This window comes from Candidatus Polarisedimenticolia bacterium (genome assembly GCA_035764505.1).
Lineage (GTDB): Bacteria > Acidobacteriota > Polarisedimenticolia > Gp22-AA2 > AA152 > AA152.
The window spans coordinates 1-42,827 of sequence record DASTZC010000146.1 but is presented as its reverse complement, the minus strand read 5'-3'; the positions used below and the strand labels follow the sequence as shown (position 1 = coordinate 42,827).

Sequence of the window (42,827 nt, the reverse complement as noted above, 5' to 3'; positions counted from 1 at the left end):
TGCCATGATGCCGCGAAACCCCGACTTCCTATGGCTGCGGGCAAGCGCGTTGTCATCCGATTACGAGCACCCCGAGCATGTCGAAGAGGCAATCAAGTTCGTGGATGACCACCGCCACGAGGTGGAGAACCCTGCCGACCTGCTCGTCGTCAAGGCGGGAGCACAGGAATTCCTCGGCTCGCAGGTACACAACGATCCGCAACGGGTCGCCGCGGCGCTCGCGACCCTGGAGGAGGCGCGCCGGATCGATCCGACGAATTACAAGGCGCACAGCCTGGCCGGTCTCTATCTATCTCGCGGCGGCGAGCCGGAGAAAGCTCTCCCTCTGCTGGAAAGAGCCATCAAGCTGGCGCCCGATACGATCCCGGCGCATGTGGAGTACTGGCAGGCCGTTGCAAACCTGGATCCTTCGCAGCAGGCATCGCGCCGTGAAGCGGTCGTAAAGGACATGGGTGCCGTGGTGGCCCGAAGCGCGGATTTCCCATGGGCCCTCTGGCGCGCTGCGCGTGCGTATGGCAAGCTGGGCCTTCCCGACAAGCAGCGTGACCTCGAGGAACTTCTTCTGCGAAGCTATCCCGATTCCGGCTGGGAGGACGCTGTCGTATCGGACCGATTGGCGAGGATTGCCCAGTCGCTAGACCTCTGGAACCGGGACCGGGGGAAACCTCCCCAAGAGGGGCCTGCCGTGAATCTGGCGGTGGAAGAAATCCACCCGACTCCGGAAAGTCTGGATCGCGAGATGGGCGGGGGCTTCAAGGAGTTCCTCTGGAAATATGTCGAAAAGCCCCATCCCGACAACGGTCCGGCTCAAGGCTATACCTTGGGCTATGCCTACATGGTTCTGTTCGAGATGGCCAGGAGCGATCCCGGTTACGACGAGAAAAAACTCGAGCAGCTCGTCCGGGGGTTGGTGGATCATGGTGATGCGACCCAAGGCTCCGACACCAGGGGTCTGAACGAGCTTGCGAGCCGCAGGATCGCCCTCGACCGCACGGAGCAGATGGCGCGAGCGGCGCTGGAACAGGCCGAAAAGAAGCTCGCCGAAAAGAGCCGCGATCCGAATGCGATCTATCTCGACTCGGCGCGCGGCCACGTTGCCCGGCTGCACGATGCTCTCGGGTGGGTCCTCCTCAGGCAGGGCCGAATCGAGGCGGCTGAGAAGGAATTGAAAATGGCTCACGAGATGAGCCCCGGCGACCGTGAAAACCTCTACCACCGCGCGGAGCTGGCCCTGGCGCGCGGCGAGCGGGCGAGGGCCGAGGATCTCCTCGCCGAGTGCGGGCTCATCCCTCCCCGAAGCGACAACCCCTGCACACCGGCGCTGGAGGATCTCTACCGGCGGGACCATACCGACATGACGGGGTATGACCGATACGCCAAGGCGGTATTTGCCAAGGGACGCGCCCTGAAACGAGAGCGCCTACTCGCCACCCGCATTCAGCCGGCCCGCGCGATTCTTCCCTTTCGCTTCAAGTCCCTCGATGGACCGGGCTTTTCCTCCGAGGACCTGAAGGGCCGGGTCGCCGTCATCGACTTCTGGGGGATCTGGTGCGGGTCGTGTGTCGCCGCGATGCCGGACTTCCAGAAGCTGGCCGACAAGTACCGAAACGATCCTGATGTCGCCATCGTGGCGATCGACACTTTCGATCCCGCGCCGAAGCTCGAGAAATGGCTGAAGCGGAACGGCATCACCGTACCCGTCCTGCTGGAGAGCGATTACGTGGACAAGGCGAAGATCGAGTCCTATCCGACGACCTGGTTCCTGAACCGTCAAGGACTCCTGAGCTATGCTCGCATCGGGGACGCCGAGGATCTGATCGAGGAGAACAGCTGGATTATCGAAGAACTGAAGCGCGATCGCCGAGAATGACTCCTGGCCGGATCCTCGGAGTACGGAACCTCTCCTCGATAGCGGATCAACCCGTATAGCCTCCTTCCCGTCCCCCGCCAGCCGCGATCGAAATCTCCCCTTGCTTACCGAGAGGAGTCTGTTGTAGACTCCCCTCGGATACCGAGATGAGCAAACCAACCGACCTCGTCCAGGGCACCCTCGATCTTCTGCTCCTCAAGATTCTTGCTTTGGAGCCGATGCACGGGTGGGCCATCAGCCTGCGGATCAAATCGTTCTCCGGAGACGTCCTCCAGGTGAGCGAAGGCTCCCTCTATCCGGCCCTGCACAAGCTCGAGCAGGAGGGCTGGATCAAGGCGGAGTGGAAGCAGACGGAGAACAACCGACGGGCGAAGTTCTATTCCATTACCCGGATGGGCCGGAAGCAGCTCGACGCCGAGGCGGCGAACTGGAACCGCCTTTCGGCCGCCATCTCGCAGATCGTCAAGCTCTCGGAGACGTAGCGTCCCATGCCCATCTTTCGCTGGTGGTCCACCGCGCGGCTTCGCCTGCGGTCCCTGCTGCTCGGCCGGCGGGTGGAAGAGGAGATGGAAGAGGAGTTGCGCTATCACCTAGAAAACAAGATCGAGGAAGGGCTCGCCAGAGGCCTCTCCCCGGAAGAGGCACGCTACGCGGCGCTGCGCGCCATGAACGGGCTCGAGCAGCAGAAGGAGCGGATGCGCGACGCGCGCGGCATCCGTTGGCTCACCGAATTCGTCGCCGATCTGCGCTACGCCATCCGCAGCCTCGGACGCTCTCCCGGATTGACGGGCTTCGTGATCCTGACACTGGCCGTAGCGATAGGAATGTGCTCGGCCACCTTCAGCGGGATCGACTCGCTCGTCTTCCGACCCTATCCCGTGCGGGATCCAGGCGACATCGTGACCCTGGTGAGCACGACCCAGGACAATCGTTTCGGACAGTTCTCCTACGGCGAGTACCGCGATATCCGCGACGGCACGAGGAGCTACGACGGCGTCATCGCCAGCAGCACCCTCAGCCTCGTCGGCTTCAGCGCCGAGCCCGGAGCCATGCCGCGCGCCCGGGGCGGCATGATGGTCTCCGGCAACTACTTCCGCGTGCTCGGCGTCGAGCCGCAGGTCGGACGCGGCTTCCGCGACAGCGAGGACCAGGTGCCCGGTCGCGATGCCGTGGTGGTCCTGGGCCACGACTTCTGGGGAAGGGAATTCGGCGCGGACCCTTCCGCCGTCGGCAGGACCGTGCGGCTGAACGGCAGGGATTTCACCGTGGTCGGAGTCGCCCCGGAGTCCTTCCCGGGCATGCAGGTTTTCTATCGTCCGGATCTCTATATGCCGCTGGCGATGGCGCGGCTCTTCTCGGCCGATCCCAAGAAGGATTTCTTCGTCGACCGCGACGCGCGCGAGCTGACCATCAGGGCGCGCCTCAGGCACGACACGCCTCAGCAGGAGGCGCAAGCCGAGATCACCGCGCTGGCCCAGGGCTTCGAGCGCGAGTATCCGCGTACCAATCGTGACCGCGGCGCCGAAGTAAACACCCAGCTCCAGATGCGCGCGCGGGCCGACGATCCCAACTGGAAGTTCATGGTGATCACCAACGTCCTGACGCTCTCGGTCCTCCTGGTGGCCTGCACCAACGTCGCCGGAATCCTGCTGAGCCGCGCCCGCTCCCGCACCCGTGAAATCGCCTTGCGTTTGGCGCTGGGCGCGGGACGCCTGCGGCTGGTGCGGCTCCTGCTGACGGAAAGCCTGGTCCTGGCCTGCCTGGGCGGGTTGGGCGGAATCGTCGTGGGGGACACGGTCCTCGACTGGCTTGCCAGATTCTCGCTTCCCAGCGAGCTCCCGACGGTGCCGCCGTTTCAAATGGACGGACGCGTGATGACCATCGCGCTCCTGTTATCTCTGGTGAGCGCGGTGGTCTGCGGCCTCACGCCGGCGCTCCAGGCCACGCGCACCGATCTCGTGGCCGGTCTCAAGACGGCCGACGTGGATGAGCCGGGACGGAAGCGCCTGTGGGGACGCAACGGCCTGGTCGTGGCGCAGGTGTCGACCTCCCTGATGCTCCTGGCGGCGGCTTTCCTCATGTATCGCGGCTTCCAGCAGGAGATGACCGAGGGCATGGGCTATGTGAAGAGCCGCCTGCTCCTGGCGCGCTTCGATCCGCGCCTGGTGCAATACGACGTCGCCCGCACCCGGCGGTTCTACGACCAGCTGGTCGCGGGCGCGCGCGAGATGCCGGGAGTCGTGAACGCAACGCTGACGGAGAATCCGCCGCTCATTCTCGACACCTTCGCCGTCCTTGCCTTCGTGCCGGAGGGCGTTCCGATGCCGCGCGATCGCGAGAACTTCACCTCCTTGATGGATGCCATCGACCCGGGGTTCTTCGAAACCATGGGTGTCCCGATCCTGCGCGGCCGTGGTTTTCTGCCTTCCGACACGGAAGACACGCCGCGCGTGGCGGTGGTGAATGAGCAGCTCGCGAATCATTACTGGCCGGGCGAGGAGGTGCTGGGCAAGCAGATCCGGCTGGAGAACGCCACGGGCGAGCGGGTCGAGATCGTCGGGGTGGCCCGGACCATCAAGTACCGGACGCCCAACGAGAGGCCGGCCGATTTCGTCTACCTGCCTCGGACGCAGCATCCGCTGCCGCGCATGATTCTGATGCTGAAGACGAGCGGCGACCCGCTGCAGATCGTCGCGCCCCTCAAGGAGGTCGTCCGAGGGCTGGATGCCGACATGCCGGTGCTGTCGACCCGAAGCTACGAGGATCTGTACCGGTATCACGTCGTGGAAGGACCGGGGGCCGCCATCCGGCTGGTCGGATCGCTGGGCGCCATCGGCCTGCTCCTCACGATTGCCGGCCTGTACGGCCTCATCGCCTACAACGTCAGCCGGAGGACGCGGGAGATCGGGATCCGCATGGCCCTGGGGGCGCAGCCCCGCGACGTGCTGCGCCTGGTGATGCGCAAGGGACTCGTGCTGGTGGGAATGGGTACGGGGATCGGTCTGGCGATGGGGTTCGCCGTCGAGAAGATGATGAACTCCATGCTGTTCAACCTCGGCGGGGTCGACCTGACCGTCTATGCGATGGTCGTGCCGGCGATGCTCCTGGCGACAATGGCGGCCGCCTACTTGCCGGCCCGGCGAGCGGCGCGCATCGCCCCCACCGAAGCGCTGCGCTGCGAGTGAGGCGTCACCATCAACCGGTGTGATAGCGCCGCTCGCTCCCGTTGCGACGAGAAGCCGTTCCGCACCCTTTCCTCCGTGCCTGGAACCTCGGTCAGCTCTCCCATCTCCGCCTTCGGTCACCGGTGAATGCAGGTCTCCCGTACCTGGTGCGCTCAGGCTTCCGCACGCCTAGCGACAGGGTACAAGGTGGGCCAGGGGCACGGAGTCTGCTATTCTCGGCAAAGTGGTTCGCAGAGCATTCTGTAACGTAAGCCGTATCTGAGGAGCAGACATGAGACAGCAGAGAACCTTCTCATTTCTCATTCTTGCGGCGATGGCATCCCTTGTCATTTCCTGCAAGGGGACCAGCGATGCCGCGATCACGGGCATGGTCAAGACCAAGCTCGCAGCCGACAGCAAAGTCAATGCGTCGGAGATCAACGTCGACACCGCCAATGGAGTCGTCACGCTGACCGGTAACATCGACAGTCAGGAGGGCAAGGACCGGGCGATCCAGCTGGCGCGCGATACGAAGGGCGTGCGGGATGTGAACGACATGATCTCGGTGAAAGTCGGAGCCGCGACGGGCGATGCTCCGAGTCCGGACCGCACGGTCGGCGAGCGCATCGATGACGCGGGGATCACGATGCGGGTGAAGGCGAAGCTCCTGGACGATCCCAACGTGAAGGGCCTGAAGATCGATGTGGACACCCGGGACGGAGTCGTGTACCTGACCGGCGCGGTCTCCGGCGAGGCCGAGAGGAATCGTGCCATCGAGCTGGCCAGAAACACCGAGGGTGTGAAGGACGTCCAGGCCAATTTCCAGTAATCCTCCTGGAGCGTCGACGGTGGGTCAACGCTGAAAGGGGATACCCGACCCTGCAGCGAGCGGATCCTTGGCCATCTCTATTTCAGCTCGGTGGCGGTGACCTCGAGCTGGAACCGGTGGTTGCTGGTCAATTCGTCCACGCCGCTGATCACTACGGGCTTTCCGAGGGTAATCGGGGCCGAAGTGTTCATCTGCACGTGGCGCATCAGCGGCGTCCCGCTCTTCTCGCTTTCGGCATTGGCGAAGCTCGAGATCTCCGCCTTGGCCACCAGGAAGGGAGTGCGGGGACCATCCAGAATCCGGCAATCCACGGAAAGGCCGACGTCCGTGTACGAGATCTTTTTCTCTTCCGTTGAAATCGGCACCCGGGTCCCGACGCGCAGCTGCTGCCAGTCTCCCGACTTCGTCATCAGCGTGTAATTCCGGGTGCTCACGGTCTTTTCTCCCTCGAGCTCGCGCACGACGAAATCCAGCTTGTAGAACTTCCAGATCTCGCCCTTTTCGTCCTCGGCCCTCGCCACCAACGGAAACAGTCCCAAAACCATCACCGCCACGGCCAGCCACTTGAAGCTCTTTCTCATAGGTCCTCCTCCGTCCCTATAGGTTTTATTTCCTGCAATGGCCTGATCTCAATCTCCTGAATGCTCACCTGGGGCAGCGGCTCGTCGCCCGGCGGAATTTCCGGCCGGGGAGACGATAGAAGCCCGCTTTGCATGGCAGCCAGCACCAGACGTTCCTGCTCGCTCAGCGGCGCCGGCGCGGGGAACACAGTTCCGTTACGCGGATGCGATGTGACCCTCGAGGCCGACCTGACACCATGATGGATTCCTGGACTGCCTTTGGCCTGAGGTTTGCCGGCTGCCCGGGGAGCGTCGGGGCCTCTTCCCGGGGATGGCGCAGACCCTGTCAGGCCCTGCGGCCTCGACTCCTCCGCCTCACTGCCACCGCCGTGCTCCGTCATCTCCGGAGCCAGCTCCTGGGCTTTCGCCACTGAAAGTGCGGCTGGATTCTGAGCCGGACGGTCTTTGGTCGAGACGGTCTCGAGTGACAAGCTGCGATTCCGGACCACCACCAGCGTCACGAGGATCACGGCCGCGGCCGCCGCCAGGGCCGGCGCCCACGCCTTCCGCCAGCGATGAGGCAGCCCACGCTTCTCCGCAGCGAGCCTGTCCATGACGCGTCCCTCGAGGCCCGCGAGCGGCTCTGTGTCGCTGTAGCGCGCAAGCGCTTCGTCCAGCCACCCGTCCATTTTTCGCTCAGGATCGTCTGGTACCATCACCGACTCCCATCCGAACCAAGAGCTTCTCCTTCAGCATCTGCCGGGCGCGGAACAGGCGCGTTCGCACCGTCGCTTCCGGGACTCCCAGCACCTTGCCGATCTCCACCGAGCTCATCTCCTCGACTGTCGAGAGCACGAGCGTGTGCCGCAGATCCTCGGGCAGGGTCACGATAAGGCGGTGCAGGATCGCCGCTTGCTCCTGTTGCAGGAGGTGCCGTTCGGCACCCGCTTCCCCCGAGCGCGCCTGGAAGCCGGCCTCGATCAGCTCTCCCAGCTCCCCTTTCGGTCGCCGCTGGATGCAGTCCAGCGCCACGCGGAACGCGATTCGCGCCAGCCACGACTTCATCTCACGGACGTTTGGCAGCTCTCCGCTGCGATGCACCCGCAGGAAGGTTTCCTGCACCGCATCTTCAGCGTCCTCCACGTTGCGCAGCATGGAATAGGCCACCTTGAATACGAACCGCGCCTGCTCCCGGACGACGGACTCGATGTCCGTCGCAGCGGTCTTCATCGCTTCCGTCTCCGCTGATCGAGCCGCCCCCTTCAAACGGGCAAGCGACTCGTCTTCCGGGAATGCCTGCCCCACTGTCGCCGCCCTCAACTAAAGACCGCTTTCCCGGCCGATCGTTCTGAGGTTTCTCGGAATCGCCGACAATGACACCGCTCACCGGGCCAACATCTCAAATCCTCAGAAGGCTTTGGCTGTAGCGAGGCGACGGGCGGCCTTCTGAGTGAGCAGGGGCACCTTGGACGCGACGGCAAGGAGCGGCCGCGCGTCAACCGCCGACACTTGAACATGCCGACGGGGCAACGTCGAGCCCATGCCGCCGTCTTGATGAGTTGAGAATGAATTTAAGAGAAGGAGGTTCGGAGGTCCCATCCGATCAGAGGGATGGCAAATCTCGAAGCATCGGAACCAGGCAGGGAACTAGGTTACCTTCGCGGATTGAGTAGAGGTTGGGAGGGCAAAATCATTAATCCCCAGCCAGAAAGTCTCGGTCTATCAGTGCAAGAAGCTCACTTCCGGCCTCCGGCGTTCACCCAATCTCCGATAGAGACCTTCTGCTTCCCCCTGAATAAGTGCCGGCCGTTGACGCGCGGCCGCCCTTGCCGCCGCGTCCAACGGTGCCCCTGCCCACTTACTGCTTGAGGATCTCTTCCTCCGGCTGCTCCTGAGGCGGGGAGTTGGGCTCCAAGGTTGCTTTGAGCGTCAGGTCGGTGTCCTCGAGGACGGTGAACTCCCGCACCCAGTCCACGTAACCCGCCTTCTTGACCATGATGGAGTGGTCGCCCGCGGAAAGGTGCAGTCTCCTCGCCGGCGTCGTGGCCAGCAGCCTGGAGTCCAGGTAGATTTCGGCGTCATCCGGAGTGCTTTCAATCGTCAGGATGCCGGTCTTGGGCATCTCACGCGGGGGCCTCGGCGGAGGCACCGTCTTGAGAGCCACCGGCGGAGCAGCCTCGTGGACCGGCGGAGGTGGCGGAGCCACCGCGGGGACCGCCGCCGGGATGCCTTCGCGAAGCATGGGGGCCCTTCCCTGGACAGGCGGCGGGATCTCGAGGCCGGCGTCGGAGGCGGCCTCCTGAATTCCCTGCGCGATGGAGTCATACAAGCTGACGGTCAGGTTGTAGAAGAGAACCGTTGGGAAGCTCACCTTCTCGAGATAGAACTCCTTGGCAAAAGCAGCCTGCTCCTCCGAGTCGTCCTCGTAGCTGATGTTCTCGAAAAGCTGATTGCTGCCGATCTCCTTGCCGTTGAGCCGCAGGACCATCGTTCCTCTCAGGTCACCCCCATACTGGCCCGATCGCTTGAAGCCTTTGAACCGGTCGATGTAAATCCGGGCCGATATGGCCCCCTTGGAGGAGACCACCTTGAAGCCCCGCTCCTTCAGGTAATAGGCGAGCCCCTGGCGAAACTCGTCGGCATAGGTCCCCCGGAACGCATCGCGGGAATCCCAGCGGTCGTCGACATCGCCGTTCTTTCCCGCCTCCTCGGAGACCACGACCGAAGCGATGCGCAGTGGGAGAGGAACGGGAGTCTGGACCTTTTCGAGTTTTTGCGTGGCGAGGAGCTCTTGCATGCTCGGGCGGTTTGCCGCCTGCGCGGACGACCAGGCGAGAAGACAAGCGACTGCGGCCAGGGAGGACGAAATGGCCCTCCCCCGGCCAAGGTGGCGATTCATCTGCATGGGAGTGACCCTCACTTCGGATTGTGACTCTTCGGCAACCCTGCAAGAACTATACATAAAGCCCCGCGTCACGGCAATGGGGGGACCTGGCTGGAAAGCCTTGATGGAGGCATGGTTGCGCGGAATGCCGCTCGAGGGAGGCGGATGAACCTAGAACTGGACCTTGAGCTCTTTGGGGAACGAGGGGCGGCGTATCTTGTCGGCGCAGGAGGCGTCGATTTTCTCGGTCGAGGCCGCCTCGATGAAGTCCGAGATCATCCGCCAGACGCAGGCATCGTCGACCTGGTGGCCATAGTAACGGATGGGAACACGACGGCCCTTTGGCAGGTGCGCCAGCGCCTCGGCCGCGAGCTTCGGAGTCACCGATCCGTCCAGCTCTCCGGAAATCATCAGGACGGGAAGGGAAGAGTCCACCTGCTGGGTGTAGCTCCGCGGGATGTCTCCTTTCGGCCACTCCTTGCAGGCTTCCTGGTGCGCCCGGACGCGGTAATCGCCAACGAAGGTATCGCGGGTTTCCCGGCGGATGTCCTCATCCGTGATGAAGGGGACGCTCTCCGAGCAGGTCACGGTGAAGTACATGCCGCGCGCCAGGATGCTTCCCACGTTGTAGCGCAGGGAGATGGCCTCGAACGGCAGGAAATCATCCTGGCGGGCGCTGTGGATGATCCAGGGGAGGTAGCGTGCTGACTCGGTCGTGTAGAGCAACAGCCGGATCCGCTCGACGAAGTTCTCGCGCGGTATCGACACCGACACGAGCTGTTGGGTCATCGGATTGGTGAGCCTGGCGGTGACCGGACCTGCGTCGAATCTCTTCAACACGGCGTTGAACTCGTCGCGCAGATTGGGGAAATTCCTGCCGCACTCGGGATCGGCGGCGCAATCGGTGAAGAGAAGCTCCATCGAGTGCTGCGCGGCCGCGGCGAAGGGCAGCGGCTGCCGGACGTTGGTGTTGGCTACCCCGGCGAGAAACACGGCGCGCACGTGCTCGGGATGCTGGCGCATGTAGACGAAGGCCGCGATCGTTCCATAGGAGGCCGCCACCAGGTTGATCTTGTCGTAGCCGAGAGCCGCGCGCACTTCGTCGAGGTCGTCCATGGCGATGGGTGTTGTATAGAGCTTGAGGTTCGCGACCTTTTCCAGCTGCTGGCGGCAGGCACGTACCTTCTCGGGCGGGAACAGCGGCCCGAAGAAGCCGGCGAGATCGGCAGGATCGTCTCCCAGGTCGCATTGAAGGGGATTCGACTCACCGGTTCCGCGCTGATCGACGAAGACGAGATCTCGGCGACTCTTCAGAAGCCCCAGGAACCCATCGTTCGACTCGCCGGCGAGCTCGGTGGACGCGGCCCCCGGACCGCCATGCAGCCAGAAGACCGGATCGGTCGCGTGAGGCTGGCCCGTTGCCGGCACCACGATGATGTTGAGGGAAATCTTTCGCCCCGTCCGTGCCTTCCGGTCCTCGAAGACCTCGACCTTGCCGCAGAGCGCCTTTTCATCCAGATCGGAACGATGACATGGCCCCAGGATGGAGGCCGGAGGAGTTTTCGAAGGCTGTGGGGCCGCCGAGGCCTGGCAAGGAAGCGCAGCGAGACTCAAGAACACAATTACGAACGATGAAAGAATTATCCACGACAATCTTGTCATCGGCAGAATCCCCCGTAGGCATCAATCAGGCGGGCTGAACCTTACCTCATACGAGGCGGCAGGTGCCAAGGTTGCCCGGATGCAATCCAGCGGGAGGGCTTTGGAAAGGTCAGCTATTTCAGCTGCTTTTTGAGGGAGGCGTTCAAGGCGACGGCGAGAGCGGCCTCTCCACTGATCAGATCCTTCCAGGCCAGCTCCTGTCCCTTGCGCTTCCCCTTCGGGACGAGCTTCAGCCCGTCGGGATCGATCGTGAGGATATAGGTGTCCCCCCCCACCTCGAGCTCCCGCTTCAGAGGCCCTTCGAGCTTTGTCGCCATCAGCTGGTTTCCTGGAAGGCCCGGGTCTCTTCGTTCAACGCGCCATATGGGCGGCGGTCTGGCGGCTCGTCTCACGCATTCGGGTATAGATCTGCTCCATGGGCCGGAGCAGATCCGCGGTGCTGAACTCGGAGATGGCGCGTCGCCGACCCGCTTCGCCGAGGCTCCGGCCGCGGTCCGGTGAGGAAAGAACCTCCGTCACTCTCCGGGCGAGTGCTTCCCGGTCCCCGGAATCGGTGAGATACCCCGTGGCTCCATCGTCGATGATCTCGGAGCACCCACCCACGCGGGTGGAGATCACCGGTCTTCCGGCAGCCATGGCTTCCAGCACCACGTTCGGCAGCCCCTCAGAGGTTGAGGCGAGGACCAGCAGATCTATCGCGGCCAGGACGTGAGGAATATCCTCGCGGAAACCGGCGAAAAGCACCCGATCCGCAATCCGGAGATCCTGAGACTTCCTGACCATGTCCTGCAGGAGGGGTCCGTCCCCCGCGACGAGAAACCGGCTCTCCGGCAGCCGGGCGGCGACATCATGCGCAACATCCAGAAATAGAGAGATGCCCTTCTCCGAGGATAGACGCCCGACGAATCCGGCTACCGGAGCGCTGCTCGGGAGCCCCAGGGAGGTCTTGGCGGCTTCGGGGTTGTCGCGGATCTCGAACCGCGTGGTGTCGAGCCAGTTGCGAATCACCCGGATCCGGTCGGGGGATACCCCGTATACCTTCGACGTCCATTCGCGGCCGATCTCTGAATTCACGACAATCTGGCCGCTCAGCTTGAAAGCGAGCCCGTCCAGGAAGGTCGGCAGGAAGTGGGGCGTGGGATTGGTGCCCCAGTTCGAGGACACCATCGGAAGAAAGCCGCCCAGCAGGGAAGCGAGGCCGGCGTAGAAATTCGTTCCCGGCGCCCAGGAATGGACCACATCGATGCGGTCCCGGCGGATCAGGCGGGCGGTGTGCAGCGCGCGCGACAGCTGGAAGCTCCTGCGCCGGGGAATCACGCGCAGGGGAACGCCGGCCTCCTGCAGCCGCGTCCCGTAAGGCTCCACCTCATCCGACAGACAATAGACGAAGGGCTCGAACGAACTTCCCAGCATCCGGGTGACCAGCTCGTAGAGCTGCCGCTCGTAGCCCCCCACGTGAAGCTGGCCAATCACGAATCCGATTCGGATCTTCTGGTCCATCTATCCGCGTGCCGAATGCCGGGAAAGACCCGACGCCGTCTTCCCCTGGAAGGAAAGCTCCCGGTAGAGGGCCACGAATCCTTCCACGCTCCGATCGAGCGTATATCGGGAGCTGAGGGTGAGGGCCTTTCGGCCCATGTCCTGACACAGGTCGGTTGATGACGCCAGCTCCGTAAGTCGCTGTGCGAGGAGAGGCACCTCGAACGGCGGCAGGAGGAATCCCTGCTCGCCATCCTTCAGCCCGTATCCTCGGTAATCGGGGAGATCCCAGATGAGGAAAGGGAGGCCGCAGGCCATTCCCTCCAGCAGCGCCAGGGGAAATCCTTCCCCCCGGGACATCAGAGCGAAGGCGTCGGAGGCCCGCAGATAGTCCTCCGGTTTGGCGACATGCCCCGTGAAGACCACCGAATCGGCGACTCCACTCCGCTCGAGCCGGTCCCGCACGGACTGCACGAACGCATCATCCGTACAGCCGCCTGGATCCGACTTGTCAAAGGAGCCTGCCAGCACCAGGGTTCCCGGGAGTCCCGATTGGCGGAAGAGGATCCAGCCATCCACCAGGAGATCGATCCCTTTCCGTTCCGTGATGGCAGCAACGGTAGTGACGATGAAGCCTCGCGGGGGTAGGCCCAGACGCTCGCGCAGAGCGACCTTCTCCTCCGGCGCGGCGCAAGGATGGAATCGTTCCGGCTGGAAGGCGTTGGGGATGAAGCGGACCTTCGTCTCAGGATAGCCGGCGCTGCGATAGGCCTCAACCTGGGCGCCGGAACAGCAGACATAGGCGGAGGCACGCGAGAACACGGAGTTCTTGAAACGTCCGAAGCGCTCCCGGACGATCCCTGTGGGATCGTCGCCTCTGTTCATGACCGAGCAGACGATGACCGGCTTTGAGAGGAGCCGACCCAAGAGGATGCCGACGTAGACGAAGTGGGCATTCCCCATGGTATGGATAATGTCGTAGCGCCGGCGCAGCAGGAGCATGGCGGGTCCAGCCATCAGGCAGTAGAGGTAGGAGCTGAGCCGGCTCGACGTCCGGCCCTTGATGGTCGGAAGCCGCACAATGGCCGGATCCTCTCCGGGCTGGATCCCCCGATCGCCCGATAGAACGATGGATTGGAACCCCAGGGGCCGGATGGATTCATGGAGCAGGCTGATGAAAAAACCGCCCCCGCCGTGCACTGGGGGATATCGGTTTATAAGGAAGAGAATCTTCGGCTCGGAGGAGGCAGCGGATCGTTTCACGTTTTATACGCCACCAATTGAACACCCAGTAGCGACCGCAAGGGCATGCGGACCCCGAGGGCGCGGCCCAGGCGGTGCGGCAGCCGCTGGATAAGCCATTCAAGCGTGAAAGGGATCCAGGCAGGCACCAGGATTGCGTGACCTTTTACGGAAACCATGCCTCGAACCTTGGAGAATCCAACCGACGCAAACAGGCCGGCGAGCTCCGCGTTGGTGTATTCCTTCAAATGCAGGCCGGTCGCCACCGAGTCGAAATACATGGAGATGTCGTGGGGACCCACGACCGCGTTCGGGGTGAGGCAAAGGTAAACTCCGCCGGGAGCGAGGACCCGGTAGATATTGCGCAGCTGGGTCAGGGCATCGTCGGGATGCAGGTGCTCCATGAGCTGATGACTGTAAGCGACCGTCGCCGTTTCCGGTGGAAGAGGAACGCTGGTTCCGTCGGACAGGACGAATTGGAAGTTGTCAGGGAGGACGCCCGCCTTCTTGATCTCTTCCGTCACGTCCACGCCGTAAACCTGGGAGACCTCTTGGGCTACGACGAAGGACAGACCGCAGTCCCCCGGACCGATTTCGAGAAAGCGCGTGTCGGGGCGAAGGAAGCGCTTGACGCGACGGTACTGGGACTGGATGGTCCGTCGGCTGGCCCGGGGATCCTCCTTGAGCCGCTGAACCGGGTGGTGGGCGACGCGCCGGAAGAGCTCGTCGTAAATGGGGGTGTAGAGGCGAAGTCGTTCTTCCGGAGCACTCTGGCGGAGGCGCGAGGCGAGTTCCTTTTCGATCTCGTAGTGCTCCCGCAGCTGCTCCGGCGTGCGCGTTTCACCCCTCAGAGCTCTTGCCATCCGGCCCCTCTCTCATGCTGCCGGCAACGATTCTGTGCCTTTTGAAATCAATTATGAACCGTCCGGCGCTGGCGATGCAAATCGGGCCTGAAAACCCATCCTGGACCTGCAGGTCCACCCCTATCCCATTCCTTTGGCCTGAATTCCTCACGGAGGTTACAATCCCCGCCACGGTCTGGGGAATGCCGCCGAAAAGGGGGAAGATGAAGCCAGGAATCCGTTTGTTAACGCTACAGGCGTCGCTGCTTCTCGGTTCATTCGGCCTGATCGAGGCCCAGGGACATGAGCACGGGGATCCCACCGTCGAAAGCGCTCAGCAGGTTTCGGAAGACGTCCATGCCGCGCACCAGCACGGCTCGCCCAATCCACTGGTGATTCCCGAATCGCGCAACGCCTCGGGGACGGCCTGGCAGCCCGATTCGACACCGATACACGGGCTGCACCACTGGTGGGGCGGCTGGACGATAATGGGCCACTGGAACTTCTTCGCCGGCTATGACGACCAGGGAAGCGACCGGGGCGATTCCGATTGGACGGGGCCGAACTGGGTCATGGCAATGGAAAGCCACCCGGCCGGATGGGGTGTGCTGATGTTCCGCGAGATGCTCAGCCTCGACCCTCTGACCATCGGCAAAGAGGGATATCCCCTGCTTCTCCAGACCGGAGAAGCCCTCGACGGAGAGCCGCTGCACGACCGGCAGCATCCCCACGATCTTTTCATGGAGCTGGCGGCCCTCTACACCGTCCCGGTGTCGGACTCGCTCGCCCTGCAGCTCTACGCGGCACCCTCCGGCGAGCCGGCCCTCGGCCCGGTCGCCTTCCCGCACCGCCTTTCGGCGATGTCCGATCCGCTCGCACCGCTGGCGCACCATTGGCAGGACTCGACCCACATCAGCTTCGGGGTGCTCACGGCCGGCCTCATGACGCGCCGGATCAAGGTCGAAGGCTCCTGGTTCAACGGACGGGAGCCCGACGAGGACCGCTACGATTTCGATTTTCGGCGGCTCGACTCCTACTCAGGCCGCATCTCCTTCAACCCGACGCAGAACTGGAGCTTCCAGGCTTCCTACGGCTATCTCGACAGCCCCGAGGAGCTGGCGCCGGACAACAGCGTCCACCGTCTCACCGCGTCCGCCTCGGCCAACTTCCCGCTGCGCGATTCGGGGAACCTCGCCGTCACCGGAGTCTTCGGAAGGAACCATGCGTCGGAAGAGCCGGACACCTCCAGCTGGTTGCTGGAGGCGAATTGCGGGTTGGGCAGCCGCCACGTCGTCTTCGGCCGGTTCGAGCATGTCGAGAAGACGGGGCACGACCTCGATCTCACGCCGGCGCTGGAGGAAGAGATATTCCCCGTGGACAGCTTCGTGGCCGGCTACCTCTTCAATGTCTGGCGCACCGCCGATTTCACCCTGGGCGTCGGCGCCCGCGCTGACATCAATCTCATCGAAGACGATCTGGAGCCGTTCTATGGGACGACGCGGCCGGCGGGGTACATGATCTTCCTGCAGTTCCAGCCCGCTCCCATGCGGCACCCGCCGGATCACTCAGCCCATCCGTGAGAGCGAGGCGGTTGATCGGTCGCGAACGGCCAAGGGAGACTCGGTTTACCGCATGGCCCTGTTCCGGCGCGTCATTGGGTTCGATCCCGCCGCAGGTGCTAGAATAACCGCCTTGCCTATCATCTATTAATGGGTAGCGGAGGGTCCATGAGAAGTGCCTCGTTCGTGAAAAAGCTTGCCATGATATTGACAGTGGCCCTGGCGGTAGGGAGCCTGGTCTCCGCCGAGGAGACCCAGCCACCGAAAAAGAAGAAACCGACCCTCCATCCGGAGGCTCCCGCCGCGCAGACCGCCCCCGCCGATAACAAAGCCAACCCCGTTCAGAAAGGCAAACCCAAGGTCACCGACCCGACCCAGGCGGGCTGGCTGACGGTCAAGGGAAGGATCGTCACCATCCAGCCGGAGCGCAATGCCGTGGTGATCCGGACCGACACGACCGACTACCAGGTCTACATCACCGGCAAGACCAAGCTGACCCGTGACGGGCAGGAGGCCGGAATCAAGGCGCTGCAAGTCAATGACCGGGTGGAGTCGTGCCATTTCAACGCCAAGCGGGCGATCGAGACCCTTAAGGTGATCTCGGTGGAGAAGAACCTGGTCCCGAATCCCAACCCGGAGAAAGCGGTGGCCCCCCCGGAGAAGCCCAAACCCGACCCTCCCAAGCCAAAATCCTAGAGAATTGGCTATAATCACGGGCCTTTTGACGAATCGGCCGCAGCTGGCCCTCGCGCGCGGAGGGAACCGATTCGTTCGCACCATCGGATTTCTTCCCATCGACCCAAGGAGCCGAGCATGGCCACGGTGACGGAATCACTGAATGCATTCGAGATCGCCCAGAAGCAATTCGACACGGCCGCCGATCACCTGAAGCTCGAGAAGGGGCTGCGCAAGGTCCTGCGGACCCCCAAGCGACAGCTGATCGTCTCCATCCCCACGAGGATGGATGACGGCAGCCTCAACGTCTTCGAAGGGTACCGGGTACAGCACAACGTCGCGCGCGGCCCCGGCAAGGGCGGCATCCGTTACCATCCGGCCGTCACGCTGGACGAGGTGAAGGCGCTGGCTTCCTGGATGACCTGGAAGTGCGCCACGGTGGCCATCCCCTTCGGCGGCGCCAAGGGCGGCGTGATCTGCAATCCGAAGGAGATGTCCCAGGGCGAGCTGGAGCGCATGACCCGCCGCTTCACCTCGGAGATTAGCATCATCATCGGACCCGAGCAGGACATCCCCGCCCCCGACGTCTACACCAACTCCCAGACGATGGCCTGGATCATGGATACCTACAGCATGACCCGCGGCCAGACGGCGCTGGGCGTGGTCACCGGAAAGCCGCTGTCGATCGGCGGCTCGGAAGGGCGCAACGAGGCGACCGCGCGCGGCTGCCAGTTCGTCATCCGCGAGGCGGCCAAGCTTCTCAAGCTTCCGGTGAAGGGGGCGCGGGTGGTGGTGCAGGGAGCGGGAAACGCCGGCAGTATCGTGGCGCGCCTGCTGCACGCCGATGGGGCGAAGGTCATCGCCATGTCCGACTCGTGCGGCGGCATCCGCAACACCACCGGGCTCGACCCGGTGAAGGTGATCGCGCACAAGGAGAAGGCGGGCAGCGTCCAGGGTTATCCCGAGGCAGACAACATCACCAACGCCCAGCTGCTGGAGACCGAGTGTGAAATCCTGGTGCCAGCGGCGCTGGAGAATCAGATCACGCTGGAAAACGTCGGCCGCATCAAGGCGAAGATCGTGGCCGAGGCGGCCAACGGCCCCACCACGCCGGGGGCCGACGACGTGCTGTACAAGAACGGCATCTTCCTGATTCCCGACATCCTGGCGAACGCCGGCGGGGTCACCGTCTCCTACTTCGAGTGGGTGCAGGGACTCTATTCGTTCTTCTGGGACGAGGGCGAGGTAAACCGGCACCTGGAGAGGAAGATGACGCAGTCGTTCCACGAGGTCCACACGGTCGCCTCGCAGTACAAGGTGCACATGCGGACCGCGGCCTACATCCTGGCCGTCGGGCGCGTCGCCGAGGCGACCCGGGTGCGCGGAATCTATCCCTGAGGCGGCCGGTTATTCCTTGAAGGAGACGCTGCAGGCGGTGCAGTTGACCTGCGATTCGCTGAGGATCGGCAGCTTGCAGGACGGGCACTCGGAGAGCAGCTCCATCCCGCAGTCGGGGCAGAAGGCGGCGGCCCCCGGATCGTATTCCTGGGCGTACTCGCAATCTTCCACGGGACAGATGGACCAGCGGATTTCCTCGGACATGGCGCGCGGCCTCCCCGGTTTGCCGGCGGCATTGTACACGCATTGCAGGAGCGTTACGGAGCGATGATCACCCCGCAGGAAGTCGAGGCGATTCTGGCGGCGGCCCTCCCCGGGGCGCAGATCCGGGTGATGGACACGACCGGGACGGGAGACCATTTCCAGGCTACCATCGTGGCGGAGCAGTTCCGTGGGAAGTCGCTGGTGGAGCAGCACCGGATGGTCTACGAGCCGCTCAAGGACCTGATGGCGCGCAACGTGATTCACGCCCTGTCGCTGAAGACGTCGGCGCCGGGATAGAAAACAAGGAGAAAATCGTGTCCGACCCGATTCTGGACGACATCAAGAAGCTGATCGAAGGAAACCGCATCGCCCTGTTCATGAAGGGGACCCCCGAGATGCCGCGCTGCGGCTTCTCCGCCGGAGTCGTCGAGGTGCTACGCCGGCACAATGCCCCCTTCGCCGCCATGGACATCCTGCCGGATCCGCGCATCCGCCAGGTCCTGTCGGCCTACTCGAACTGGCCGACGGTCCCGCAGCTGTTCATCGACGGCAAGCTGATCGGCGGCTGCGACATCGTGCGCGAGATGGAGGCCAAGGGCGAGCTGAAGCCGCTCATCGACTCCGCGCTCAAGAGCTGAAGGGATTGACTTCGGGCACGAACCTTGCTGTTGTGTGAAATCATGGAATCCTGGGTGCATCCAATCTTTCGATCGAGTCTGATGCACCGTCCCAACGGCCCGCGGCGCGGGGATTTCCGAGGGGTCGGTTGCAGCCAGCCTCGGTGGCAACCCGGAGGAGAGCGCAAATAATGCGCGGTATGGCGGCCCGAGAAGGGCTCGTTGATCGACACTTTATGTCATCAAAGATAGGGAAGGTTTGTACTGCCACGCCGGCCAGGACGCGGTTTCTCGCTCTTATCATCGCCGGCACCTTCCTCGTCTTCAACGGCGGCTTCTCGTGGTGCGCGGGATGCGGTGCGGAGAAGATGGATTGCTGCAAGGCGCCGGCGTCTAAGACCGTGCAGCTCTCGGAGAAGCCGTGCTGCGAGGTGCGAATCAGCCAGACCCCCGAGACGCGGCCCGCCGTGGCCGCTCCGGGCGGGCCCCCGGTCCCATCGCCGCGCACCTCCCTGCCCGGCTTGCAGTTCCCCCTGATCCTCGCGGGCGGGATGGGCATCCCGCTCATGCCGGTAGCGCATCCGCCGCCTGAAATCGATGACCCGCCTCTGTTCCTCCTGAACGCCTCCCTCAGGCGCTGACGCCGCCCTCCCACTTCGTCCTCCACCTTCATCTTAAAAAACCGTTGCTTCCCCGGCGTCCGTTCCACGCCGCCGGGAGAGAGGCTCGTCGTGAAGAAAACTCCTTTCGTCCTGCTGGCCTTCGGCCTGATGACGACCCTTGTGGCCGCGGAGAATCCGCCCGTCCCTGCGGCGGATCCCGCGGCACTTCTCAACGAGGCGGAAGAGAAGAGTCCCGTCCTGCGCGCGGCCCGCGCCCGTCTGGAAGGTTCCCGCCATGTCGCTTCGGAGGTATCGGCTCCGCCGGACCCCGAGGTCAGCCTCGCCTATACCAACGACGGGCTCTCCCAGTTCACTCTCGGAGACAGCGAATTCGCCGTCCTCGCCCTGAACTGGACCCAGGAGATCCGTCCTTTCGGCAAGCGCCAGGCGGCCGGGGAAGTCGCGGCCAGCGCCTCCGAGACCGGCGAGCGGCAGCTGGACCGGCTCCGCTACCAGGTGCTGTCGTCCGTCAAGATCGCCTATGCGGATCTCTTCCGCATCGACAGGACCGCCAGGATCCTGGAGGAAATCCGCGCCACGCTTGGCTCGCTGGAGGAGACGGCTCGGCGCCGCTACGACGTGGGGCAGGGAACCCAGGAAAGCGTCCTCAAGGCACAGACCGAGATACTGCTCCTGGAGGCCGAATCAACCCGGCTGGCCCAGGAGCGGAAGCAGGCCGAATCGCGGCTCAACGCCGCGGTCGGACGCCCGGCTGCTACGAAGGTCGGTCCGGCCGAGGTGCTCCTCACGGGCGGGCTGCCCGTGGACACCCCGCTGTTGGAGCGGGTGGACGGCAGCGAATCTCCCGAAATCGCCGTCTTGGAGGCCGACGTCCGGCGCACCCAGGCCGAAGCGAAGCTGGCGAGGCTGGAGAAGAAACCGGACATGTTCTGGTCCGCCAGCTATCAGTACCGCGGCGATCTGGACCCCATGGTCATGGGGATGTTCGGCGTCCGGTTGCCGCTCTACGCGGACCGCAAGCAGGCCCAGGCTGTGGCGCGGGCCGAATCGGAGGTGGTCGCGGCCGGCGAGGAGCTGGCCAACCGGCGCATCCTCGCCGAGTCGGAGCTGCGCGAGCGGGTCGCCAGGACCGAGCGAGCCGACCGGCTGATCGGCCTGTACGACCAGAGCATCCTCCCCCAGGCGGCCAACACCCTGGAATCGGCGCAGGTCTCCTACTCGGTCGGGAAGATCGGGCTGCTCGACATTCTCGGCGATCTGAAAATGCTCCTGGAAGCGCGCAAGGATCGCGTCGCGCTGGATGTGGAAAGGATGCAGGCCCTGGCGGAGCTGGAGCCGCTGGTGGGCCTGGAGCTGCTGAATGCCGAGGGCGAGGCCGCGCCGGGAGGAAACCATGCGCAGGTTCCCTAAGGCGGTTGCATGGTTGATCCTGGCTGTGGCAGTTGCGGCAGGGGTTTTCTTCGGTGTCAGGCTCCTTGGACCGGGTGAGCGGGCGGCGGGCGATTCGGACGCTGTGACCCGGCAGCCCGCCAAGATCCGCTATCACTGCCCCATGCATCCGACGGTGATTACCGATCATCCGGGTAGTTGCCCCATCTGCGGCATGCAGATGGTCCCGCTGGAGGAGCAGCCGCCTTCCTCGGGCGGCGGGGCGGCGCAGTCGACGCCAGGGAAAAAGGTCTTCTATCGCTCCAGCATGAATCCATCGGAAGTGTCGGACCGGCCAGGCAAGGACTCCATGGGCATGGAAATGGAGCGTGTCGAAGTCGAGGAAGACTCTGGCGGTGAAGCCGTCGAAGGGCTCGCGACGGTCCATGTGCCGGATCGCAAGCGTCAGCTCATCGGGGTGCGCACCGAGCCGGTCGGGCCGGTTCGTTTCGTGCGCACGCTGCAAGCGGTGGGGCGCGTGACGGTCGACGAGGCGCGCATCCATCACCTTCATACCAAGGTCGAGGGCTGGGTTGAGCGCTTGCTGGTCAACGCAACGGGGGAAAGAGTCCGCCGGGGTCAGACACTGCTGACCATCTACAGTCCGGAGCTCCTCGCGACGCAGGAGGAGCACTTGCTGGCGCTGCGGGCCCGTCAGGCCCTGGGCCCAGACGCTCCACCCGACGCCATCCGTCGGGCCGACGGGTTGCTGGGAAGCTCCCGGCGCAGGCTCCTTCTCTACGATCTGGCGCCAACGCTCGTGGACGAGCTGGAGCGAGCCGGCATGCCGATGAAGGAAGTCCCGTTCCGATCGCCGATTCCAGGCTACGTCCTGCAGCGCAACGTCACGCAGGGGGAGAGAATCACGCCTGATTCGAACCTCCTCGACATCGCGGACTTGTCCCGAGTCTGGGTGCTGGCTTCGGTGTACGAATACGAGGTTCCTTTCGTACACGTGGGACAGGAGGCGACGATGTCGCTTGCCTACCAACCCGGGAAAACCTATCGCGGCAGAGTGGATCTCATCTATCCGGTCCTGGAAGCTTCCAGCCGGACGGTCCAGGTGCGCCTCGAATTCGCAAACCCCGAGATGGAGCTGAAGCCCGAGATGTTCGCGGAGGTCCGCATCGAGGCGGATCTGGGTTCGCGGCTCGCGGCGCCGGAGAGCGCCATCCTCTCCACCGGAACGAGGGACCTGGTCTTCGTGGAGGTTGGCGAAGGAACCTTCGAGCCGAGGGAAGTGACCCTGGGGGTGCGGATGCCGGACACCGCGGAGGTCCTGGCCGGCCTCAAGGAAGGGGAGCGTGTCGTGACCTCGGGCAATTTCCTGCTGGATTCGGAGTCGAAGCTGAAGGCCGCCCTGAAGGAAGCTGCCGGGCGCTCCTCGCGCGCGCCGCAGACTCGACCGCAATCCGCGACCGCCCCGTCGGGCGAGCGCCGCTAGGGGGACCGCCATGATCGAGCGGATCATCGAGTTCTCCGCGCGCAACAAATTCCTCGTCCTGATCCTGACCGCCGTGGCGGTGATCCTCGCGGTCCAGTCCATGAAGAGTGTGCCGCTGGATGCCATCCCGGACCTGTCCGACACGCAGGTGATCGTCTACTCGCGATGGGACCGCAGCCCCGACATCATTGAAGATCAGGTCACCTATCCCATCGTCACGGCCCTCCTGGGCGCACCGAAGGTGAAGGCGATCCGGGGCTTCTCGGATTTCGGCTTCTCCTACGTGTACATCATCTTCCAGGACGGCACCGACACCTACTGGGCCCGCAGCCGGACGATGGAGTACTTGAGCAAGATCCTCCCGCGCCTCCCGGAGGGAGTGCGGACGGAGCTGGGACCCGACGCCACGGGTGTTGGCTGGGTGTACCAATACGCCCTCGTGGATCGCACGGGCAGGCACGATCTCGCGGAGCTGCGCTCCTTCCAGGACTGGACCCTGCGCTACTGGCTCCAGAGCGTTCCAGGGGTGGCGGAGGTGGCCTCCATCGGAGGATTCCAGAAGCAATACCAGATCAACGTCAACCCCGACTCCCTGGTGGCCCTGAGGATCCCCTTGACGCGGGTCCTGGAGGCGATCCGTCAGGGGAACAACGACGTCGGCGGCCGCGTCGTGGAGTTCGCGGGCGCAGAGTACATGGTGCGAGGCCGGGGCTATGCGCGCTCCATCGCCGATCTGGAGGCGATCGTCGTGGGCGACGACGGCAAGGGAACGCCGGTTCTGGTGCGCGACGTGGCACGGGTGACCATTGGTCCCGATATCCGCCGCGGCGTGGTGGACCTGGACGGCCTGGGAGACACCGTGGGCGGCATCGTCGTAATGCGCTACGGCGAGAACGCCTTGAACGTGATCCACCGGGTGAAGGAGAAGATCGACAGCGTCCGATCCTCCCTCCCGGCCGGGGTGGAGCTGGTGACCACCTACGACCGCTCGGACCTGATCCGGCGATCGATCGACAACCTCCGCAAGGAGCTGCTGCTGGAGATGATCATCGTCAGCCTGGTGATCCTGTTCTTCCTGTGGCACCTCCCATCGGCCATCGTCCCGATCGTCACGATTCCCGTCTCGGTGGTCCTGGCCTTCATTCCCATGCACCTGATGGGCCTCTCCTCGAACATCATGTCGCTCGCCGGCATCGCCATTTCCATCGGGGTCCTGGTGGACGGCGCCATTGTCGAGGTGGAGAACGCCTACAAGAAGCTGCAGCTCTGGGAAGCCGGAGGGCGGGTGGGGGACTTCCACGCGGTCCGCTTGAGTGCTCTCAAGGAAGTCGGGCCGTCGGTCTTCTTCTCCCTGCTGGTAATCGCCGTGGCCTTCATGCCGATCTTCACGCTCGTGGACCAGGAAGGGCGTCTGTTCAAGCCGTTGGCCTATACCAAGAACCTGGCGATGGCCATTGCCGCCGTCCTTGCCATCACGCTGGATCCGGCGATGCGGATGCTGTTCACCCGCATGGATCGAATCCAGTTCCGCCCGCGCTGGCTCTCCTGGATCACGCACCAGTCGCTGGTGGGAACCTATTACCCGGAGGAAAAGCATCCCATCAGCCGGGTCCTCTTCCGTGTCTACGAGCCGGCTTGCCGGCTTGTCCTGCGCTTCCCGGGCACGACTCTGGTGGTGGCTGGTCTGCTGGTTCTGAGCGCCGTCCCCGCCTACCTGAGCCTCGGCTCCGAGTTCATGCCTCCGCTGGACGAAGGGGTGTTGCTCTACATGCCCACGACACTGCCCGGAATCTCGGTGACCGAAGCGGAGAAGCTGGTGCAGATGTCGGACCAGATCCTGAAGGAGGTGCCGGAGGTGATCCGTGTGTTCGGGAAGGCCGGGCGCGCCGAGTCGTCGACCGACCCGGCCCCTTTCTCGATGCTGGAGACGACCGTTCTCCTGAAACCGCACGATCAATGGCGCAAGGTTGAGCGCTTCTACTCCGGCTGGCCCGAGTTCCTGCAGGCGCCCCTCCGGCACGTCTGGTGGGATCGCATGACGCGCGAGGAGCTCGTCACCGAGATGGACGCGAAGCTGCGCTTCCCCGGGGTGACCAACGCCTGGACGATGCCGATCAAGAACCGCACCGACATGCTCTCCACCGGGATCCGGACGCCGGTCGGAATCAAGATCTACGGCGCGGATTTGGCGGTGATCGAGAAGGTCGGCATCGAGGTGGAGGCAGCCGTCCGGACGGTGCCGGGCGCTCGCAGCGTCTATGCCGAGCGCACGGCCGGCGGCTACTTCCTCGATTTCGACCTGCGCCGCGGCGACCTCGCCCGCTACGGCCTCAGCGTTGAGGATGCCCAGAGAGTCCTGCAGTCGGCGATCGGCGGCGAGAGCGTCACGACGACCGTGGAAGGGCGCGAGCGCTACTCCGTCAGCGTGCGCTACGCGCGGGAGATGCGCGACAGTCTCTCCGCCCTCGAGCGGGTCCTCGTCCCGACCCCCTCGGGAGCGCAGATCCCGATGGCGCAGATCGCCGACATCCGGATGAATACCGGCCCCGCCATGATCCGCGATGAGAACGGATTGCTGGCAGGATACGTCTACGTGGACCTCTCGGGACGGGACATCGGCGGCTTCGTCCGTGATGCGAAGCTGGCGGTCGCGAAGAACGTGGCACTCCCCACAGGGTACTCTCTGCAATGGAGCGGCCAGTACGAGAACATGCTGCGGGTGCGGGAGCGCCTGAAGGTGGTCGTTCCCATCACGCTGTTCCTCATCTTCGTCCTTCTGTACATGAACACGAAATCGGGCGTGAAGGCCTGCATCGTCCTGCTGGCGGTCCCCTTCTCGATCATAGGCGCCGTATGGCTCCTCGTCGCGCTGGGTTACAACGTCTCCATCGCCACCTGGGTCGGGATGATCGCTCTGATGGGGCTCGACGCGGAGACCGGAGTTTTCATGCTCCTGTTCCTGGATCTCTCCTATGCCGACGCCGTCCGGTCTGGAAGGATGAGGACGAGGGAAGATCTGAGGGAAGCGATCGTCCACGGGGCCGTGAAGCGGATCAGGCCCAAGATGATGACCGTTGCCGCAGCCTTCATGGGGTTGATGCCGATCATGTGGTCGATGGGAACCGGCTCCGACATGATGAAGCGGGTCGTGGCTCCCATGATTGGCGGACTCGTGACCAGCTTCCTCCTGGAGCTTCTCGTTTATCCTCCCATATACGAGATTTGGAAATGGAACTTCGAGATGAAACGGGGAGCAATCCCCCCGGCAAGCCTCGCTGCGGGCGTCATCGGAGAGGGCCGGCAACCGGAATTCGACCCCAATTGATGCCTCGGGCAACCAGCTCGCTGCTGGATTTCAGTGAACCGACCAGCCAGCCGCCGCAGCGGGGCTACTCCCAGGAAACTTGCGCCAGGCTGAGATCTCCCGTGGTCTTGAGGACCTGCAGGTGCAGCCCCCGGCCGCGGGCCCATTCCTCGAGTCCCGGCAGGAACTTCTTCTTCACCAGGCAGAAAAGCGGCAGGCCAGGGCCCGGGCGCGGCAGGTCCTTCATGTCGCGCGGGTGCGGAATGGTGCAGTCGGTATAGAACAGCGTGCCGCGCAGGTGCTGTCCCGCCAGGGCCACCGGATAGCCCGATCTCCCCAGCTTCACCAGCCGCAGTGTCAGCGACTTCATCGACTCGTAAGGCTCCACCGGCGCCACCACGAACCGGATCAGCCCCAGCACGAAAACCATGCCCGCCGCCGTGGTGAGCGCCGGGTGCAGCCTGCCGGACCGGAGCAGTGCCGACAGGGCGGCCGGCACCGCGACGATGAAGGTGGCGGCGGGGTAGGCCCAGATCCAGAGAGGATGCAGCGCGTAGCGGTACTCGAGAAGGAAGGGAACGGCGAGGGCGACGCCCGGAAGCGCCATCACCCCGAGCGCGCAGGCGATGCGGAAAGCGCCTCCGCGCCTGCGGCGGGGAGCTTCGCGCTCCCGGACCCATTCTTGCGCCGTCAGCAGCGCCGCGGCGGGGAAGACGGGAAGGATGTATCCGGGGAGCTTGGTGGCGACGGCGGAATAGAAGATGAAGGGCGCCGCGAACCAGATCAGCAGGAGCAGATCCTCGGGTGCGCAGCGCGTCGGGCGCTGCGCCACGACGCGTTTCACCGAGCGGGCGAAGGCCACGGCGAAGGGGAAGCTCCAGGGAAGGAACGCCAGGAGGAACACCGGCACATAAAAAGTAATCGGCCCCTTGTGATCCGACACCGGCTCGTGCAGGCGCGTTACGTTGTTCGCCATCCAGAAGACCCGGTTGAAGCGCTCCCAGTGCAGGTAGGAGACCGGGAGATACCAGACGGCAGCGGTCAGCAGCGCCACGAGCGCCCCCTTCCTGGCCGGGCGCGAGACGGCGATCCTGACCTGTCCGCGGAGTGCCAGGAAGATCAGGATGACCAATCCCGGGATGAGCGCTCCCAACGGACCCTTCGCCAGCAGCCCCAGCCCCGCGAAAAATCCCGAGGCGACGAACCAGCCTCCTCGAAGGCTTCCCCCCTCGGAGTAGCCGCGCGAAAAGCAGAGGATGGTGAGCGTGATCGCGGCGCTGAGCAGCAGGTCCATCCCGGCGACGCGGGCGCCCATGATGAAGCCGGGTGAGGTCAGCAGCGCCGCGGCAGCCAGCCACGCTCCCTTTCTCGTGGACGGACTGTCGGAGTTCCGCGCGAAGCCTCCGGTCACGGCGAGCATGAAGGTCAGCATCAGCGCGGCGGCCGCAGCCTGCGGCAATCGCGCGGCCAGCTCGCTCTCACCGGCGAGATGGAAGGCGACCGCCGCCATCCAGTGGTAGAGCACCGGCTTGATCAGGTAGGGGCCGCCGCACAGCTTCGGGGTGATCCAGTCGCCGCTGCGCGCCATCTCGCGGGCGGTCTGTGCATAGATCGACTCATCGGTCCACAGCCCCGTGCTCCCCAGACGGAAGCCCAGCATCAATACGGCCAGCCCTGCGACTCCCGCGATCGTAAGAGGGAAGATCCATCGTCGCGCTGCAGGCATCGTGGCTCTCCGGGTGAGCGTGCGACCGGCGGCGGAGCATAGCATCGCGCGAAATTTTTTGCGCCGTGGCTCCGCGACGAATCACGCCCGCGAAAAAAATGCGGGAGCGGATCGCCTCGGTCTTCCACGACCGGCCGCGATGCTCGAAAATGACGGCTGTTTGCGAGCTTCGGCGCCGCCGGCGTCGTGGTCTGCATCTTGCACTTCATTAGGCCGCAAGATCCGGGTCGAGACCGTCCGTCCCGGTAAGGACGGGAGCCACAATTCCCTGGGGGGGAACCGGCTCCCGTCCCTTGTTTGTTCAGGGGTCCCGCCTCGAAGGCCATCCGATTCGCCTGAAGATGTGCTAGCCTGCGCAGCCTGAGGAGATCGATGGACGGAAGACCCGGAACTTCCGTGACTCGTCGAGGCTTTCTCGTCCGGGCCGCCATGGTGACAGGCTTGGCTTCCGTCGCCGCGGCACTGGGCGGAATCGCCTTGCGGTATCTCTTCCCGCTGAAAGGACTGCGCCGCCGGCGCCGCATCTTTCTCGCGCCCGCCTCCGATCTCGCCCCCGGCAAGGGGCTTCCCTTCGAGCTTCCCGACGGCAATACCGCGCTGGTGACCGACACCGGCGAAGGAATCGTGGCGCTCTCCGATGTCTGTCCCCACCTCGGCTGTAAGGTCCACTACGACACCGCGGCCTCCCGCTTCGTCTGCCCTTGCCACAACGGCGTCTTCGACAACACCGGCACGGCCGTCTCCGGCCCGCCGGCGGACGAAGGGAAGCACCTGAAGCGCTTCGAGGTGGCGCAGGTGGGTGAGAACCTTTTCCTGGAATACGAGGAGATCATCACGCTGTGAGCCGTCACGGCTCTTCAGATTCCGCAGAGGCGCCGGCCGCCGGAACCCTGCCGCCGACGACTTCCTGGGGCCGCTGGCTGCAGGATCGCTTTCCGGTCGATTGGGAGGCGCTGCGCGGCCTTTCCAACGAGCCGGTCCCCAATCACCTGAAGCACTGGTGGTGGTGTCTTGGCGGGACGCCGGCACTTCTGTTCGCGCTCCAGGCGGTGACCGGAATCCTCCTGTCCTTCTACTACGTCCCCGATCCGGCCCGCGCCTACGAGTCGGTGCAGCACGTCAAGGACGTCGTCCCCTTCGGATGGTTCGTTCGCAGCCTGCACCGCTGGTCCTCGAACCTGATGATCGCGGCGGTGATCCTGCACATGATGCGCGTCTTCTTCACCGGCGCTTACCGCAAGCCGCGCGAGGCCAACTGGATGATCGGCGTCGCCCTGCTGGGCGTGACGCTGTTCTTCGGCTTCACCGGCTACTCGCTGGTCTACGAGCAGCTTTCGTACTGGGGAGCCACGGTCGCTTCGAACCTTACCGAGGCGGTGCCCGGGATAGGCCCGCTGCTGGGGCGAATGCTGCGCGGCGGCGACGTGGTGGGCAAGGAGACGCTGTCGCGCTTCTTCATCCTGCACATCGGCGTCCTGCCGACGCTGATGACGCTGCTGATCGGCGCGCACCTGATGCTGATGCGGCTGCACGGGGTGACCGAGTTCGAGTTCGAGGCGAAGGGGCTCAAGGCCCCGGCGGGCAAGAAGACCTTCCCGTTTTTTCCCGATCACATCATGACCGAGATCATCATCGGCCTCTCCCTGGCCTTTCTGCTGACCTGCCTGACGGTCATCTTCCCGACAGAATTGGCGGAGAAGGCCAACCCGCTCGTCACGCCGGCGCACATCAAGCCGGAGTGGTACTTCTTCTGGACCTTCCGCTGGCTGAAGCTGACGGGGCTGACCTGGGCCGTCCTCTCCATCGGCTTCGTGGGATTCTTGACCCTGATCTGGCCCTTCATCGACGCGGCGATCCGCCGGCGCCGTCCGGGCAGCGAGCTTTCCGTCTGGATCGGGACGGCAGCGGTGTGCGCCCTCGTCGTCCTGACGATCTGGGAAGCCGTCGCCACTCACTGAGGTGCATGCATGAATCTGGATTTCAAGCGGAAGCTCGTGGCGGCCCTGTCGTTCCTCTTCCTGGGCGCGCTGCTCGTCGTGGCCTGGGTGGAGGGAGGCAAGCAGCGGGTGCAGCCGAGGCCGGAGCCGGTGATGGGGGCCGACAGCAGGAAATGCTACGACTGCCACGAGGACAAGACGCCGGTCATCGCGGCGCAGTGGCGCGACAGCAAGCACGCCACGCTCGGAGTGGGCTGCTACGAGTGCCACCGGGCCGACGAGACCGACGCCGACGCCTTCCGCCACGAGGGGAAGCTGATCGCGACCGTCGTGAGCCCCAAGGACTGCGGCGGCTGCCACCAGGACATCACCAAGGAGTTCATGGCGTCGCACCATTCCAAGGCGGCGGGCTTCATCGGCAGCCTCGACAACGTGATGGGCGAGGTGATCGAGGGGCCGATCATCGCCGCCAACGGCTGCAAACAGTGCCACGGATCCACCGTGGCCTTCCTGAAGGACTCCGGCGGCGGCATCCGCAAGGACAAGAACGGCAAGCCGATGCTCGATCCGAACACCTGGCCGAACACCGGAATCGGGCGGGTGAACCTGGACGGCTCGAACGGCTCCTGCTCCGCCTGTCATTCGCGGCATGTCTTCAGCAAGGCGATGGCGCGCCAGCCGCAGGTGTGCGGCAAGTGCCACATGGGCCCGGACCACCCGCAGATCGAGATCTATGACGAGTCGAAGCACGGTATCGCCTTCTACACGCGCACCGCCGAGATGAACCTCGACGCGGAGCACTGGGTGGTCGGCCAGGACTACACCGCGGCGCCCACCTGCGCCACCTGCCACATGTCGGCGACGCCCAACCAGAAGGTGACGCACGACGTGGGGGCGCGCATCTCCTGGACCCTGCGGCCGGTGGTGAGCAAGAAGCTGGAGAACTGGGAAGGGAAGCGGGAAGCGATGGCCGACGTCTGCAAGAACTGCCACGCCCCCGACTTCGTGAGCGCTTTCTACACTCAGTACGACGGTGCCGTGACGATGTGGAACGACAAGTTCGCCTTCCCGGCGCAGCGGGTGATGGACGCGCTGCGGGCCGGACATCACCTCACCCCGACCCCCTTCGACGACGAGCTGGAGTGGAGCTTCTACCGGCTGTGGCACCACGAGGGGCGGCGGGCGCGCATGGGAGTCTCGATGCAGGGACCCGACTACACCCAGTGGCACGGCTTCTTCGAGGTGGCGGAGCGCTTCTACTTCGACTTCCTCCCCAAGGCGCAGGAGGTGGGCCACGGCGATCCGGAGGTGGCGAAGGTGATCAAGGCGGTGCTCGATTCACCCGAGCATGCCTGGAAGAAGGGAATGTCGCCCGAGGATCGGGCCCGCATCGACGCCTTCTACAAAGAGCGCTACGGAACGGACAAGACACAGTGAAGCTCTCAGTAGGCAGGGGCACCGTTGGACGCGGCGGCAAACAGCGGCCGCGCGTCAACGGCCGGCACTTGATCATGGGGAAGCCAAGACTCCGGACCCGGCCCAATCCGCTAGGTAAGCTCACGACGAGGAGCGGCCGCGCGTCAACGGCCGACACTTGATCATGGGGAAGCCAAGACTCCGGGCCCGGCTCAATCCGTAAGGGTAACTTTACCGGACAGGCGCTGCATTCGGATTCTTTCAGGGCTTGTCATGACAACCCGCCCGCCGTCTCGCTAAGCGGCCGGGATGCTTTTCCCCGGAACAGATGCGCCAGGACGCGGGCCTGGTTGATCGCCAGCGCGAGGGCCGCAAGGAGCAGCAACGAGGCGCCGGTGCGGCAAAGACCGGGCCGCGCCAGGGACATTCCCGCCGCCAGAACCGGCAAGCCCGCGCTCCACAAGGCGAAGACCGCCGTCTGCAGGCCGCGTCGCGGCATCTCGTGCGGCTGGATCACCGGCCCGGCGCCGCAGGCTCTTCGATTGGCGTAATAGGCCGCGAACATGGGAAGGATCCGGGATTCGATCCCCAGCACCAGCTGTCCGTAAAACCCCAGCAAGCCTGCCACCCCGTACACCGGAGCCAGCCGGTAGGTGAGATCCGACTCCGGCGTGAAAGCCAGGAAGATTCCCAGAGCGACCGCCAGTAACAGATAGACAAGCGCCTGCAGCACGTGCCACACGCCGAGATCGGGGCGCGGCAGCCCGGCCGGAGCGGGCCGGAGGTGCCGGCGCATCCAGATCGCCTGACCCAGGAAGACGGCGAATCCGGCGGCAACCAGCAGGGCGAACCCTCCCAGCGCCGCGCTGCCGAGCATGAGGATGCCCGACACTCCGAGGATTCCCGCTTCGGTGAGCAGCGCGCCGGGAATCGACAGCTTCCCCGCGGGCATCGCCGCCGGCAGCACCATCGGGAGCATGCGCAGTCCCGTCCCCATCACCATCATTCCGACCCAGCCGATGGCAGCGAGATGGGCGTGCGCCATCACGTTGCCCAGCTCGATCGCCGGTAGGAAAGGGTGCGCCTTGTCGAAGGCGAGAAGGATGCCGAGGCTGCCCGCCAGTGCCAGGTTGACCAGCGCCAGGAGCAGATGGAGCTTGACGGCCGGCTGCACCGGCGCCTGCCGCACGCTGCGCAGCGCCCGAAATCCGACGTGCAGCGCGGCGCCGACGACGAGAAGCGCCGCCCAGCCGGCACCTCCGTAAGCGTTGAGCCAGAAGTGCGAGACCATCCCGCACAGCCCGATGGCGTAGAGGAGCGCCACGATGAGATCGGCGCGCCCCTCCGGCATGGGGCTGCGCAGCGCCATCGGGCCGATCACGTAGAGGGACCCCAGGATCGAGGCGGTAATCCATCCAAGGGTGATGAGATGGACCAGCGCGATCATGCGGGGCTGGTAGAAGTAGCCGCTCACCTCGGCCGGGTGCGCGACGGCGAGGGCGAAGGCGGCGAGCAGCGCCGCGTGTGCCATGAGGAAATAGATCACCGGAGTCAGGCGCGGAGGGATCCGGTCGCGCGCCGGCGGCGTTTCCGCAGGACTCATCGGCTCCTTCAGGATTGCGCGCGCAGCCGCCCGGCGGTCTCCGAAAGCTCCTTCAGGAAACGCTCCAGGTCGACGCCGTGCATGCGACAGGCCTGTCCGAGGCTGACCTGCCTCGCCACGGTCCGGCGCATGACGGGATTGGCGAGCGCCGTGAAGCCGTGGCTCACGAACACCGGCAGGAGCCCGGGATAAGCGAGGAGAAGATCCCCGACCTTCGTCGCCGCCGCCACGGGCGGGAGCCATGAGACTTTCGGCGTCTCGACCGTCGCGGCATCGAGCGTCCGCCAGAGGTTATAGCCGAACAGGAGAAGCGCCGCCAGCTCCAGGATCCCGGAGAGGCCGGCGATGCGAAGGGCCGTCGGGCCGTAGGCGGCGGAGAGTGACTGGAACAGGACGCGGATCAGGTTCCCGGCGGCCAGCAGCCAGAAGGTAGCTTCCAGCAGCAGCGGCGAGTGCAGGCCCACCCCGCGGAAAACCGGCACGATGCGTGCCGCCATGCCGATCATGATGGTGGTGATGAACCCGACCGTCAGGGCATGGCGATAGGCGCCCACCAGGGCATGGTCCATGCCGTATCCCGCCAGCGCCAGCAGCGAGAAGGCCGCCAGCATCAGGGCCGAGATGGCCAGCCAGGCATAGCCGAGGCGGATGAACTTCTCGTAGCGGCGGTCGAGACCCGGCTCCGTCTCGCCCGAAGCCCCCAGGATTCCCACCGCCCGCACGAAAAGCAGGAAGGCCGCGGCGAGCCCGAGGCCGCCGCACCCGAAGAGGATTCGCCCGGCGACGGAGCCATCGGCCAGATAGATCCCTTCCCCCACGGCCAGAAGTGCGGTCGACGCCGCCAGCGGGATCGGCAGCGCCGCGGCCAGCCGGGGATTCGCCTTCAGTCCCATGAAGACCGGCAGCGTCCGCAGCGAGACCCCGAGGATCCAGGAGATTACGAAGCCGACCAGGAAGACGGTCAGGAAAGGAAGGTTCAGATGAGGAGGCACCTCCGCCGCGCTGCGGACAGCGAGGTAGGTGACGTGGGCCAGGTTCAGGATCGACGAGACGATCAGCCAGCCGGTGCCCAGGAGCAGGTAATGCTGATACGGCTGCCACGCTCCCGCCTGCGCGCGCAGGATCCGCGCGATGGTCCAGGCGAACAGGGCGCAGCCGGCCAGCTCGGCCAGGGCGCCGGTGGCCAGCAGCCCCGTGCGCAGCTCCGACGGGTCGAGCGCCTGCGCTGTGCGCAGGATCGTCCCGCCGACGAGGAGCACGAAGGAAAGCGAAGCAGCCCGGTAGGAGGGAAGCGGGATGCCGGTCATGCGCGGCAGGATGTGGTAGGCGATCCCCACGACGAACAGCGCCACCCAACCGAAGAGCTGATAGTGGCCATGCACCTGGATGATGCCGCGCCCCAGCCCTCCCAGCCTGCCGCGCAGCGCCATGTCGATCAGGGCCCACGCCCCCAGCGTCGCGCCGCCGGTGAACGTGAACAGGAAGGCTGCCTTGAGGAACCGGCGATAGAGGTTCTCGTGGCCGTCGGCCTGCGAGGCGTTTACCGCCGCCTGCGCCGATTTCGTCGCCGTCCTCTCCGGCGCGGGGACCGGCGAAGCGGCCGCCTCACGCAGCTCCAGCAGGAGCGTGTCGGGGTCGACATGATGGACCTTGGCGAACCACCCGAGCGGCTCCGCCGGACCGGCCGCTCCGCCGCATCCCATCAGGCCGTGGCGCTCGAAGACCACGACGGTTGCCGGAAACTTCGCAAGCACCTCACGCACGCTCATCGAAGGGTCGATGCCGGGGGTGGACGCGGCGGAAGCGGCGCGCTCGATCGCTGCCAGCGCGGTCTCCACCGGCACTCCATGGGCACGGCAGGCGAACTCCAGAGGGTGCTTCCCGCCGCAGCAGGCATCCAGCCCCAGCGTGGCGAGCGGCGCCCGGGCCGCGGGGCAGACGCTCAAAATCTCGGCGACCGTCATCTTCGGATCGATCAACATGAGAATCTCCTTGGCGGTCAGGCCGCTCGCGACGCGGGCGGCATCTTCAGGTTCATGCGGTGCAGCGGATGGCACCATCGGATGGCGCGGTGCCGCGCGGCGGTTGGTAGGCGCAGGCGGGGTCTTCTTCCAGGTAATCGCCGGTGGCGGCGTAGGCCCGGGCCCGCGATCCGCCGCAGATACGGCGGAACTCGCAGCGCCCGCAGCGCCCCTTGAGCCGATCGGAATCGCGCAGCGCCAGGAAGAGAGGGTGCTCCCGGTAGACCCGCACCAGCGAGTCGCGCTTCACGTTGCCGGCCGGCATCGGGAGAAAGCCGCTCGGAAAGATCTCACCGCGGGCCGAGATGAAGACGAAGCCCGAGCCGTCGCTCATGCTGGAGACGAACCGGCCGCCGCGCGATCCCAACCCTTCGGCGCCCAGGCCCCGCTGCAGGGCGACGCGCCGGAAATGGGGACCCTCCGTCGTCTTGATCCGGAAGCGGGAGTGGGGAGCGATCTCGGCCAGCCACTCGAAGACCCGCTCGCACTCCTGGGGCGAGATCTGGTGCGAGGCGAGCGCCCGTCCCGTGGGCACCAGCAGGAACAGCGTCCAGCGGCGCGCCTCCAGCGCCGCGACCATCTCCGCCATGGCCGGCAGATCTTCCAGGTTCCGGCGCGAGATGGTGGTGTTGATCTGCAGCCCAAGGCGCAACCCTACGGCGGCGGCCGCACCGTCGATGCACCAGCGGAACGACCCCGGCACGCCGCGGATCGAGTCGTGCAGCGCCTCGGTCGAGCCGTCGAGGCTGATCGAGACCCCGGTCAGCCCGCTCTGCCGGGCCTGGCGCAAGGCGGCATGGGTCAAAAGCGGCGTGCCGCTGGGACTCAGGAAGCTGGTCAGGCCCAGATCGCGCGCGGCGGCGATCAGCTCGAACAGGTCGGGGCGCTTCAGGGGGTCGCCGCCGGTGAAGACGAGGAGCGGTTTGCCGAAGCGCTTGATCTCGCGCAGCAGGTCGACTCCCTGCTGTGTGGTCAGCTCCTGCGGATCCCGGGTCGGGACCGCGGAAGCCCGGCAATGAATGCAGGCCAGATCGCAGGCTCGCGTCACCTCCCAGATTGCCACCAGCGGCGCAGCGGCGAACCGCAGCCTCGGCTCGCCCTCCGGCTCTCCCGCCATCCTTCGCACCATGGTTTCCATCCACATCCTCCCCTTGCCGGCGCGGATCGAGGGTAAGCATGCGGCAACCTCTTGAAGATGTGTATGATCTGGATCATCGCGCAGCCGAGAAATCTGCCTCGCGAGACGTTCCGGAGACCCGAATGGAGCATCCGACGGGCCCGCCCATCCCGTGGGCCGCCATCCCGCTCTTCCAGTCGCTCAGGCCCGCCGAGCGGGAAAGCCTGCGCCCGCTGGTCCGCATGAGGTCGTATGAGGAGGCCGAGACGATCTTCCGCGAGGGAGATCCCGCCCTCTGGTTCCACTTCATCCTGGGAGGACGTGTGAAGATCGTGAAGGCGACGCCCGACGGACGGGACGTCATCCTTGAGATTTTCGGCCCCGGCGATCCCGTCGGAGCCATCGCCGCCTACGAAGAGCGCGACTTCCCGGCGACCGCCGTCACCCTGGAAGCCACCACCCTCCTGTCGATCCCGCGCCAGGAGTTCTTCGCCACCCTGGCCGCCAACCCTGTGCTGGCGCGCGGGCTCCTGCAGGGGCTGACGCGCCGCATGATCGAGCTGACCCGCAAGCTCTCGGAGCGCTCCTCGCGCGTCGAGTTCCGCGTCGCGCGCCTGTTCCTGACCCTGGCGGACCGCCTTGGCCGGGCGGAATCGGGCTCGGTGGTCATTCCCGTGCACCTCAGCCGGCAGGAGATTGCCGACCTGGTCGGTACGACGCAGGAGACCGCCATCCGCATTATGAGCCGATGGAACAAGGAACAGATCGTCCTCACCGAAGAAGGTCTCTTCCGCATACCGGATCGCCGCAAGCTCGAGGAGATCCCCTCCGGGGAGTGACGCCGATCCCGCCGCCCACCGGCGCCGGTGCCCGTCGCATTGCCGGATCGACTCTTGCATTGACATCGAATCAATGAAGCAGACAACGGTGTGGCACGCTCTGCCTCCGGAAGAAGTGCTGGAGCGGCTGGCTTCGGGTCCCGCAGGCCTCACCGCCTCCGAGGCCGAGCGCCGTCTGCGGGAGCAGGGGGGCAACGAGCTGGCCGCCCCGGTGCGCCATCCCGCTTGGGCGCTCCTTCTGCGGCAATTCCGTAACGTGCTGACCCTGCTCCTGCTGGGTGCGGCGCTCCTGTCGCTGCTTCTGGGCCACCGGTCCGAGGCCGCGGCGATCGCCGTGATCGTCCTGCTCAGCGCCACGCTCGGCTTCGCCCAGGAGTACCGTGCTGAGGGGGCGATGCGGGCGCTGCGCCGCCTGGCCGCCCCGAAGGCGCGCGTGGTGCGGGACGGGTCCGAAATCGACATCGCCGCGCGCAACCTGGTTCCCGGAGATCTGGTTCTCCTGCGTGCGGGAGATCGGGTCCCCGCGGATATCCGGCTGACGCGTGGCGCCAATCTGCGCGTCGATGAAGCCGCTCTCACCGGGGAATCGGTCCCGGTGGCCAAGGAGCCGGCGACGCTTCGGGCCAAAGACGTGCCGCTGCCGGAGCGGCGCTGCATGGCCTACGCCGGCACCGTGGCGGCTGCCGGGCGCGGCCAGGGTGTGGTCGTGGCCACCGGCATGGCGACCGAATTCGGCGGCATCGCTTCCCTGCTGACCGGGATCGAGCCGGGGCGCACGCCGCTGCAGAAGGATCTGGACCGGCTGGCCCGCATCCTCGCCTGGGCGGGGCTCGCCGTGGTGATGCTGGTGGCGGCTTTCGGGGTCTTCCAGGGCGCACCGCTGCTCGCCACCCTCGTCTTCGGGATCGCCCTGGCGGTGGCCATCGTCCCGGAAGCCCTGCCGGCGGTGCTGACCATCTCCCTGGCGATGGGTCTCAAGCGCATGGCCAGGCGGCACGCCCTGATGCGCCGCCTCTCCATCGTGGAGACTCTGGGCTGCGTCTCCGTCATCTGCGCCGACAAGACGGGGACGCTGACCCAGGACGAGATGACCGTCCGCCGTATCTTCGCCGCCGGCGAGATGCTGGACGTGACCGGCAGCGGCTTCGAGCCGGTGGGAGATTTCCGTTGCGGCGGGTCTTCTGTCGCGAGCCTGCCGGAAGCTGTCAACGAGGTGCTGCGGGCGGGCGTCCTCGCCTCGGACGCGCGGATGTACCGGGGCCAGGACGGCCGCTGGTGCGTGCGGGGCGATCCCACGGAAGGAGCTCTCGTCGTTGCAGCCATGAAGGCGGGCCTCGCTCCCTCCGATCTCGAAGCAGGTCTGCCTCGCGTTGGGGAGATTCCATTCACTTCCGAGTCGCGCCGCATGACCACCCTGCACCGCGGCCCCGCCGGCCCGGAGGCCTTCTCCAAGGGAGCGCCGGAAGTCGTCCTGCACGGCTGCACGGCCTGGCTCGCCGGAGAAGGGGAGCGGGCTCTGGACCCCGAGGGGGTCGAGTCGATCCTGAAAATCGCCCACGCCATGGCGGCGGAAGGGCTGCGCGTCCTCGCGCTGGCGCGCAAGAAAGGGACGCGGCTCGAAGATGCCGAGCACGGCATGACCTTCCTGGGTCTCGCCGCGATGATCGACCCGCCGCGTCCGGAGGCGAAATCCGCCGTACGAACCTGCCGCGATGCCGGGATCCGCGTCGTCATGGTGACCGGCGATCATCCGCTGACCGCCAGGGCGGTTGGCGGCGAGCTCGGTCTCCTCGAATCGGGAAGGCTGGCCACCGGAGCGGAGGTGGAGCTGCTGAGCCGTGAGGAGCTGGAGGACCAGGTCGAGGTGATCGAAGTCTACGCGCGGATGCTTCCTGCGCAGAAGCTGCGCGTGGTCGAGGCGCTGCAGCGGCGCGGCCACGTGGTGGCCATGACCGGCGACGGAATCAACGATGCGCCGGCGCTGAAGAGGGCCGACGTCGGCGTGGCCATGGGCATCAACGGCACCGACGTCTCGCGCGAAGCCGCCGACGTGACCCTCATCGACGACAACTTCGCCTCCATCGTGGCGGCGGTCGAGGAGGGGCGGGGCATCTTCGACAACACTCGCAAGTACCTGACCTACCTCTTCACCTCGAACATCGGGGAGATCGGCCTCATGGGCGCCGCGGCCGTGCTCGGATTTCCGATGCCGTTGACGGCGGTGCAGATCCTCTACGTGAATCTGGCCACCGACGGCCTGCCGGCGCTGGCCCTGGCGGCGGAACCGTCCGATCCCTGCGTGATGCGCCGGCCCCCGCGCGACCCGAAGACGGGGATCTTCTCGCGCGGCGCGGTCAGCCTGATGCTCCTGGGAGGAGCCTGGTCGGCGACGGCGAATCTGGGACTCATGGCGTGGGCCCTGGCGGGGGGGCGCAGCCTCCCGGAGGCGCGCACGCTGACCTTCGTCTCGCTGGTCCTGATGGAGTTCTTCAAGGCCTATTGCTTCCGGTCCCCGCTCCGTCCGGTGCTGCGCTCTCCCTTCGGCAATCTCTGGCTCAACCTCGCCGTCCTGTGGGAGCTGCTGCTGCTGTTCATGGTGGTGACGGTTCCCGGCCTGTCCCGCTCTTTCGGGGGCTTCCCGCTGACTCATGAGGATTGGGCGGTGGCCCTGCTCATGGCAGCCACCATCGTGCCGGTCGTCGAGGCGGGCAAATGGGGCTTCGGGGAGCGCGACACCAGGCTCCCGGGACTCCCCGTGCGGCTTACATGATCGGCGTCATCCCCTGGGATGCGCCTCCGGTTTTACGATGCAGCCCGCCGGGGAGCCTCCCGGCCTGACGCCGCGCCGACCGACCCAACGAAATGAACTGCCTCCGAGGAGACGATGAGGATCACGCGAATCCTGCTCGCCGGACTGATTGCAAGCCTCTGGCTGCCTTCAGGAATTACCGCCCAGGAAGAGGAGAAGAAGCCGGTCCAATGGAAGATCAGCGGCGAAGCCCGGGTGCGTCCCGAATGGCGCGACAACCAGGACCTCATCGACGACGCCGACGACCGGATGAGCCAGGTCTTCATGCGGCTCCGCATCGGGGTGGAAGCGCTAATCCAGGACAACTTCCGCGTCTTCGTGCAGGCGCAGGACTCCCGCGTCTGGGGCGAGGAGGCGAGCACTGCCTCCAACGAGAAGAACCTCGACATCCACCAGGGCTACCTGGAGGCGAAGAACCTCGGCGTCAAGGGGCTCTCATTCTCAGTGGGCCGGCAGGAGTGGTTCTACGGCGAGCACCGGCTCATCGGCAACTACAACTGGAACAATGTCGGTCGATCGTTCGACGGCATCCGGGTGCGCTGGGGGAGCGAGCGCTTCACCGCGGACGGGTTGTGGGCCGAGATCTCCAACCGGGTCTCGGCCGGCGCGACCAACGGCAGCGACCTGTTCGGAGTCTACACGCAGACGCGGCCGCGCCCGGGCGGCGAGTACGAGGGTTACGCCCTGGGGTTCTCGGATCGGATCGAAGTTGCTGGCGAAACGGGGATCCTGGGGCCCTCGAAAGTCTACGCGCTCGGGGGCCGGGTGAAGGATCGCTTCGGCGGCTTCGATTTCGTGGTGGAAGCGGTGCTCGAGCGCGGCGAGTTCCACGGAGACGATCTCGACGCGAATGCGGCGGCAACGCAAATCGGCTGGACCTGGGGAAGCTCGAAGAAGCTGCGGGCTTTCGCGGGCTACGACTACGCCACCGGCGACCAGGACAACACCGACGGCGAGCAGAACCAGTTCTTCAATTTCTTCCCCACCAACCATCCCCTCTACGGCTACATCGACTACGAAGGGTGGCGCAACATCGACAGCCCCTATGCGGGGATCTCCTTTGGCCACGGAAAGCATTTCTACCTGGCGAAGGCGCACCGCTTCCGCCTCGAGTCGCGCTTCGGGCCCTGGCAGGATGCCTCGGGGAACGTCCTCGGATTCGATCCGACCGGAGCGTCGGGCGACGACGTCGGCGACGAGGTGGATCTCCTCTACCGCTATGACTGGCTGGAGAAGGCGAAGGTGGAGATCGGAGTCAGCCGCTTCATGCCGGGGCGCTTCGCCGAGTCGACCCGTGGAGATGACGCCTCCGACTGGGGCTACGTGCAGCTGACGCTCGGTTTCTAGGAGGCGCCGATACATCCCTTGGGCAGGACCGGGCCGCGGAAAGGGCGTGACGCGGGGCAACATAGGACCTTCGTATCCCGGCTCCTATGATCCAGATCAGTCCGAGGGCAGGGAGTGGAATTATGACGGGGGACATACACGGCCGCCCCGGCTCGCGGTAGTTTTCCCCGAATCTCGAAGGAGGAAGGCGACCATGAGCGAGGTGACCCGCAGCACAATCAATTTGAGCAATATCGAGCCGGAGCGGCGTCCGGCGCTCGTCCTGGAGCAGTTCAAGCTGCTTCCGGAAGGCGGAGAGCTGGTTCTAATCCTCGGTCGGGAGCGGCTGCAGGTCCTGGAGCGGCTGCAGTCGGAGCAGGCGGGGAAATACGAATGGTCCATCCTCGAGGAAGGACCGGAAGGCAGCTCGGTTCTTCTGACACGGCATGCGGCCTCCGATCGGAGAGCTGTCAGCCCGGCGGCCTGCATGGAGTGGGATCACGACCGCCTCGATTCGCTGCTGGCGGCCCACGGAGAAGCGCTGGCGTCAGGAAAGATGGACGAGGCGGCGCAGCGCTTCCGGGAGTTCAGCGCCGGCTTGCGGCATCACATCCGCATGGAGGAGGAGGTGCTGTTCCCGGCCTTCGAGCGCAGGGTGCACTCGGGTGAGTGCGGTCCCACCGGTGTCATGCGACACGAGCATCGCATCATCGAGTCGCTGCTCGATCGAATGGCGGCGGTCCTTGGCTGGCCGATCCCGGGCGTCGCCGAGCTCGAATCGCTGCGCGGCGATCTGATCGAGCTCCTCAGCGAGCACAATGCCAAGGAAGAGCACATCGTCTATCCGCTCACCGACCTGCACCATCCCGGCCCCGAGCGGCAGGACCTGATCTGTCGGATGCAGGCGGTCTGAATTCGGCGCTTGCTCGGCTTACCGCTCAGGAGGGCTTCTTCGTCTCGACCGTCACCTTGAGGATCCTGCCGGTGAAGCGGTTATCGCCTTCCTTATAGTCGTTGCTGACGGGGGTTTCGTTGTCCATCCCGACGTCGGCCCCTTCGTCGGCCGAGAAGGCGTAAGGCATCGTCTTCGGCACCTTGGCTTCACCCACCTGTTTGCCGTCGACGCTCAGGCGGCTCGTCCCGCCGGCGCCCGGCTGCGGACTGTCCGGGACGAACTCGTAGAGCACCGTGTGCGTGCCGGGCGAGAGCGGCTGGGGTGAGGAGACCTTGGTCCACTCCAGCCCGCCGTAGTTGTAGACCTCGTTGACGCGCCCTCCTTTCATGTAGAGGCTCCAGCCGCCGAAGCGTCCCGCCTGCGCCAGGATCACGCCGTTGGCGCCCCCCTTCGGGATCTCCAGCTCGGCCGTGACGCTGTAGGGGCGGCGCTTCACGCTGATGAAGGCGTTCTCCATCATGCCGGTCATCCCTTCGTGGAGAGTGAGAGAGGTGCGCGTCCCCATCAGGTCGGGTCGCCCGGCGATCTCGGCGTCGAAGCGCTCGGAGCGCCGGTCATCCAGCGGGTAGACGTGGTTGTGGATCGCCTCCTTCGTGAAGACTTCCTGCAGCTCCTTGAGCTTCTCCGGGTTCTGGGCCGCCAGGTCGTTCGCCTCGCTGAAGTCCTCGTCGATGTTGTACAGCTCCCAGCGATCCTTATCGAAGGGGGGATTCTCCGCCATCAGCCAGGGGATCGAGTGGCGCGTCGCCGCCACCCAGCCTTCATGGTAGATGGCGCGGTTGCCGAACATCTCGAAGTACTGTGTCTTGCGCCGATCGGGCGCCTTGGCGTCGGCGAAGGTGTAGACCATCGAGATGCCGTCCATCGGGTACTGCTTCGTGCCATCGACGATCTTCGGCTCGGGGATTCCCGCCGCTTCCAGCACCGTCGGCGCTACATCGATGACGTGGTGGAACTGCGAGCGCAGCTCGCCGTGCGCGTTCGGGATGCCGGCCGGCCACGAGATCACCATGGCATTGCGCGTGCCGCCGAAGTGCGAGGCGACCTGCTTGGTCCACTGGAAGGGAGTGTCCCCCGCGAGCGCCCAGCCCACCGCGAAGTGCGGGAAGGTCGAAGGCGATCCCCATTCCTCCAGGTGCGACAGCTGCGAGCTGACGTTGCTGACGATGCCGTTGAGCGCCAGCATCTCGTTGTAGGTGCCGTCCGGCCCCCCCTCGGCGCTCGAGCCATTGTCCCCGACGATGTAGAAGAGCAGCGTGTTGTCCAGCTCCCCCGTGTCGCGCAGGTTGTCGAG

34 protein-coding genes are annotated in these 42,827 nt (G+C 65.4%); 20 read left to right on the top strand and 14 right to left on the bottom strand.

Annotation, left to right across the window (positions count from 1 at the left end; all coding sequences use genetic code 11):
• The 4 genes from VFW45_10130 to VFW45_10115 all read left to right on the top strand — a co-directional run.
• The coding region (locus VFW45_10130) for a redoxin domain-containing protein (protein HEU5181142.1) at nt 1-1,870 on the top strand (1,870 nt) is incomplete at its 5' end.
• Between the two features lie 146 nt (nt 1,871-2,016).
• A complete protein-coding gene (locus VFW45_10125) occupies nt 2,017-2,352 on the top strand; it encodes a PadR family transcriptional regulator (protein ID HEU5181141.1) in 336 nt (111 codons plus the stop codon).
• A gap of 6 nt (nt 2,353-2,358) precedes the next feature.
• Complete coding sequence (locus tag VFW45_10120; protein HEU5181140.1) at nt 2,359-5,055, top strand: ABC transporter permease; 2,697 nt, start codon at nt 2,359-2,361, stop codon at nt 5,053-5,055.
• A gap of 271 nt (nt 5,056-5,326) precedes the next feature.
• Nucleotides 5,327-5,863, top strand: a complete 537-nt coding sequence (locus tag VFW45_10115) for a BON domain-containing protein (protein HEU5181139.1) — start codon at nt 5,327-5,329, stop codon at nt 5,861-5,863.
• 77 nt (nt 5,864-5,940) lie between these two features.
• Here the strand turns inward: VFW45_10115 and VFW45_10110 are convergent, their stop codons facing one another.
• The 8 genes from VFW45_10110 to VFW45_10075 form a co-directional block, all read right to left on the bottom strand.
• Nucleotides 5,941-6,444, bottom strand: a complete 504-nt coding sequence (locus VFW45_10110; protein HEU5181138.1) for a hypothetical protein — start codon at nt 6,442-6,444, stop codon at nt 5,941-5,943.
• Nucleotides 6,445-7,119: 675 nt separating this feature from the next.
• Nucleotides 7,120-7,653 (bottom strand): sigma-70 family RNA polymerase sigma factor, encoded by a 534-nt coding sequence (locus VFW45_10105; protein ID HEU5181137.1) that lies wholly within the window; start codon nt 7,651-7,653, stop codon nt 7,120-7,122.
• A 628-nt stretch (nt 7,654-8,281) separates the two neighbouring features.
• Nucleotides 8,282-9,220 carry a PEGA domain-containing protein gene (locus VFW45_10100; protein HEU5181136.1) on the bottom strand — a complete coding sequence of 313 codons (939 nt, stop codon included), beginning with the start codon at nt 9,218-9,220 and terminating at the stop codon, nt 8,282-8,284.
• A gap of 258 nt (nt 9,221-9,478) precedes the next feature.
• Nucleotides 9,479-10,921, bottom strand: a complete 1,443-nt coding sequence (locus tag VFW45_10095; GenBank protein HEU5181135.1) for an alpha/beta fold hydrolase — start codon at nt 10,919-10,921, stop codon at nt 9,479-9,481.
• A 161-nt stretch (nt 10,922-11,082) separates the two neighbouring features.
• Nucleotides 11,083-11,286, bottom strand: a complete 204-nt coding sequence (locus VFW45_10090) for a hypothetical protein (GenBank protein ID HEU5181134.1) — start codon at nt 11,284-11,286, stop codon at nt 11,083-11,085.
• A gap of 34 nt (nt 11,287-11,320) precedes the next feature.
• Nucleotides 11,321-12,469 (bottom strand): glycosyltransferase, encoded by a 1,149-nt coding sequence (locus tag VFW45_10085; protein HEU5181133.1) that lies wholly within the window; start codon nt 12,467-12,469, stop codon nt 11,321-11,323.
• Complete coding sequence (locus VFW45_10080; protein ID HEU5181132.1) at nt 12,470-13,648, bottom strand: glycosyltransferase family 4 protein; 1,179 nt, start codon at nt 13,646-13,648, stop codon at nt 12,470-12,472.
• A gap of 59 nt (nt 13,649-13,707) precedes the next feature.
• Nucleotides 13,708-14,553, bottom strand: a complete 846-nt coding sequence (locus VFW45_10075) for a class I SAM-dependent methyltransferase (GenBank protein HEU5181131.1) — start codon at nt 14,551-14,553, stop codon at nt 13,708-13,710.
• Nucleotides 14,554-14,756: 203 nt separating this feature from the next.
• Between VFW45_10075 and VFW45_10070 the strand changes: the two genes are divergently transcribed.
• The 3 genes from VFW45_10070 (at nt 14,757) to VFW45_10060 (ending at nt 18,164) form a co-directional block, all read left to right on the top strand.
• Nucleotides 14,757-16,112 (top strand): hypothetical protein, encoded by a 1,356-nt coding sequence (locus tag VFW45_10070; protein HEU5181130.1) that lies wholly within the window; start codon nt 14,757-14,759, stop codon nt 16,110-16,112.
• A 147-nt stretch (nt 16,113-16,259) separates the two neighbouring features.
• A complete protein-coding gene (locus VFW45_10065) occupies nt 16,260-16,787 on the top strand; it encodes a hypothetical protein (GenBank protein HEU5181129.1) in 528 nt (175 codons plus the stop codon).
• A gap of 117 nt (nt 16,788-16,904) precedes the next feature.
• Complete coding sequence (locus VFW45_10060; GenBank protein ID HEU5181128.1) at nt 16,905-18,164, top strand: Glu/Leu/Phe/Val dehydrogenase; 1,260 nt, start codon at nt 16,905-16,907, stop codon at nt 18,162-18,164.
• 9 nt (nt 18,165-18,173) lie between these two features.
• Here VFW45_10060 and VFW45_10055 read toward each other — a convergent pair whose 3' ends face one another.
• A complete protein-coding gene (locus VFW45_10055) occupies nt 18,174-18,368 on the bottom strand; it encodes a hypothetical protein (protein HEU5181127.1) in 195 nt (64 codons plus the stop codon).
• Between the two features lie 63 nt (nt 18,369-18,431).
• Between VFW45_10055 and VFW45_10050 the strand changes: the two genes are divergently transcribed.
• From VFW45_10050 to VFW45_10025, 6 genes are all read left to right on the top strand, one after another.
• Nucleotides 18,432-18,665, top strand: a complete 234-nt coding sequence (locus VFW45_10050) for a BolA/IbaG family iron-sulfur metabolism protein (protein HEU5181126.1) — start codon at nt 18,432-18,434, stop codon at nt 18,663-18,665.
• Between the two features lie 17 nt (nt 18,666-18,682).
• On the top strand, nt 18,683-19,006 hold the full coding sequence (grxD, locus tag VFW45_10045) for a Grx4 family monothiol glutaredoxin (protein HEU5181125.1): 324 nt from the start codon (nt 18,683-18,685) through the stop codon (nt 19,004-19,006).
• Between the two features lie 347 nt (nt 19,007-19,353).
• Nucleotides 19,354-19,626, top strand: a complete 273-nt coding sequence (locus tag VFW45_10040; GenBank protein HEU5181124.1) for a hypothetical protein — start codon at nt 19,354-19,356, stop codon at nt 19,624-19,626.
• Nucleotides 19,627-19,716: 90 nt separating this feature from the next.
• Nucleotides 19,717-21,018: a TolC family protein gene (locus VFW45_10035; GenBank protein HEU5181123.1), complete on the top strand. Its 1,302-nt coding sequence runs from the start codon at nt 19,717-19,719 to the stop codon at nt 21,016-21,018.
• Nucleotides 21,002-22,480, top strand: coding sequence for an efflux RND transporter periplasmic adaptor subunit (locus VFW45_10030; GenBank protein HEU5181122.1), 1,479 nt, complete (start codon nt 21,002-21,004; stop codon nt 22,478-22,480). Before VFW45_10035 ends, VFW45_10030 begins: the two co-directional genes overlap by 17 nt.
• A 10-nt stretch (nt 22,481-22,490) precedes the next feature.
• Nucleotides 22,491-25,805, top strand: a complete 3,315-nt coding sequence (locus VFW45_10025) for a CusA/CzcA family heavy metal efflux RND transporter (protein HEU5181121.1) — start codon at nt 22,491-22,493, stop codon at nt 25,803-25,805.
• Nucleotides 25,806-25,869: 64 nt separating this feature from the next.
• Here the strand turns inward: VFW45_10025 and VFW45_10020 are convergent, their stop codons facing one another.
• Nucleotides 25,870-27,510 carry a glycosyltransferase family 39 protein gene (locus VFW45_10020; GenBank protein ID HEU5181120.1) on the bottom strand — a complete coding sequence of 547 codons (1,641 nt, stop codon included), beginning with the start codon at nt 27,508-27,510 and terminating at the stop codon, nt 25,870-25,872.
• 396 nt (nt 27,511-27,906) lie between these two features.
• On the opposite strand from VFW45_10020, the gene VFW45_10015 reads away from it, so the two are divergent.
• The 3 genes from VFW45_10015 to VFW45_10005 are packed head-to-tail and all read left to right on the top strand — an operon-like array spanning nt 27,907 to nt 30,884.
• The gene (locus tag VFW45_10015) at nt 27,907-28,353 is read left to right on the top strand and encodes a Rieske (2Fe-2S) protein (GenBank protein HEU5181119.1); all 447 of its coding nucleotides are present in this window, start codon (nt 27,907-27,909) and stop codon (nt 28,351-28,353) included.
• Complete coding sequence (locus VFW45_10010) at nt 28,350-29,468, top strand: cytochrome bc complex cytochrome b subunit (GenBank protein ID HEU5181118.1); 1,119 nt, start codon at nt 28,350-28,352, stop codon at nt 29,466-29,468. The genes VFW45_10015 and VFW45_10010 overlap by 4 nt, the downstream gene beginning before the upstream one ends.
• Before the next feature lie 9 nt (nt 29,469-29,477).
• Nucleotides 29,478-30,884 carry a multiheme c-type cytochrome gene (locus VFW45_10005; GenBank protein HEU5181117.1) on the top strand — a complete coding sequence of 469 codons (1,407 nt, stop codon included), beginning with the start codon at nt 29,478-29,480 and terminating at the stop codon, nt 30,882-30,884.
• 250 nt (nt 30,885-31,134) lie between these two features.
• Here VFW45_10005 and VFW45_10000 read toward each other — a convergent pair whose 3' ends face one another.
• The 3 genes from VFW45_10000 to VFW45_09990 are packed head-to-tail and all read right to left on the bottom strand — an operon-like array spanning nt 31,135 to nt 35,625.
• On the bottom strand, nt 31,135-32,466 hold the full coding sequence (locus tag VFW45_10000) for a hypothetical protein (GenBank protein ID HEU5181116.1): 1,332 nt from the start codon (nt 32,464-32,466) through the stop codon (nt 31,135-31,137).
• A gap of 8 nt (nt 32,467-32,474) precedes the next feature.
• Complete coding sequence (locus VFW45_09995; GenBank protein HEU5181115.1) at nt 32,475-34,448, bottom strand: DUF542 domain-containing protein; 1,974 nt, start codon at nt 34,446-34,448, stop codon at nt 32,475-32,477.
• A 52-nt stretch (nt 34,449-34,500) separates the two neighbouring features.
• Nucleotides 34,501-35,625: a radical SAM protein gene (locus VFW45_09990; GenBank protein ID HEU5181114.1), complete on the bottom strand. Its 1,125-nt coding sequence runs from the start codon at nt 35,623-35,625 to the stop codon at nt 34,501-34,503.
• A 122-nt stretch (nt 35,626-35,747) separates the two neighbouring features.
• Here VFW45_09990 and VFW45_09985 point away from each other — a divergent pair, with 122 nt between their 5' ends.
• The 4 genes from VFW45_09985 to VFW45_09970 all read left to right on the top strand — a co-directional run bounded on the left by VFW45_09985 (nt 35,748) and on the right by VFW45_09970 (nt 41,491).
• Nucleotides 35,748-36,443: a Crp/Fnr family transcriptional regulator gene (locus tag VFW45_09985; GenBank protein HEU5181113.1), complete on the top strand. Its 696-nt coding sequence runs from the start codon at nt 35,748-35,750 to the stop codon at nt 36,441-36,443.
• An 88-nt stretch (nt 36,444-36,531) separates the two neighbouring features.
• Nucleotides 36,532-39,213: a cation-translocating P-type ATPase gene (locus VFW45_09980; GenBank protein ID HEU5181112.1), complete on the top strand. Its 2,682-nt coding sequence runs from the start codon at nt 36,532-36,534 to the stop codon at nt 39,211-39,213.
• Nucleotides 39,214-39,327: 114 nt separating this feature from the next.
• Nucleotides 39,328-40,599 carry an alginate export family protein gene (locus VFW45_09975; GenBank protein HEU5181111.1) on the top strand — a complete coding sequence of 424 codons (1,272 nt, stop codon included), beginning with the start codon at nt 39,328-39,330 and terminating at the stop codon, nt 40,597-40,599.
• Nucleotides 40,600-40,792: 193 nt separating this feature from the next.
• Nucleotides 40,793-41,491, top strand: a complete 699-nt coding sequence (locus VFW45_09970; protein ID HEU5181110.1) for a hemerythrin domain-containing protein — start codon at nt 40,793-40,795, stop codon at nt 41,489-41,491.
• 25 nt (nt 41,492-41,516) lie between these two features.
• Here the strand turns inward: VFW45_09970 and VFW45_09965 are convergent.
• A partial coding sequence (locus VFW45_09965) for a sulfatase-like hydrolase/transferase (protein HEU5181109.1) occupies nt 41,517-42,827 on the bottom strand: 1,311 nt, incomplete at its 5' end.

What these genes read in the sequence shown, in the direction of transcription:
- VFW45_10125 (HEU5181141.1), top strand. Translation starts at nt 2,017, where the DNA reads ATGAGCAAACCAACCGACCTCGTCCAGGGCACCCTCGATCTTCTGCTC.
- VFW45_10120 (HEU5181140.1), top strand. Translation starts at nt 2,359, where the DNA reads ATGCCCATCTTTCGCTGGTGGTCCACCGCGCGGCTTCGCCTGCGGTCC.
- VFW45_10115 (HEU5181139.1), top strand. Translation starts at nt 5,327, where the DNA reads ATGAGACAGCAGAGAACCTTCTCATTTCTCATTCTTGCGGCGATGGCA.
- VFW45_10110 (HEU5181138.1), bottom strand. Translation starts at nt 6,444, where the DNA reads ATGAGAAAGAGCTTCAAGTGGCTGGCCGTGGCGGTGATGGTTTTGGGA.
- VFW45_10105 (HEU5181137.1), bottom strand. Translation starts at nt 7,653, where the DNA reads ATGAAGACCGCTGCGACGGACATCGAGTCCGTCGTCCGGGAGCAGGCG.
- VFW45_10100 (HEU5181136.1), bottom strand. Translation starts at nt 9,220, where the DNA reads ATGCAAGAGCTCCTCGCCACGCAAAAACTCGAAAAGGTCCAGACTCCC.
- VFW45_10090 (HEU5181134.1), bottom strand. Translation starts at nt 11,286, where the DNA reads ATGGCGACAAAGCTCGAAGGGCCTCTGAAGCGGGAGCTCGAGGTGGGG.
- VFW45_10085 (HEU5181133.1), bottom strand. Translation starts at nt 12,469, where the DNA reads ATGGACCAGAAGATCCGAATCGGATTCGTGATTGGCCAGCTTCACGTG.
- VFW45_10075 (HEU5181131.1), bottom strand. Translation starts at nt 14,553, where the DNA reads ATGGCAAGAGCTCTGAGGGGTGAAACGCGCACGCCGGAGCAGCTGCGG.
- VFW45_10070 (HEU5181130.1), top strand. Translation starts at nt 14,757, where the DNA reads ATGAAGCCAGGAATCCGTTTGTTAACGCTACAGGCGTCGCTGCTTCTC.
- VFW45_10065 (HEU5181129.1), top strand. Translation starts at nt 16,260, where the DNA reads ATGAGAAGTGCCTCGTTCGTGAAAAAGCTTGCCATGATATTGACAGTG.
- VFW45_10060 (HEU5181128.1), top strand. Translation starts at nt 16,905, where the DNA reads ATGGCCACGGTGACGGAATCACTGAATGCATTCGAGATCGCCCAGAAG.
- VFW45_10055 (HEU5181127.1), bottom strand. Translation starts at nt 18,368, where the DNA reads ATGTCCGAGGAAATCCGCTGGTCCATCTGTCCCGTGGAAGATTGCGAG.
- VFW45_10050 (HEU5181126.1), top strand. Translation starts at nt 18,432, where the DNA reads ATGATCACCCCGCAGGAAGTCGAGGCGATTCTGGCGGCGGCCCTCCCC.
- VFW45_10040 (HEU5181124.1), top strand. Translation starts at nt 19,354, where the DNA reads ATGGATTGCTGCAAGGCGCCGGCGTCTAAGACCGTGCAGCTCTCGGAG.
- VFW45_10030 (HEU5181122.1), top strand. Translation starts at nt 21,002, where the DNA reads ATGCGCAGGTTCCCTAAGGCGGTTGCATGGTTGATCCTGGCTGTGGCA.
- VFW45_10025 (HEU5181121.1), top strand. Translation starts at nt 22,491, where the DNA reads ATGATCGAGCGGATCATCGAGTTCTCCGCGCGCAACAAATTCCTCGTC.
- VFW45_10020 (HEU5181120.1), bottom strand. Translation starts at nt 27,510, where the DNA reads ATGCCTGCAGCGCGACGATGGATCTTCCCTCTTACGATCGCGGGAGTC.
- VFW45_10005 (HEU5181117.1), top strand. Translation starts at nt 29,478, where the DNA reads ATGAATCTGGATTTCAAGCGGAAGCTCGTGGCGGCCCTGTCGTTCCTC.
- VFW45_10000 (HEU5181116.1), bottom strand. Translation starts at nt 32,466, where the DNA reads ATGAGTCCTGCGGAAACGCCGCCGGCGCGCGACCGGATCCCTCCGCGC.
- VFW45_09995 (HEU5181115.1), bottom strand. Translation starts at nt 34,448, where the DNA reads ATGTTGATCGATCCGAAGATGACGGTCGCCGAGATTTTGAGCGTCTGC.
- VFW45_09990 (HEU5181114.1), bottom strand. Translation starts at nt 35,625, where the DNA reads ATGGAAACCATGGTGCGAAGGATGGCGGGAGAGCCGGAGGGCGAGCCG.
- VFW45_09985 (HEU5181113.1), top strand. Translation starts at nt 35,748, where the DNA reads ATGGAGCATCCGACGGGCCCGCCCATCCCGTGGGCCGCCATCCCGCTC.
- VFW45_09975 (HEU5181111.1), top strand. Translation starts at nt 39,328, where the DNA reads ATGAGGATCACGCGAATCCTGCTCGCCGGACTGATTGCAAGCCTCTGG.
- VFW45_09970 (HEU5181110.1), top strand. Translation starts at nt 40,793, where the DNA reads ATGAGCGAGGTGACCCGCAGCACAATCAATTTGAGCAATATCGAGCCG.